Annotated in this window: 45 protein-coding genes and 3 tRNA genes (1 of these 48 only partly in view); 26 read left to right on the top strand and 22 right to left on the bottom strand. The window is 71.7% G+C overall.

Annotated elements, in window-relative coordinates:
* The 8 genes from serS to ACFZB3_RS30250 form a co-directional block, all read right to left on the bottom strand.
* On the bottom strand, positions 1 to 926 hold the 5' portion of the coding sequence (serS, locus tag ACFZB3_RS30285) for a serine--tRNA ligase (RefSeq protein WP_391380811.1). Its footprint begins 352 nt before the window's first position; only the first 926 of its 1278 coding nucleotides appear in the window; its start codon is at positions 924 to 926; its stop codon lies beyond the left edge, outside the window.
* A gap of 530 nt (positions 927 to 1456) precedes the next feature.
* Positions 1457 to 2392, bottom strand: a complete 936-nt coding sequence (pheA, locus tag ACFZB3_RS30280) for a prephenate dehydratase (protein ID WP_391380809.1) — start codon at positions 2390 to 2392, stop codon at positions 1457 to 1459.
* Between the two features lie 133 nt (positions 2393 to 2525).
* The gene (efeB, locus tag ACFZB3_RS30275; RefSeq protein ID WP_391380807.1) at positions 2526 to 3806 is read right to left on the bottom strand and encodes an iron uptake transporter deferrochelatase/peroxidase subunit; all 1281 of its coding nucleotides are present in this window, start codon (positions 3804 to 3806) and stop codon (positions 2526 to 2528) included.
* A gap of 8 nt (positions 3807 to 3814) precedes the next feature.
* Positions 3815 to 5866 carry a copper resistance protein CopC gene (locus ACFZB3_RS30270; protein ID WP_391380805.1) on the bottom strand — a complete coding sequence of 684 codons (2052 nt, stop codon included), beginning with the start codon at positions 5864 to 5866 and terminating at the stop codon, positions 3815 to 3817.
* 13 nt (positions 5867 to 5879) lie between these two features.
* Positions 5880 to 6359 (bottom strand): copper chaperone PCu(A)C, encoded by a 480-nt coding sequence (locus ACFZB3_RS30265; protein WP_391380803.1) that lies wholly within the window; start codon positions 6357 to 6359, stop codon positions 5880 to 5882.
* 14 nt (positions 6360 to 6373) lie between these two features.
* A complete protein-coding gene (locus ACFZB3_RS30260) occupies positions 6374 to 7030 on the bottom strand; it encodes an SCO family protein (protein ID WP_391380801.1) in 657 nt (218 codons plus the stop codon).
* A gap of 188 nt (positions 7031 to 7218) precedes the next feature.
* Complete coding sequence (locus ACFZB3_RS30255) at positions 7219 to 7968, bottom strand: DUF1775 domain-containing protein (RefSeq protein WP_391381442.1); 750 nt, start codon at positions 7966 to 7968, stop codon at positions 7219 to 7221.
* Between the two features lie 335 nt (positions 7969 to 8303).
* Positions 8304 to 9200, bottom strand: a complete 897-nt coding sequence (locus ACFZB3_RS30250) for a hypothetical protein (protein WP_391380799.1) — start codon at positions 9198 to 9200, stop codon at positions 8304 to 8306.
* Positions 9201 to 9499: 299 nt separating this feature from the next.
* Between ACFZB3_RS30250 and ACFZB3_RS30245 the strand changes: the two genes are divergently transcribed.
* The 4 genes from ACFZB3_RS30245 to ACFZB3_RS30230 all read left to right on the top strand — a co-directional run bounded on the left by ACFZB3_RS30245 (position 9500) and on the right by ACFZB3_RS30230 (position 12436).
* Positions 9500 to 9949, top strand: coding sequence for an ATP-binding protein (locus ACFZB3_RS30245; protein WP_362580760.1), 450 nt, complete (start codon positions 9500 to 9502; stop codon positions 9947 to 9949).
* Between the two features lie 38 nt (positions 9950 to 9987).
* Positions 9988 to 10563 (top strand): GNAT family N-acetyltransferase, encoded by a 576-nt coding sequence (locus ACFZB3_RS30240; RefSeq protein ID WP_391380796.1) that lies wholly within the window; start codon positions 9988 to 9990, stop codon positions 10561 to 10563.
* Between the two features lie 99 nt (positions 10564 to 10662).
* Positions 10663 to 11607 (top strand): intradiol ring-cleavage dioxygenase, encoded by a 945-nt coding sequence (locus ACFZB3_RS30235; RefSeq protein ID WP_391380794.1) that lies wholly within the window; start codon positions 10663 to 10665, stop codon positions 11605 to 11607.
* A gap of 10 nt (positions 11608 to 11617) precedes the next feature.
* A complete protein-coding gene (locus ACFZB3_RS30230; RefSeq protein ID WP_391380792.1) occupies positions 11618 to 12436 on the top strand; it encodes a triphosphoribosyl-dephospho-CoA synthase in 819 nt (272 codons plus the stop codon).
* Positions 12437 to 12551: 115 nt separating this feature from the next.
* Here the strand turns inward: ACFZB3_RS30230 and ACFZB3_RS30225 are convergent, their stop codons facing one another.
* Together ACFZB3_RS30225 and ACFZB3_RS30220 are read right to left on the bottom strand one after the other, a co-directional pair.
* Positions 12552 to 14021 carry an aminopeptidase P N-terminal domain-containing protein gene (locus ACFZB3_RS30225; RefSeq protein WP_391380790.1) on the bottom strand — a complete coding sequence of 490 codons (1470 nt, stop codon included), beginning with the start codon at positions 14019 to 14021 and terminating at the stop codon, positions 12552 to 12554.
* A gap of 285 nt (positions 14022 to 14306) precedes the next feature.
* The gene (locus ACFZB3_RS30220; protein ID WP_391380788.1) at positions 14307 to 15701 is read right to left on the bottom strand and encodes a SpoIIE family protein phosphatase; all 1395 of its coding nucleotides are present in this window, start codon (positions 15699 to 15701) and stop codon (positions 14307 to 14309) included.
* 693 nt (positions 15702 to 16394) lie between these two features.
* Here ACFZB3_RS30220 and ACFZB3_RS30215 point away from each other — a divergent pair.
* Both ACFZB3_RS30215 and ACFZB3_RS30210 read left to right on the top strand, forming a co-directional pair.
* On the top strand, positions 16395 to 17069 hold the full coding sequence (locus ACFZB3_RS30215; protein ID WP_391380785.1) for a bifunctional DNA primase/polymerase: 675 nt from the start codon (positions 16395 to 16397) through the stop codon (positions 17067 to 17069).
* A 54-nt stretch (positions 17070 to 17123) separates the two neighbouring features.
* Positions 17124 to 17672, top strand: a complete 549-nt coding sequence (locus tag ACFZB3_RS30210; RefSeq protein ID WP_391380783.1) for a hypothetical protein — start codon at positions 17124 to 17126, stop codon at positions 17670 to 17672.
* A gap of 274 nt (positions 17673 to 17946) precedes the next feature.
* Here ACFZB3_RS30210 and ACFZB3_RS30205 read toward each other — a convergent pair whose 3' ends face one another.
* The 3 genes from ACFZB3_RS30205 to ACFZB3_RS30195 all read right to left on the bottom strand — a co-directional run bounded on the left by ACFZB3_RS30205 (position 17947) and on the right by ACFZB3_RS30195 (position 20875).
* Entirely contained in the window at positions 17947 to 18936 is a 990-nt protein-coding gene (locus ACFZB3_RS30205; protein ID WP_391380781.1) for a DUF5926 family protein, read from the bottom strand.
* Positions 18937 to 19145: 209 nt separating this feature from the next.
* Positions 19146 to 19784 (bottom strand): ATP-binding protein, encoded by a 639-nt coding sequence (locus ACFZB3_RS30200; RefSeq protein ID WP_391381440.1) that lies wholly within the window; start codon positions 19782 to 19784, stop codon positions 19146 to 19148.
* Between the two features lie 263 nt (positions 19785 to 20047).
* Complete coding sequence (locus ACFZB3_RS30195) at positions 20048 to 20875, bottom strand: glycerophosphodiester phosphodiesterase family protein (protein ID WP_391380779.1); 828 nt, start codon at positions 20873 to 20875, stop codon at positions 20048 to 20050.
* A 257-nt stretch (positions 20876 to 21132) separates the two neighbouring features.
* Between ACFZB3_RS30195 and ACFZB3_RS30190 the strand changes: the two genes are divergently transcribed.
* Together ACFZB3_RS30190 and ACFZB3_RS30185 are read left to right on the top strand one after the other, a co-directional pair.
* Positions 21133 to 22611 carry a trypsin-like peptidase domain-containing protein gene (locus ACFZB3_RS30190; protein WP_391380777.1) on the top strand — a complete coding sequence of 493 codons (1479 nt, stop codon included), beginning with the start codon at positions 21133 to 21135 and terminating at the stop codon, positions 22609 to 22611.
* 63 nt (positions 22612 to 22674) lie between these two features.
* Positions 22675 to 22759 (top strand) — tRNA-Ser (locus ACFZB3_RS30185).
* A 95-nt stretch (positions 22760 to 22854) separates the two neighbouring features.
* Here ACFZB3_RS30185 and ACFZB3_RS30180 read toward each other — a convergent pair.
* Positions 22855 to 23481: a TetR family transcriptional regulator gene (locus ACFZB3_RS30180; protein ID WP_391380775.1), complete on the bottom strand. Its 627-nt coding sequence runs from the start codon at positions 23479 to 23481 to the stop codon at positions 22855 to 22857.
* Between the two features lie 112 nt (positions 23482 to 23593).
* Here ACFZB3_RS30180 and ACFZB3_RS30175 point away from each other — a divergent pair, with 112 nt between their 5' ends.
* The 4 genes from ACFZB3_RS30175 (at position 23594) to ACFZB3_RS30160 (ending at position 27790) form a co-directional block, all read left to right on the top strand.
* Positions 23594 to 25201, top strand: coding sequence for a DHA2 family efflux MFS transporter permease subunit (locus ACFZB3_RS30175; protein WP_391380773.1), 1608 nt, complete (start codon positions 23594 to 23596; stop codon positions 25199 to 25201).
* Between the two features lie 266 nt (positions 25202 to 25467).
* The gene (locus ACFZB3_RS30170; protein ID WP_391380771.1) at positions 25468 to 26370 is read left to right on the top strand and encodes an NAD(P)H-binding protein; all 903 of its coding nucleotides are present in this window, start codon (positions 25468 to 25470) and stop codon (positions 26368 to 26370) included.
* 66 nt (positions 26371 to 26436) lie between these two features.
* Entirely contained in the window at positions 26437 to 26835 is a 399-nt protein-coding gene (locus tag ACFZB3_RS30165) for a hypothetical protein (RefSeq protein WP_391380769.1), read from the top strand.
* Between the two features lie 73 nt (positions 26836 to 26908).
* Positions 26909 to 27790 carry a GNAT family N-acetyltransferase gene (locus ACFZB3_RS30160; protein WP_391380767.1) on the top strand — a complete coding sequence of 294 codons (882 nt, stop codon included), beginning with the start codon at positions 26909 to 26911 and terminating at the stop codon, positions 27788 to 27790.
* Between the two features lie 13 nt (positions 27791 to 27803).
* Here the strand turns inward: ACFZB3_RS30160 and ACFZB3_RS30155 are convergent, their stop codons facing one another.
* The 4 genes from ACFZB3_RS30155 to ACFZB3_RS30140 form a co-directional block, all read right to left on the bottom strand.
* Positions 27804 to 28214 (bottom strand): hypothetical protein, encoded by a 411-nt coding sequence (locus ACFZB3_RS30155; protein WP_391380765.1) that lies wholly within the window; start codon positions 28212 to 28214, stop codon positions 27804 to 27806.
* Between the two features lie 72 nt (positions 28215 to 28286).
* Positions 28287 to 30713 (bottom strand): glycoside hydrolase family 3 C-terminal domain-containing protein, encoded by a 2427-nt coding sequence (locus tag ACFZB3_RS30150; protein ID WP_391380762.1) that lies wholly within the window; start codon positions 30711 to 30713, stop codon positions 28287 to 28289.
* A 182-nt stretch (positions 30714 to 30895) separates the two neighbouring features.
* Positions 30896 to 31339, bottom strand: a complete 444-nt coding sequence (locus ACFZB3_RS30145) for a hypothetical protein (RefSeq protein WP_391380760.1) — start codon at positions 31337 to 31339, stop codon at positions 30896 to 30898.
* Positions 31340 to 31382: 43 nt separating this feature from the next.
* Complete coding sequence (locus ACFZB3_RS30140) at positions 31383 to 32264, bottom strand: bifunctional DNA primase/polymerase (protein ID WP_391380756.1); 882 nt, start codon at positions 32262 to 32264, stop codon at positions 31383 to 31385.
* Between the two features lie 361 nt (positions 32265 to 32625).
* Here ACFZB3_RS30140 and ACFZB3_RS30135 point away from each other — a divergent pair, with 361 nt between their 5' ends.
* The 8 genes from ACFZB3_RS30135 to ACFZB3_RS30100 all read left to right on the top strand — a co-directional run bounded on the left by ACFZB3_RS30135 (position 32626) and on the right by ACFZB3_RS30100 (position 40452).
* Complete coding sequence (locus ACFZB3_RS30135; RefSeq protein ID WP_391380754.1) at positions 32626 to 32943, top strand: hypothetical protein; 318 nt, start codon at positions 32626 to 32628, stop codon at positions 32941 to 32943.
* A 153-nt stretch (positions 32944 to 33096) separates the two neighbouring features.
* Positions 33097 to 34272 (top strand): acyl-CoA dehydrogenase family protein, encoded by a 1176-nt coding sequence (locus ACFZB3_RS30130; RefSeq protein ID WP_391380752.1) that lies wholly within the window; start codon positions 33097 to 33099, stop codon positions 34270 to 34272.
* Positions 34247 to 35221 (top strand): OB-fold domain-containing protein, encoded by a 975-nt coding sequence (locus tag ACFZB3_RS30125; protein ID WP_391380750.1) that lies wholly within the window; start codon positions 34247 to 34249, stop codon positions 35219 to 35221. The genes ACFZB3_RS30130 and ACFZB3_RS30125 overlap by 26 nt, the downstream gene beginning before the upstream one ends.
* Before the next feature lies 1 nt (position 35222).
* Complete coding sequence (locus ACFZB3_RS30120; protein ID WP_391380747.1) at positions 35223 to 36254, top strand: acyl-CoA dehydrogenase family protein; 1032 nt, start codon at positions 35223 to 35225, stop codon at positions 36252 to 36254.
* On the top strand, positions 36244 to 36693 hold the full coding sequence (locus tag ACFZB3_RS30115; RefSeq protein ID WP_391380745.1) for a MaoC family dehydratase: 450 nt from the start codon (positions 36244 to 36246) through the stop codon (positions 36691 to 36693). Before ACFZB3_RS30120 ends, ACFZB3_RS30115 begins: the two co-directional genes overlap by 11 nt.
* Positions 36690 to 37856 (top strand): lipid-transfer protein, encoded by a 1167-nt coding sequence (locus tag ACFZB3_RS30110; RefSeq protein WP_391380743.1) that lies wholly within the window; start codon positions 36690 to 36692, stop codon positions 37854 to 37856. Before ACFZB3_RS30115 ends, ACFZB3_RS30110 begins: the two co-directional genes overlap by 4 nt.
* Before the next feature lie 204 nt (positions 37857 to 38060).
* Entirely contained in the window at positions 38061 to 38636 is a 576-nt protein-coding gene (locus tag ACFZB3_RS30105; protein WP_391380741.1) for a SigE family RNA polymerase sigma factor, read from the top strand.
* A 172-nt stretch (positions 38637 to 38808) separates the two neighbouring features.
* Entirely contained in the window at positions 38809 to 40452 is a 1644-nt protein-coding gene (locus ACFZB3_RS30100) for a long-chain-fatty-acid--CoA ligase (RefSeq protein ID WP_391381438.1), read from the top strand.
* A 127-nt stretch (positions 40453 to 40579) separates the two neighbouring features.
* On the opposite strand, the gene ACFZB3_RS30095 is transcribed toward ACFZB3_RS30100, so the two are convergent.
* Positions 40580 to 44725 carry a PAS domain-containing protein gene (locus ACFZB3_RS30095; protein WP_391380739.1) on the bottom strand — a complete coding sequence of 1382 codons (4146 nt, stop codon included), beginning with the start codon at positions 44723 to 44725 and terminating at the stop codon, positions 40580 to 40582.
* Positions 44726 to 45027: 302 nt separating this feature from the next.
* Entirely contained in the window at positions 45028 to 45459 is a 432-nt protein-coding gene (locus tag ACFZB3_RS30090) for an SSI family serine proteinase inhibitor (protein ID WP_391380737.1), read from the bottom strand.
* 169 nt (positions 45460 to 45628) lie between these two features.
* Between ACFZB3_RS30090 and ACFZB3_RS30085 the strand changes: the two genes are divergently transcribed.
* From ACFZB3_RS30085 to fxsT, 6 genes are all read left to right on the top strand, one after another.
* A tRNA-Ser gene (locus ACFZB3_RS30085) sits at positions 45629 to 45719 on the top strand.
* A 233-nt stretch (positions 45720 to 45952) separates the two neighbouring features.
* Positions 45953 to 46028: transfer RNA gene (locus ACFZB3_RS30080), tRNA-Arg, on the top strand.
* Between the two features lie 938 nt (positions 46029 to 46966).
* Positions 46967 to 48103 (top strand): FxsB family cyclophane-forming radical SAM/SPASM peptide maturase, encoded by a 1137-nt coding sequence (locus ACFZB3_RS30075; RefSeq protein ID WP_391380735.1) that lies wholly within the window; start codon positions 46967 to 46969, stop codon positions 48101 to 48103.
* Positions 48100 to 49512: an aKG-HExxH-type peptide beta-hydroxylase gene (locus ACFZB3_RS30070; protein WP_391380732.1), complete on the top strand. Its 1413-nt coding sequence runs from the start codon at positions 48100 to 48102 to the stop codon at positions 49510 to 49512. The genes ACFZB3_RS30075 and ACFZB3_RS30070 overlap by 4 nt, the downstream gene beginning before the upstream one ends.
* A 279-nt stretch (positions 49513 to 49791) precedes the next feature.
* Positions 49792 to 50967, top strand: coding sequence for an FxsC protein (gene fsxC, locus ACFZB3_RS30065; protein WP_391380730.1), 1176 nt, complete (start codon positions 49792 to 49794; stop codon positions 50965 to 50967).
* Complete coding sequence (gene fxsT / locus ACFZB3_RS30060; RefSeq protein ID WP_391380727.1) at positions 50964 to 54959, top strand: FxSxx-COOH system tetratricopeptide repeat protein; 3996 nt, start codon at positions 50964 to 50966, stop codon at positions 54957 to 54959. Before fsxC ends, fxsT begins: the two co-directional genes overlap by 4 nt.
* Before the next feature lie 57 nt (positions 54960 to 55016).
* Here fxsT and ACFZB3_RS30055 read toward each other — a convergent pair whose 3' ends face one another.
* Both ACFZB3_RS30055 and ACFZB3_RS30050 read right to left on the bottom strand, forming a co-directional pair.
* Positions 55017 to 56234, bottom strand: coding sequence for a TIR domain-containing protein (locus ACFZB3_RS30055; RefSeq protein ID WP_391380725.1), 1218 nt, complete (start codon positions 56232 to 56234; stop codon positions 55017 to 55019).
* A 28-nt stretch (positions 56235 to 56262) separates the two neighbouring features.
* On the bottom strand, positions 56263 to 57513 hold the full coding sequence (locus ACFZB3_RS30050) for a hypothetical protein (protein ID WP_391380722.1): 1251 nt from the start codon (positions 57511 to 57513) through the stop codon (positions 56263 to 56265).
* Between the last annotated feature and the right edge of the window lie 158 nt (positions 57514 to 57671).

Here is a 57671-nt window from a genome sequence, read left to right as displayed (position 1 = left end):
AGCCACTGCTTCTCCCAGGCCAGCAGACGCTGGTGCTCCGCATCCGAGTCCTCGGGCGCGACGTAGGAGAACATCTCCACCTTGTCGAACTGGTGGACGCGGAAGATGCCCTTGGTGTCCTTGCCGTGCGAGCCGGCCTCGCGGCGGAAGCAGGGCGAGAAACCGGCGTAGCGCAGCGGGAGCCGCTCGACGTCGATGATCTCGTCCATGTGGTACGCGGCCAGCGGCACCTCGGACGTGCCGACCAGGTAGAGGTCGTCCTTGTCGAGGTGGTAGACGTCCTGGGCCGCCTGGCCGAGGAAGCCGGTGCCCGCCATGGACTGCGGGCGGACCAGCGCCGGGGTCAGCATCGGCGTGAAGCCGGCCTCGGTGGCCTGGGCGATCGCCGCGTTGACGAGCGCCAGCTCAAGGAGGGCGCCGACGCCGGTCAGGAAGTAGAAGCGGGAGCCGGAGACCTTGGCGCCGCGCTCGACGTCGATCGCGCCGAGCAGCTGGCCGAGCTCCAGGTGGTCCTTGGGCTCGAAGCCCTCGGCACCGAAGTCACGGATCGTGCCGTGCGTCTCCAGGGTGACGAAGTCCTCCTCGCCGCCGACGGGCACGTCGGGGTGGACGAGGTTGCCGAGCCTGAGCAGCAGCTCGTGGGTCTCGGCGTCGGCCGCGTCGCGCTCGGCGTCGGCGGTCTTGACGTCGGCGGCGAGCTGGCCGGCCTTCTTCAGCAGCTCGGCCTTCTCGTCACCGGAGGCCTTGGGGATGAGCTTGCCCAGCGACTTCTGTTCGTTGCGCAGCTCGTCGAAGCGGACGCCGGAGGACCTGCGCCGCTCGTCGGCAGAGAGGAGGGCGTCGACGAGCGCGACGTCCTCTCCACGGGCGCGCTGGGACGCGCGCACACGGTCGGGGTCCTCACGGAGCAGGCGAAGGTCAATCACGCAGCCAAGGCTACCGGTGCGGGGTTGCCCCTCACGAATCACTATTGGTACGTGTTCCGAATCGCGGCTTACGTTCCGTTATGGGGGAATTGCCGAGCGTGTCAATAAAAAGTGCCTCACTCCCTGGGACGGGTCATGCGCGAGGCCTGCGGTTGACTGGATTCCCTTGTGGAGAGCGGGACTTGGGGGCGCGGTTGTCCACAGGGATCCGCGCCCTCGCGAGAGTTATCCACAGGGTGTGTGGACGAGGTGTGGACTTCGGGATTGATCACTCCGCGAGCAACCTGTGAAGAGAGGAATTCCCGGTTCAAACCGTGACAACACCCTCTTTCGAGTGGAAAGGCATCGCTCCAAAAGATGAACCATGGGAAACGAGTGGACGAAGGGTGATGTGGGCGAGCGGGGTCGTGCCGATGGCCCGTAGGGCGATTTGTCGACAGACTCATGCGTCGCTGTCGACTTGTCCCCAGGTCGAGATGGGCACCTGTGGATAACCCCTGTGGATAACGAAGATATGAGAGTACGACCGGTTAGAAGCGGCCGTCCTGGCAGCGCGCCACCCAGTCCGAGGCCGCGACGAACTCCTCGTCCGACGTCCCCGGCAGCGTGGGCCCCACGGTCTCGCCCGGACTGACATCCGCCCGCGGGTAGGAGCCCAGGAACCGCACCTGGCGGCAGATCCGCTTCAGCCCCATCAGTGCCTCCGCCACCCGCCGGTCGGAGATGTGGCCCTCGGCGTCGATGCAGAAGCAGTAGTTGCCGATGCCGGCGCCGGTCGGCCGGGACTGCAGCAGCATGAGGTTGATGCCCCGGGTGGCGAACTCGCCGAGCAGGTCGCGCAGCCCGCCGGGGTGGTCGTCGTTCTGCCAGAGCACCACCGAGGTCTTGTCCGCGCCGGTCGGGGCCGCGGGCCGGGCCGGGCGGCCGACCAGGACGAACCGGGTCTGCGCGTTCTCCGCGTCGTGGATCCCGGTCTCCAGGGCCTCCAGGCCGTACCGCTCGGCCGCGAACTCGCCGGCGAAGGCGGCGTCGTAACGGCCCTCCTGGACCAGGCGCGCGCCGTCCGCGTTCGAGGCGGCGGACTCCCAGACGGCGTCCGGGAGGTGGGCCCGCAGCCAGTTGCGGACCTGCGGCTGGGCGACCGGGTGGGCGGTCACCGTCTTGATCTCGGAGATCTTGGTGCCGGGGCGTACCAGCAGCGCGAAGGTGATCGACAGCAGCACCTCGCGGTAGATCATCAGCGGCTTGCCCGCGACCAGCTCGTCGAGGGTCGTGGTGACCCCGCCCTCGACGGAGTTCTCGATCGGCACGAACGCGGCCTCGGCCTCGCCGTTGCGTACGGCGTCCAGCGCGGACTGCACGGAGACGTACGGGATGAGCTCCCGGGTGGCGGCCTCCGGAAGCGTGCGCAGGGCGACTTCGGTGAAGGTGCCTTCGGGACCGAGATACGCATAGCTCGCTGGCATGTCCCTCACCCTAATGGGCGCAGGGAGACCCGGCTCACTTGTCTCATCGGATCCACTCGACCGGGTGGTTTGAAACCCGGGAACGCACCAATAGTGATCAGAAACCACTGCGGTAACGCGCGACGGGCCGATGTCACCCCTCCAGCAGCCGCTGCCCCACGTACTCCCCGGCGGCCGCACCACCCGGCACCGCGAACAGGCCGCTGGCCTCGTGCCGGATGTACTGCGAGAGAGCGTCCCCGCGGTCCAGCTTCCGCTGCAGCGGCACGAACCCGCGCAGCGGATCCGCCTGCCAGCAGACGAAGAGCAGCCCCGCGTCCGGCGTCCCGTCCGCGCCGATGCCGTCGTGGTACGAGAACGGGCGCCGCAGGATGGCCGCGCCCCCGTTCTGGTCGGGCCGGGTGATCCGGGCATGGGCGTTGACCGGGACGACGTACTCCCCGTCGGACCTCGCCTTCTCCAGGTCCATCGGCGTCGTCTCGGTGCCGCCGGTCAGCGCCGCCCCGTTCGACTTCTTCCGCCCGATCACGTTCTCCTGGGCCGTGAGCGACAGCTTCTCCCAGTCGTCGAGGAGCATGCGGATCCGGCGTACGACAGCGTATGAGCCGTTCGCCATCCACGCCGGGTCGCTCGAACCGCTCGCCGGTACGAAGATCCGCTTGTCGAAGTCGGCCTCCGTCGGCTTCGGGTTGCGAGTGCCGTCCAGCTGGCCCATGAGGTTGCGGGCCGTCATGGGGTGGGCGGTGGCGCCCGGGGTGCGGTTGAAGCCGTTCATCTGCCAGCGGACCTTCGCCGCGCTGCCCGCGTCCTTCTGGACCGCACGCAGGGCGTGGAAGGCGACCAGGGCGTCGTCGGCGCCGATCTGCACCCACAGGTCGCCGTTGCTGCGGGTCTTGTCGAGGTGGTCGGAGGAGAAGTCGGGCAGCGGGTCCAGCGAGGACGGCCGCTGCTTCTCCAGGCCGGTACGCGTGAAGAAGCTGTTGCCGAAGCCGAAGGTGATCGTCAGCGCCGAGGGACCCGCGTCCCGGGCCACGTCCGTGTCGTCCTGCGTCATGGGTTCGCCCGCCATCAACTGCTGGGCCGTCGTCGACCAGCGGCGCAGCAGCGCGGCGGCCTCGGTACGGCCCGCGCCCGCCGCCAGGTCGAAGGCGACGAGATGGCCGCGCGCCTGGAGGCCCTCGGTGATGCCCGGCTGATGTTTCCCGTGAAACATCGCCCGGTCGGAGCCCACCGAGCTGAGCGGGGTGGCCTGGGCGGGTGCGGCCGCGTAGCCGACGCCCGCACCCGCCGCGCCGAGCACGAGCCCGGTGGCCCCGGCGGTGCCGAGCAGCGCGCGCCGGCTGACGCCCCCGGCTGGGGGAACCTCGGCGGCAGGGGTACGGGCCTCGTGGACGGACTGGGACTGTTCGGGCATGGTGCGGTTCAGCCGATCTGCGCGTTCTTGGAGACGGTCACCTGGTCGATGTCGGAGGTCCGCACGGTGACGGAGACCTTCCAGTCGCCGGCGATGGGGATCTGCACCCCGTTGGCCGCCCAGTGCCCGGTGGTGATGTGGTCGGGGTTCACGGGAAGCGGTCCGAGTTTCTTCGCGTCGAGGGTGAAGGCGACCTTCACCTCGGGGATGTCGAAGGCCCGGCCGTTGGGGCGCTGCACGTAGACGTGCATCTCGTTGCTGCCCACGGTCGCGGGGTCCAGGTCGACGCGGACGACGCCCTTGCCGTCCGTGCCGCCGGTGTCGAAGGACATGTCGAGGGTCAGCGCGCCGCCCGAGGACGAGCTCGATGCCGAGGAGGACGAGGCGGCCGCGGTGGCTGCCTTGGCGTCCTGCTCGGTACGGCCCGGCTCGGTCTGCGTCAGCACGGTCGTGACCGCGAGCAGGGCGACGGCGACCCCGGCCTCGGCGAGCACCGAGCGGCGCAGGCCGAAGCGGTGCGGGTCGGCGTCCCGGAGACGCTTCTGCCGGGCGGTGTCCATGGCGGACTGCTGCCGGGCGAGCTGGGCGGCCCGCTCGGGGCTGCCATCGGCGGACGTGGCCTTGCCGGAGACGCCGGTGCCGGACGCAGCGGAGATGCCGGCGGCAGCAGAGATGCCGGTGCCGGACTCGGCGGCCTTGCCGGAGGCCTCCTTCGTGGCGACGGACGCCTTGACCGTCTCCTTCGTCCCCTCCGCCCCCCTCTCCTCAGCCGCCTCGTCCTCTTCTTCCTCTTCGGCGGCCTTCGTCTCCGTCTCCGCTTCCGTCACTCCCGCAGCCGCGAGCCGCCCCGTCCACCGTCGCGAGATGGACGCGATGCCGACGAGCAGTGCCACGAGCCCGATCTTGACCAGCAGCAGCTCGCCGTACGCCGTGTCGGTGAACGCCGACCAGGAGCCGAGCTGGCGCCAGGACTGGTAGATGCCGGTGGCGACCAGCGCGAGCACCGACCCGAAGGCGACGCGGGAGAAGCGGTGGACGGCGGCGGACTCGACGGGGGCGTCGGCGGGTGCCCGGTAGAGGGCGACCAGCAGTGCGGTGAGGCCGCCCAGCCAGGCGGCGACGGCGAGCAGGTGGATCACGTCGACCGGCATGGCGATGCCCGGCTGGAGCCCGGTGGAGGCGTGCTCGGCCATGGCCCAGCTCGCCGCGAGTCCGGCGGCCACGACGGTCCCGCCGATGGCGAGCCCGAAGGTCAGGTCGCGCTTCTCCTCTTCCTCGCGCTTGTCGTAGGCACCGAAGAGGACGGCGATGAAGAGGGCGGCCGCCGCGAGCAGCAGCAGCCGGGAGACCAGGGCCGCGCCCGTCTTGGTCTGCAGGACCTGGCCGAGGAGGTTCAGGTCGAAGATGTCGCCGACGCTGCCGGAGGTCGTGTAGGAGCCGCGCAGGAGCAGCAGCCAGAGGGTGGCGGCGGTGAGCGTCAGCCAGCCGCCGACGACCAGGCGCTGCATGGCCCGCACGCCGGAGCCGCGCTGCCAGCAGGCGAGGACGAAGGCGGCGCCGCCGACGAGCACGATGTACCCGGCGTACGACATGTACCGCCCGAAGCCGTAGAGCCAGCCGACGACCCCGCCGCCCGCCTCCTGGTCCCCGACCGAGGCGACGGTCGTGGAGGGCGCCCCGACGGAGAACGTGAAGGCGCCGGCGACGGGGTGGCTGTCCGCCGAGACGACCTGCCAGGCGACGGTGTACGTGCCCTTGCCCAGCCCGCTCTTGAGCTGCACGCCGTACGTCGTCCCGCTCAGGTTGCCCGGCTTGGCCAGGTCGACCCGTTTGCCCTTGGGGTCCAGGACCCGGATCGAGTTGTCGTTCATGGACACGTTCTCGGAGAACGTGAGCGAGACCTGGTCGGGCGCCTTGGTGACCACCACCCCCTGGGAGGGGTCGCTGCCGGTCAGCGCGGCGTGCGCCGAGGCCGGCCCGGCGCCGGCCAGCAGCGCGCCGGTGACGGCGAGGAACAGCAGCACCAGGGTGCGCAGGCGGGGGGTGATGGTCCGCATCAAGGTCGGTCCTCCCTCAGTGTCCGGTCGACGGGTTGTACGTGGCGGACTTCACCGGCATCTCGACGGTGAGCGGACCGGATTCGGCAAACTTGAGTTTCAAGGTGATCGTGTCGCCCTGCTCGGGGCGGTGCTTCAGCTTCTCGAACATCAGATGGTTGCCACCACTTTTGAACACGAGTTGACCGTGTGCGGGCACCTGGAAGGAGGTGACCTCCTCCATCGCCCCGCCGTTGGTCTCGTGCATGGTGATCTCACCGGCGGAGGGGCTCGTGACGGAGGTCAGCTCGTCCTTCGTGCCGCCCTTGTTGGTGATCGTCAGGAAACCGGCGGCCATGTCGGCGGAGACCGGCTGAGGCATGTAGGAGGCGCCGACGGACAACTCGGCCCCTGAGGAGCCGGAGGAGCCCGAGGCGCTTGACGAGCCCGAGCCGCCGCAGCCCGCGAGGACAAGAGTCCCCGCGACGGCTATCCCGGTCAGGGCGAGGGGTTTCACGGGTTTCCTGGGTTTCACGGGTTCTCCCCCAGGATCAGCTTGGGGAGGTCCTTGGTGTAGTCGTCGACGGTGGCGTTCTCGCCGTAGAGGACGTATCCGCCGTCGGTCTTCGGCGAGAACGCGATGACCTGGGTGCCGTGCACCGAGACGACCTTGCCGGTCTTCTTGTCCTTGTGGGTCGGCTCGATGGAGATGCCGAGGGTGCGCGCACCGGCCTGGATGGTGGCGAAGTCGCCGGTCAGCCCGACGAAGCTCGGGTCGATGCCCTTGAGCCACTTGCCGAGCTCGGACGGGGTGTCGCGGGCCGGGTCGGTGGTGACGAACACGATCCGCAGCTTCGCCTGCTCGGCCTTGGACAGCGCCTTCTTGGCGACCGCGATGTTGTTCATGGTCAGCGGGCAGACGTCGGGGCAGTGCGTGTAGCCGAAGTAGACCAGCGTGGGCCTGCCCTTGGTCTCCGCGCGCAGGTCGTACTTCTTGCCGTGGGTGTCCGTGAGCACCAGGTCCGGCTTCTCGAACGGCGTGTCCAGGATGGTCGCGGCCTTGTTCGAGGTGTCTCCGGAGACCACGGTGACGGGTGACTTCGCGTCGTCGTCGCCGCTGCCGCAGGCGGAGAGGGTCAGGGTGGCGGCGGCGAGCAGCGCGGCCGCGGCGAACGTCTTCTTGCGCATACGAAAATGTCCCAGATGTGAGAGATCCGGCGCGCACCGGGGGGCCGTACGACAGCTGTCCGACAGCTGCGGCAGCGACGGACTCCGGCTGGCGGAATCCGGCTGACGAACCGCAGCTGACGAACCGCGGCTGTCGGGGTCGTACGACAGCGTCGCACGACCCCCTGTGCGCGTTACGGACGCGGAACTCAGGCCTCGGTGCCGGTGGTGGACCGGCGGCGGCCGGCGAGGACGCCGTAGGCGACCCCGGCCGCGCCGACGACGATGCCGACGACGCCGAGTACGCGGGCGGTGGTGTCGCTGCCGCCGGCGGAACCTGCGTCGTCGGAGGCGGTGGTCTCGGTCTTGGCGGAGGTCTCCTCGGCCGTGTCCTCGGCCGTGGCGGACCCGTGGTGGTCGTCGGTGGCGGCGGACAGCGCGAGGACCGGGGCCGGGTTCTCCGGCTCGTCCTGGCCCTCCTGCTGGACCTCGATCCAGCGGACGACCTCGTTGTTGGAGTACGTCTGGACCGCCTTGAAGACCAGTTCGTCGGTGTTCTCGGGCAGGGCGCCCACGGAGAGCGGGAACTTCTGGAAGTAGCCCGGCTCGATGCCCTTGTCCTCGGCGGTCCAGGTGACCTTGGTGACCGCCTGGTCGATCTTCTCGCCGTGCATCTCCAGCGGCTTGGCCAGCTTGGACTTGGTGACGTCGATCTTCCAGCCGGCCATCGGCTGCGGCATCACGGACGCGATCGGGTGGTCGGCGGGGAAGTTGACCTCGACCTTGGTGGTCGAGGCGTCGTCGCGCTCGTTGGGGACCTTGAAGTCGATGACCGCGTAGCCGCCCTTGGCGGCGGTGCCCTCGGGCTGCACGCTGACGTGCGCGAACGCGGGCGAGGAGACGGCCAGCACGGCCGTGCCCGTGACGGCGGCGACGGCGGCGATACGAGAGGCCTTCATGGCGGAAGCCTTCATGGCAGGGAGCACTCCACTCCGAGTGAGTTCTGTCGTTGAGGGGGCGCGTGACAGACCGAAGGCCGAAAGCCGAAGCCGAAGCCGAAGCCGAAGCCGAAAACCGAAGCCGAGAGCCGAGAGCCGAAGTCGAAGTCGAACGCCGAAAACCGAAGGTCGGAAGTCGCAAGTCGAAGATCGAAAGTCGGAGGTCGGAGGTCGGAGACCGGAAGTCGGAGGTCGGAAGCGGCCGTCGGAAAGCGCACGCGCGTGTGCCGCACGACGGCGGCCGGCCCCTCCGGATCCGGGCGGACCCCGGGGAGTGGTGCTCTGGTCGCGTCGTGTCAGGCGGCGAGAACGAGTACGGCGGCGGCCGCGGGCGGCCCGCGCCGGATCACCGAGTGCTGGAGTGCGACGGTGCGCGGGGCGGGCGGTATGTCCCAGGCGCTGCGACGGCCACGCGCGGGTGCCTCGGGTACGGCCACGAGCCCGGCGCACAGGGCACGCGCCAGCGCGAGCGCCCCACGCAGGGAACGGATCAGCGCCCCCTCGGCGACCCCGTGCGCCGAATCGGCCGACAACTGGATCAGCCGCAGCAGCGCCAGGTCGCCCCGGCGCAGCAGCCAGCCGGCCACGACGGCCGCGAGGACGTGTCCGAGCAGCATGGGCAGGGAAGGCAGCAGCGAGCCGGAGGCCGCGGTGGCGTCCGCGGCACGGGCCGCCCCGCTCGCGCCGGCGGCCGGGGCCGAGGCGCTGAGATGCGCGTCCGTGAGGATCTTGTACGCGTGGGCGGGGCTGATCTGCGCGGCCCCGGCCCCGCACACCAGCCGGGCGGCCCGTTCCACCAGCGAGGCGTCGCTCATGGACAGCGCCGACACGGCCGTCGTCGACGGCATGGCGGACATCGAGGACATCGACATCGAGCCGCCGGACGACATCGAGCCGCCGGACATCATGGACCCGCCGTGCTGACCGAGCCCGAACAGCGTGTGGAGCACGGTCTGGAGCACCGCGAGCAGCGCCACGATCCCGGGCAGCGAGCGGGCCCGGCCGGCCAGCGGGGCGACGAGGGCCAGGGTGCCCAGGAAGCCCGCGCCGAGCGTCCACAGCGGAACGGTCGCGCAGGATGCCAGGGTGTGCCCCGCCGCGGCCAGCACCACGCAGAGCGCGGCGAACACCGCGGCCCGCAGGAGCCGCAGTCCGCTTCCGGTGCGCGCCGTGCGCGGGTGGGGGGCAGTCATGGCGGGCTCATCATCGCACTGGACCCGCACCCGCTTTGCGTCAGGTCCGGAAGATTCCGTTACACGGAGATTCCGTTGCGGCCGGGTCGGCGGCCGGGGCCGCGCCCGGGTCGGTGGCCGGGTCGGTGTTCGGGAGAAAGAACCGAAAGATCATCCTTGTGGCGAACTACCCGCTCATACACCGAAACCTTCACCCGCGCATCCCCCGGATGGGCGTTCTCACATGAACGGAGTGCTTACACCCGCGCACGGGTGGCAATAGGTATCGGTATGTCGAGCCGCGGCCAGGAGGCTGGAGCATGAGCATCTGGTGGTCCCTCCATCTGCGGCGTGAGGCCGCGAGCGTGCCGCTCGCCCGCCGGCTGCTGATCGGCACGATGGAGACGGCGGGCGTCGATCCCGACGTCTCCTACGACCTCTCCGTCGCCCTCAGCGAGGCCTGTGCGAACGCCGTCGAGCACGGCGGGGCCGGCCGCCCCTCGGAGGCGTACCGGGTCACCGCCTACCTGGACGGCGAGAAGTGCCGTATCGAAGTGGCCGATTCGGGTCCGGGGCTCGCTCCCGGGTTCGCCCGTACCCAGGACCTCAGGCCCGCCCGTCCCGACGCGGAGAACGGGAGAGGTCTCTGTCTCATCAGAGAACTCGCGGATCACGTCCACATCGGCAACAAGCCGGGCCGCGGCGGCACCGTGGTCAGCTTCGACAAGATCCTCAAGTGGAAGAAAGATCCTTCCCTGCTTTCGGCATGACGCTCGCTCCCGCATAACACCCGCGCTAGGGTGCGCGCATGATTCTCAGAAAGATTAAAGAAAGCCTGCTCATCCCAGGCGTGATATTGCGTCCCATTGCCGTCGGCGATGCGAAAGCGCTGTGCGCCGCATACGTCGGCAGCCGAAGCCATCTCGAACCCTGGGAACCGGTCAGACCCGAGTCCTTCTTCACTGTCGAGGGCCAGACCGAGCGCATCGAAGGCCTGCTGGGACAGGCCGCGGACGGTCTCGTGGCCCCCTGGATCATGGAGTCGGACCGGGACGGCGGGATCGTCGGGGCGATCAGCCTTTCCGGGATTTCCCTCGGCCCTTTCTGCAGTTCCTACGTGGGCTATTGGGTGGCCGGTGATCAGCAGGGCCGAGGTCTGGCCACCGCCGCCCTGGAGCGGGTCTGCGAGATCGCCCGGGATGTGGTGGGACTTCACCGGATCGAGGCCTCCACCCTGATCGAGAACACGACGTCCCAACGCGTGCTGAAGAAATGCGGTTTCGAGACGATCGGGGATGCCCCGCAGTATCTGCACATCAATGGAGAATGGCGGGACAGCCGGCTGTTCCAGCGGATCCTGCACGGCCGCGCCCCGGCGCTGTGACCAGTGGCTTCCCGACTGGTTCAGCTTCCTGGGCGTTCACAGGCGGTTGCCAGCTCCTGCCCATGCCCCTGACAAACGGCGTTCCTAACTTCGTCGGCCATGACGGGAAACCACAAAAACACGTCGATCACCCGCCGCCGTGCCCTCGCGGTCTCCGGCGGCACGGTGGCGGCCGGCGGCCTCGCGGTCGCCGGCTTCCAGTCGGCCTTCGCCGACACGACCGACACCAGCGCCGACGCGGACGCCACCGCCTCCGCGAGTTCCACCAGCAGTGAGTGCATGACGCTGATGAGCAGCGTCACGGAAGGGCCGTACTACCTCGATGGTGCCTTGGTGCGCAAGGACATCACCGAGGGCAAGGCCGGCGTTCCGCTGACCCTCCGCCTGACCGTCGTCGACGCCACCGACGGCTGCACCCCGGTCAAGGGTGCCGCGGTCGAGATCTGGCACTGCGACGCCTGGGGCTACTACTCCGGCTACACCACCGCCAACCCCGGCGGCTCCGCCCCCGCGGAGAGCGAGGAGGGCGACTCCGCCAACGACAACACCTACCTGCGCGGTTACCAGATCGCCAACGCCAACGGGGTCGTCAAGTTCGAGACGATCTTCCCGGGCTGGTACACCCCGCGCACCTGCCACATCCACGTGAAGGTGCATACGGGCGGCGAGAAGGAGGACGGCACCTACGAGGGCGGCAAGGTCAACTACACCGGCCAGCTGTTCTTCGCCGACGACATCGCCGAGGAGATCTTCACGCTCGACCCCTATGCGAAGCACACCGGCAGCTACACCGTGCTCGCCGACGACATGGTGTACGACGGCGGTGGCGCCGCCAGCGGTCTGCTGACCCTGAAGGCCGTGCACAAGAAGGACCCCTCGAAGGGCTACAAGGGCTCCCTGACGCTGGGCGTCGACCCGGACGCCGAGAACACGGGCGCCGGCAGCGGCGGCGGAGGCACCCCGCCGAGCGACGCCCCGACGGGCACTCCGCCGAGCGACGCCCCCAGCGACAGCGCCTCCCCTTCGGCCTCCGCCTCCTCATAAGGTAAGGGACATGACAAGCCGCGAGGACGACGCGCTGGCGCAGGCCGCCGTGGCCGCGCTCACGGGTCAGCTGGCCCTGGCTCCCAAGCCGGGCCTGCCCGACCCCCGTGACCTGGACGCCCGCAGCACGCGCCGGGAGCACGACAGTCTGCGCTGGTCGGCCAGGGCGCTGGCGCCCGGCCTCGCGGCGATGGCCGCCTCCGCCCGCCGTACCGGCGAGGCCACGCCGGTGCTGCGGGCGGAGCTGGGCGCGATCGGCCGGTGCACCGAGCACTCGGTGGGCCTGGCCGGCGGCGGCCACAAGGGCGCCCTGTGGGCCCTCGGGTTCCTGGTCGCCGCGGTCGCCCTGGACCCCCGTGCCAAGGCCCGCGAGATCGCCGCGAACGCCCGGAAGATCGCCGCGTTCAACGACAAGGGCGCCCCCAAGCGCCCCTCCCGGGGTTCCTCGATCTCCGTCAAGTACGGCGCGGCCGGTGCCCGGGGCGAGGCCCGGGCCGGATTCCCGCACGTACGCAGGGCGCTGGACGCCCTGGCAACGGCCCGCAAGGCGGGCGCCACCGAGAACCAGGCCCGCCTGGACGCGTTGATGACCGTGATGTGCACCCTCCAGGACACCGAACTCCTCTACACGGCGGGTCCGTTGGGCCTGCGCCAGGTCCAGGCGGGAGCACGGGCCGTACTGGAGGCCGGCGGCTCGGCGACGGAGGCGGGCGCGACAGCACTCCGCACCCTGGACGCAGACCTGCACGAGAAGGGCTGGAGCCCGCGCGGCAGCGCGGGCCTGCTGGCCGGCGCTCTCTTCCTGGATGCGCTGCCGATTCCTACCTAGGGGCGCTGGGGGTACCCCCGGCCGAAGGCTGGGGGAGGAACTGACCGGCCACCGACTACCCGCAGAACGCAACGATGGCCGGGCACCCACTCGGTACCCGGCCATTCCGCTTCTGTCAGCCCTTGAGCGAAGCCATCCAGCTCTCGACCTCGTCCGACCGCCGCGGCAGCCCCGCGCTGAGGTTCCGGTTCCCGTCGGCCGTCACCAGGATGTCATCCTCGATCCGGACGCCGATCCCCCGGTACTCCTCCGGCACGGTCAGGTCGTCGGCCTGGAAGTACAGCCCCGGCTCGACGGTCAGCACCATCCCCGCCTCCAGGACCCCCTCCACATACGTCTCGGTCCGCGCGGCAGCACAGTCGTGGACGTCGAGCCCGAGCATGTGCCCGGTGCCGTGCAGCGTCCACCGGCGCTGCAGACCCAGCTCCAGCACCCGCTCCACCGGCCCCTCCACGAGCCCCCACTCGACGAGCCGCTCGGCCAGCACCCGCTGCGCGGCATCGTGGAAGTCGCGGTACTTCGCACCCGGCTGCACCGCCGCGATGCCGGCCTCCTGGGCGTCGTACACGGCGTCGTAGATCTTCTTCTGGATCTCGCTGTACGTGCCGTTGATCGGCAGCGTGCGCGTGACGTCGGCGGTGTACAGGCTGTGCGTCTCGACGCCCGCGTCCAGGAGGAGCAGGTCGCCGGAGCGCACCGCGCCGTCGTTGCGGACCCAGTGCAGCGTGCAGGCGTGCGGGCCGGCCGCGCAGATCGAGCCGTAGCCGATGTCGTTGCCCTCCACGCGCGCGCGGAGGAAGAACGTGCCCTCGATGTAGCGCTCGCTGGTGGCCTCGGCCTTGTCGAGGACCTTCACGACGTCCTCGAAGCCGCGGACCGTGGAGTCGACGGCCTTCTGCAGCTCGCCGACCTCCCACTCGTCCTTGACCAGCCGCGCCTCGGAGAGGAAGACCCGCAGCTCCTCGTCGCGCTCGGCGGTGACCTTGTCGGTCAGTGCGGCCTGGATGCCGGCGTCGTATCCGCGGACGACCCGCACCGGGCCGGTGGCCTCGCGCAGCTTGTCGGCCAGCTCGCGCACGTCGGCGGCGGGGATGCCGTAGAGCGCCTCGGACTCGGTGAGGGAGTGCCGGCGGCCGACCCACAGCTCGCCCTGGCCGGAGAGCCAGAACTCGCCGTTCTCGCGGTCGGAGCGGGGCAGCAGGTAGACGGTGGCCACGTGGCCGTCGTCCTTCGGCTCCAGGACGAGTACGCCGTCCTCGGTCTGGTTGCCGGTCAGGTACACGTACTCGACGGACGCCCGGAACGGGTAGTCCGTGTCGTTCGAGCGGGTCTTCAGGTTGCCGGCCGGGATCACCAGGCGCTCGCCCGGGAAGCGGGCGGACAGCTCGGCGCGGCGGCGGGCGGTGTGCCCGGCCTGCTCGATGGGCTTGAGATCGCGCAGCTCCGTGTCGGCCCAGCCGGACTTCATGCTCTCGGCGAGCTCGTCGGACACGCCCGGGTACAGGCCGTTCTTGCGCTGCTTGATCGGCTCTTCCGACTCGGTCTCCGGGGTCTCCGGATTTTCCGGGGTGAGCTCGTCGGACACGGTCATCCTCCTCGACACTGCAGTGGAACCCGTCCATCGTACGGTCGTACCGGACGGCGTCCCAGGGACCCGGGGCCCACAGCCGTGTGAGGTGTCTCCGCCTCCCCCTCCGGCCCTCCTTCTGACTGACCGGTCAGTCGAAACGGCACATCAGCCGAAATCGCACATCAGCCGAAATCGCACATCAGCCGAAACGGCACGTCTGCCGAAACGGCACGTCTGCCGAAACGGCACGTCTGCCGAAACGGCACGTCTGCCGAAACTGCACATCGCCGAAACGGTACGTCAGTCGAAGCGCGCCGCCAGCAGGACCACGTCCTCCTCGCTGTCGGCCTCGTCCAGGCCGTCCGGCAGCACCGTGCGCAGCACGTGGTCGGCGATCGCCCCGGGGTCGTGGCGCAGCGCGCGCGGGATGCTCGCGGCGGCCGTGTGCAGCCGGGCGAAGGCGCGGTCCATGGGGTCGCCGGTGCGGTGCAGCAGCCCGTCGGTGTAGAGGAGGACGGTCTCGCCGGCCTCCGCCTCGATCTCCACGCTGGGCGCCTCCCAGCAGGCGAGCATGCCCAGCGGCGCGGACACCGAGGTCTCCGCGAACTCGGTGCGGTGCTCCCCGATCAGCAGCGGCGGGCTGTGGCCGGCCCCGGCGAGGGTGACCTTGCGCAGCGCGGGCTCGCAGTAGGCGAACAGGGCGGTGGCGGAGCGGGCCGGTTCGGTCAGCCGCAGCAGCAGTTCCAGGTCGGAGAGGACCGCGACCGGGTCCTCGCCCTCCATCACGGCATACGCCCGCAGCGAGGCGCGCAGCCGGCCCATCGCGGCGACCGCGCTCGGCCCGGAGCCGGTGACCGAGCCGACGGCGAGGCCGAGGGCGGCGTCTGGGAGCGGCAGCGCGTCGTACCAGTCGCCGCCGCCGCGCGGGCCGGTGCGGTGCCGGGCGGCGAGCTGGACGCCTGCCACCCGGGGCAGCCGGGAGGGGAGCAGCTCCTCGGCGATGGTCGCCATGCACGCGCGCGTGCGCTCGACCTCCAGCAGCCGGGCCAGGTGCTCGGCCGCGTACCTGACGTACAGGCCGGCCAGGTGGCGCCGGCGCTCGTGCGGCTCGGCCGGTTCGTCGTACAGCCAGGCGACCGCGCCGAGCCGGCCGGCCGCGTCGCTGACGAGGGGGAGTGCGTAGCTGGCGGCGTAGCCGAGCCGGGCGGCGACCTCGCGGTGGCGCGGGTCGAGGCCGTCCTCGGCGAACAGGTCGGCGTGCACGGTCTCGGCGGCGGTACCGGTGTCGTACGGCAGCGCGCCGCGCGGGACGGTCTCCAGGTGGCCGAGGTCCGCGCGGCCGAGCCCGAGGCCGAGCGTGGTGTGCGGGCCCAGTCCGTCGGCGGGCTCCAGCGCGACCAGACCGCGCCGGGCGCCCACCAGGGCGGCACCGGCGCGCAGCAGCTCTTGGAGGGCCGGCTCCAGTGCGTTGCTCCGGGCGAGCCGTTCGGTCAGTTCGTGGAGGGTGGTGAGGTCGGAGACCCAGCCTGCCAGCCGGTCCTGGAGCACGGTGCCGGGCGCCGGGGCGGCGGGGGGCTGCGGGACCGGAGGCGCGGCCGGGGTGGCCGGAACAGGGTGGACCGGTGCGACAGTGTGTGCGGGAGCGGGGACCGTTGAATCGATTCCAGCCACTTTCGGAGGGTGCGGGGCGTTCATCGCGTCCGGCTTTCAGACCTGTGCGTATTGCTCAAAAGCATCGCAAACCCCCATGTCTTTCTGCGCTGCTGGCAGTGTCTCCACATGTACACGCACTCGTGAGGAGATGTCCAGCATTGTCCTGCCGGGATTCCTGGTGTCCGTGGGCCTCTTGGGGTGTTCGCGAGAGGTTCTCCCGGACGGCTTGCACAAAAGCAAAGTTGGCTTAAAACTGACTCGGGCAGCGGTTCACTGCGGTCGACTGGCCTTGCTCCACGGAGCGTCACAGCGGTCGTGATGGGTACGTACTCGGAGAAGGCCAGGGGTGGTTGGGAACCACCCGGAACCTGGCGACGGACCCGGGCGTCTTAACCACCGACGACCGTGCCCCATCCTCCCGTGGCGGAGGCGGAGAGAAACACTGGGAACGGCAAAACGCCAGACTTCGCCACCCCCACGCCGTGGCCGTGCTTTTGATAGACGCAGTACGAGACGTAGTACGAGCAGTACAAGCAGTACGAGCAGTACGCGGTACGAGCAGTACGACGCAGTTCTTGTGAACGCGGGCGCGGCCCCCGCTCGACCCCCAGGGGGTTCCCCTTGCCCAGCGCAGGGGTGTGATGCGCCAACAGGTACGCACAGTGAAGTGATCGACACATGATGTGATGTGGTCCACGGTGTTGCCAGCGGTGCAACGGAAAGGAACGAGCGCTCATGCGCGAGATCCTCGGAAGGCGACGCAGGCTCCTGTCCAGGCGGAACGACAAGGGGCCTGAGTTTCTCGGCGCGGCCCTGACCTTCGCGACGGAATGGCAGTGGCCCGTACTCCCGGGCGTGGCTCCCGACCCTCAGGGGCGGGCCCGGTGCGCGTGTCCCGACCCCGAGTGCACGGTGCCCGGTGCACACCCCTTCGACCCCGGCCTGCTCGCCGCCACCACCGACGAGCGCATGGTCCGCTGGTGGTGGGGCAACCGGCCGACGGCCCCGATCGTCCTCGCCACCGGAGCCGCCGGCGGCACGGCGCCCTGCGCGGTCAGCCTGCCGGCCCTCGCCGCCTCCCGCGCCCTCGCCCTCCTCGACCGCCGCGGCATGCGGCTCGGTCCGGTGGTCGCCGCGCCCACCCGGTGGGCGCTGCTCGTCAAGCCGTACTCCATGGAGCAGCTGGGCGAGCTGCTCTACGCCAAGGACTTCGTCCCCGGCTCGCTCCGCTTCCACGGCGAGGGCGGCTACCTCGCCCTGCCGCCCTCCGAGACCGGCCAGGGCGCCATCCGCTGGGAGCGGGCCCCGCTGCCCGGCTCGGCGAAGCCCTGGGTGCCCGACGTGGAGGCCGTGGTGGACGCCGTGGTCGACGCCCTCACTCGTACGGGTGTGAGCGCACCCGAGTTGTAGGGGTGTCGGGCGCGCAAACCCGGCTTGCCGCGTCCGCCTGGTTACCCTCCGCACATGAACGTGCGTCTACTCGCCCTTGCGGGCGTCATGGTGTGCGCGGTCGCGCTGCCGCTGGCCGTGGCGTCCGCAGGACAGGTGGGCGATGCCGCCGTACGCCCCGCCCGGCACGACGACGAGAAGCTGCCGGTGCCCGTCAGGTCCCCGCTGGTGCTCGGCCTCGGCCTCGCCACGGCCGCCCGCTGCGGTCCCGAGCTCACCTCGCCCGACGGTGTCGAGGCGCAGACCTGCGTGATGGCCCAGGGCGCGGACACCTGGGCGCGCACCTACTACCGCAACGCCACCGGGGCTGCCCTGGAGGGCGTGCTGAGCCTCCTGGGCCCGAACGGCCGCACCGTCCAGACGCACTGCGCCGCCGATGCCGCCGCCGACGACGAGCCCGCCACCTGTGAGACGCCCCGGGAGCACACCCGGGGTGCGCTGGACGCCTACACGGCCGTCACGGAGTTCGCGGCACGCGACGGCGACGGCGCACTGCTGCTGCGCTCCGCGAGCAACTCGGCGGACGCCGGTGCCGGGAACCCCGCCGCGAACAGCAACTCCTAGCAGTCAAGCGGGAGTTGACGATTCGCCGCGGTTCGTACACCGGACGCGGGCATGAAAAGGCCCGATTGCTGGCGACGGGGGATGCACCAGCAACCGGGCTACTGAGACGGTAACAAGAGATCGGCGGTTCGCAAATTCGATCTCGGCTATTCGGACACGTATTTGCTTGCCGTGTAGGGAAGTTGTGACAGGAGTCACCTGAGCCTACGGGCCTGGAGCGGCTGACCGACCGGTCAGCCGCCACCCCGTGTCCGCGCTGCTCGCCGGCCGGTCGTCAGCTGAGCGTGACCTGCCGGTTGGTCAGCCCGCCGCGGGCCCGCCGCTCGTCCGCCGTGAGCGGTGCCTCCGAGGCCAGGGCGGTCGCGAGCCGCTCCGCGAACTCGGCGGCGGGCTTCTCCACGTCCTCCGCGCCGACCTCGCTCGGCAGGTCCCAGACCGGCACGGTGAGACCGTGGGCACGGAAGGAACCGACCAGCCGGGTGCCCTCGCCGAGGCTGGACCGGCCCGCGGCATGCAGCCGCGCGAGAGCGTCCAGAAGCTGCTCCTCGGGATACGGCATGACCCACCGCAGATGGTTCTTCTCGGGCGTCTCGCACCAGTAGGCGGAGTCGACGCCGGTCAGCTTCACCGTCGGGATGGCCGCCGCGTTGGCCCGCTCCAGGGAGGCGGTCACGTCCGGGGTGGCGTTCTCCGCGTCCTGCACCCAGAACTCGAAGCCGTCGTGCACAACTGGCTCGAACGGGCCCTTGGGGTCGAGCAGGTCCTGCAGCCGGGGGCTGTCGGCGGGGGCGCGGCGGCCCTGCACCGGGGTGCCCGGCTCGGCGGCGAGGGCGCGCTGGAGGGTGTCCGCGAGGTCGCGGCTGATGTCGCCGGAGGCCGTGTCGTTCTGCAGGCCGAGCAGGACCGTGCCGTCGTCGCGGCGCAGCGCCGGCCAGGCCATCGGCAGCACCGTGGCGAGCGTGACCGAGGGGACGCCCTCGGGCAGACCGTCCTTCAGGGTCAGCTCGACGGTGGCGGCGGGGACCAGCTCGCGCAGCGCCACCCAGTCGCCCTCGCCGGCCAGCCCCTCGAACGGGCGGTGCACCAGCTCGGTCGCCGCGTGCGCCGCCGCCCGGCCGTGACAGGCCTTGTAGCGGCGGCCGCTGCCGCAGGGGCAGGGTTCACGGGCACCGACAACCGGATAGTTCACGTCAGCGCCTTCGGCGCGGGCGGCATCGCCGGGCTGCGGCCGCGTGGCCGTCGTCTGGGGTCGCTTCTTGGCCATCTGGGTGTCTCCCGGTTACGGCTCGTCTCGTACGGCGGGAGCCTAGCCGTTCATGCCCTGGACCACGGGAACCTGTGGACAACGGCGCCGACACCGACCGTACGGCCCACGGGCCCTGCGGACGGAGGCGCCGTCACGCATCCGTCCCGGCTCGGGGCGCCGAGGGCTCGGTCCAGGTCGTCGACGTCCCGGCTCGGGCCGTCGAAGGCTCAGTCCAGGTCGTCGAACGCGTCCGCGAAGTCCAGGTCGGCCATCTCCGGGACCGAGGGCGCCATGACGCGCGCGGCGAAGGCGTCGCGGCGGTCCCGGGTGCCCGGACCGCGCACGTCCTTCTGGACCACGACCCAGACGGTGACCTCGCCCCGGGCGTCGTCCCGGACGCCCCAGTCGTCGGCCAGGGCCGTGATGATGTTCAGCCCGCGGCCGCCGTGCGCCGTGACCGAAGGGGTCATCGGGGCCGGGCGGGTCGGGCCGCCGCCGTCCGTCACCTCGACGATCAGCCGGCCGTGCGTGTCCACCTGCCAGGCGGCCCGGACGTCGCCGTCCCCGGCCAGCGCGTCCCCGAGGGGGCGACCGTGTTTGCAGGCATTGCTCAAAAGTTCGGAAAGGATCAGTACGGCATCGTCGATGACCGCTTCCGACAGACCGCCCGTGCGCAACTGATCGCGCATGCGGTGCCTCGCCTTCCCCACGCCCGCAGGGCCATGGGGTACGGCCATGCTCGACGACGTGGGCACCTCCTGTGCCACCACCAACGCCACCCCCGAGACCTCCTTTGCCCCACGCCACGGTGTGGATGCCCCATCGGCCTGAACCGGAAACCGGCCAATGAATGTCCGGTGACGCATTCGCAACGAACGAATACACGCCGAACGCGCCGGAGCACTCCCTGTCACGGGGCGTCGCCGTATCCCCCAGATATGGCGACGTGTGGCTGAATTTCGATGGTGTGGCCGAGAAGTGAGGATGCTGTGGACGGGCTGTCGGGTCAAGGGGTGCGAGATGTCCTTACTCGACTCTTTATCTGAACCCCGGTCAGGACGGGTCCCGAACCCTGGTCGGGACCCGTCCTGACCAGGCGCAGTCGCCGGGACCCTCGTCCCCGGGACCCTCAGCGCCCCAGCCGGCTCAGCACGGCCGCCGGCCGGTTGGTGATGATCGCGTCGATGCCGAGCTCCACGCACAGGTCCACGTCCTCCGGCTCGTTCACCGTCCAGACGTGCACCTGGTGGCCGTTGCGCTTCAGCCGCTCGATGTAGGCCGGGTGATTGCGCACGATCCGGATCGAGGGGCCCGCGATCCGCACCCCGGCCGGCAGCCGCCCGTCGCGCAGCCGGGGCGAGAGGAACTGCAGCAGGTAGACGGTCGGCAGCGTCGGCGAGGCCGCCCGCACCCGGGCCAGCGACCGGGCGGAGAAGCTCATGACGCGCACCGGCGACTCCGCGGGGGCGGCCGGAGCGTCCAGCCCGAACCGCTTGAGCAGGACCAGCAGCCGCTCCTCGACCTGCCCCGCCCACCGCGTGGGGTGCTTGGTCTCGATCGCCAGCTCCACCCGCCGCCCGGCGTCCGCGACCAGCTCAAGCAGCCGCTCCAGCGTCAGTACGGAGGTGTCCGCGCGGTCCTCGGGCCGGAACTCCCAGTCGGGCTCCTCGTCCCGGCCGCGCCAGGCCGGCCCCTTCTTCCACGAGCCGAAGTCCAGGGTGGCCAGGTCCGCGAGCTCCAGGGCCGAGACCGCGCCCCGCCCGTTGGACGTACGGTTGACCCGCCGGTCGTGGACGCACACCAGGTGGCCGTCGGCGGTCAGGCGTACGTCGCACTCAAGGGCGTCGGCGCCGTCCTCGATGGCCTTCCGGTACGCGGCCAGCGTGTGCTCGGGGGCGTACTCGGAGGCCCCGCGGTGCGCGACGACCTGGATGCGATGCTGTGGTGCGTGGGTCACCGCGACATGGTGCCACCGAGCGGGGGTACCTGGGGGCACCCGCGATGCCGGTAAAGAGAACTTTTGTCGGACAAGCACTATATAAAGGTTGTCCGTGTACCCACAGCCACCGCTTATGGTGCTCTGACGCCCTGTGGGAAAAGCTGACGGCATACAAAAGCACATGCACAGCTGAATCGCGCCGGACCGACAGCAAGCGTGAAAGAGCGTGACCGAGTGCGACCGAGAAGAAAAGCCGTGGACCGAGGAGAGAAGCTGTGAGCACCGAGAACGAGGGCAACCCGGTACCCCCGGCCCCGTCCGCACCTCCCGTGCCGCCGTCGTCTCCCGCTGCCCCGCCGCAGGCAGCCGCGTCCGACGGCGGGGAAGCGCCGACCGCCCCGATTCCGCCGACGCCCCAGAGCGCGCCCGGCGCACCCGCCGGCGACCCCTACGGGACCGCACCCCAGGCCCCCGACGCCTCCTGGCCGCCCCCGCCCCCCGCGACCCCCTCCTACGCGGACCCCGGCGCGGGCGCCGGCGCCGCCTGGGGTTCGTCGTACGACCAGCAGCACCAGCAGTACGGCCAGCAGCAGCCGTTCCAGCAGCCGCAGCCCGCGCCGAAGAAGGGCAGCGGGCGCGGCGGCCTGATCGCCGCCGTCTTGGTGGCCGCGCTGGTCGCGGGCGGCCTCGGCGGCGGCCTCGGCTACACGCTGGCGAAGAACAACGACGACAGCGGCTCCACGACCATCTCCTCGACGTCCAGCGGCGGCGCCACCCAGGTCAAGCGCGCCGCCGGCACCATCGCGGCAGTGGCCCAGAACTCGCTGCCCAGCACGGTCACCATCGAGTCCGAGTCGACCAACGGCGAGGGCGGCACCGGCACCGGCTTCGTCTTCGACAAGCAGGGCCACATCATCACCAACAACCACGTGGTCGCGGACTCCCTCGACGGCGGCAAGCTGACCGCGACGTTCCCGGACGGCAAGAAGTACGACGCCGAGGTCGTCGGCCACGCGCAGGGCTACGACGTCGCGGTGATCAAGCTCAAGAACCCGCCGTCGGACCTGAAGCCGCTCGCCCTGGGCGACTCCGACAAGGTGGCCGTCGGCGACGAGACGATCGCGATCGGCGCCCCCTTCGGCCTGTCCAACACGGTCACCACGGGCATCATCAGCGCCAAGAACCGCCCGGTCGCCTCCAGCGACGGCAGCTCCACCAGCAAGGCGTCGTACATGAGCGCCCTGCAGACCGACGCCTCCATCAACCCCGGCAACTCCGGCGGCCCGCTGCTCGACGCCTCCGGCGCGGTGATCGGCATCAACTCCGCGATCCAGTCCGCCTCCAGCGGCGGCCTGGGCAGCACCGGGCAGTCGGGCTCGATCGGCCTCGGCTTCGCCATCCCGATCAACCAGGCCAAGTACGTGGCCCAGCAGCTGATCAAGACCGGCAAGCCGGTCTACGCGAAGATCGGTGCGTCGGTGTCGCTGGAGGACGGTTCCTCCGGAGCACAGATCACCGACTCCGGCTCGGGCGGCTCCGCCGCGGTCGAGTCCGGCGGCCCCGCGGACAAGGCCGGCCTCAAGCCCGGCGACGTCATCACCAAGCTGGACGACACGGTGATCGACAGCGGCCCGACGCTGATCGGCGAGATCTGGACCCACAAGCCCGGCGACAAGGTCGAGATCACCTACAAGCGCGGCGGCTCGGAACACACGGTCACCGTCACCCTCGGCTCCCGCGTCGGCGACAACTGACCCGCACCCGCCCGCACGAACCGGTTACTCTGTTCCCCGCGTCGCCGATCTCCGCCGACGCGGGGTGGGTTGCCCGAGCGGCCTAAGGGAACGGTCTTGAAAACCGTCGTGGCGCGAGTCACCGTGGGTTCAAATCCCACACCCACCGCTTGATGTTCACGGCCCCTGACCAGGTACGACGGTCGGGGGCCGTTGGCGTGTGCGCTCACCGTCGGAGGCGGTGGTGCTCCCTCGCCTCCCGCTCTATCGCGCACGGACGGGGCCCGGCTCGGGGGGCTGTGGTTCGTGCGGGGTGTTGTCGGTGAGTGCTGTGCGCGCGGCCTGCAGCAGTTCTTCGGAGATCGGGTTGCCCCGGGTGGCGCGGGCGAGGGCGAGGGCGCCGACCATGGTGCAGAGCTGGGCCATGCCGTCGTCGTCGCCGGTTGCCAGCCGGGCGGCCCGGTTCCGTACTCCGTCGATGTAGACCTGCTGGGAGCGGGCGGCCTGCTCGGGTTCGCGGCCCAGGTCGGCGGCGAATCCGGAGACGGGGCAGCCCTCCGCGGGATGGTCGCGGTGCCAGACCGAGAGGTAGTCCTCGATCAGGTTCCGGCGGGCGGCCGCGTGCTCGTGCTCCTCGGTGTGCTCCCCGGTGTGCTCCTCGAACGCCATGGCCGAGTGTGCCGCCTGCTCGGCGAAGGCGTGCACGATCGCCTCGCCGACCAGGTCCTCCTTGGAAGCGAACTGCTTGTAGAACCCCCCGTGGGTGAGCCCGGCGGCCTTCATCAGATCGGCGACGCTGACCGAGGTGCCTCTCTCGCGGAACAACCGGGAGGCCGTTGCCACGACGCGTTGCCGGTTCTCCTGTGCCTGCGCCCGGGACACGCGACCCATGCGATCACCCTCCTCAGATAGATGCCACTTGCCATCTATTCTACGCCCGGTTTAGATTGCGAGTGAAATCTATTTTGGTTCCGCAGAACCACCGACATCACTGGAGACCCACGTGGCATCACCACCCAACCCCGCCGACTCCCCGACGGCTGCCGAGTCCGTGCCCGCCGTGCTACCCGCCCCCGGGCGGAGGGTTCCCGAGGCGGTCCACCGCCGGCGCTGGGCCATCCTGGCCGTGCTCTCGTCCAGCCTCCTGGTGGTGATGCTCGACAACTCGGTCCTCAACGTGGCGATGAAGACCATCGCCCAGCCCGCCCCCGTCGGACTCGGCGCCACCCAGAGCCGGCTGGAGTGGGCGGTCAACTCCTACACGCTGGTCTTCGCCGGACTGCTCTTCACCGCGGGCCTGCTCGGCGACCGGCTCGGCCGCAGGAAAGTACTGCTCTTCGGCATGCTGGTGTTCGGCACAGGATCCGCGCTGTCCGCGCTGTCGGACTCCTCCGGGCAGCTCATCGCCTTCCGCGCGGTGATGGGCTTCGGCGCCGCCTTCATCCTGCCCGCCACCCTCGCGATCATCATGAACGTCTTCGAGCGGGACGAGCAGCCCAGGGCCATCGGCATCTGGACGGGCGTGGTCGGTTTCGCCATCGCCGCCGGCCCCATAGCCGGCGGCATCCTGCTGGAGCACTTCTGGTGGGGCTCGGTCTTCCTGGTCAACGTGCCGATCGTGGTCGCCGCGATGGTCGCGATGGTGGCGATCGTCCCCGACTCCAGGGACCCGCGGCCCGGCCGCCTCGACCCGGTCGGGGTGCTGCTGTCGATCGTCGGTCTGGCGCTCCTGGTCTACGGCATCATCAAGGGCGGCCAGCTGGGCGACTTCACCCGGCCCGGAGCCTGGGTGGCGATCCTCGGCGGCCTGGCGGTCCTCGCCGGCTTCGTGGTGTACGAGGCCCGCAGCGACCACCCGGCCCTCGACGTCACCTACTTCCGCAACCGCCGGTTCTCCGCGTCCGTCGCCGCCATCGGCCTGGTCTTCTTCGCCCTCATGGGCGTCACGTTCTTCAGCGTCTTCTACAACCAGAGCGTCCGGGGCTACAGCGTCCTGCAGTCCGGTCTGCTCGTGCTGCCGCTGGCCGCCTCCCAGATGTTCTTCGCCCCGCGGGCCCGGCTGGTCGTGGACCGCTTCGGTGCCCGGGCCGTGTGCGCCACGGGGCTCGTCGTGACCGCGGTCGCCTTCGCGGGCTTCCTGCTGCTCGGCCGGGACACCCCCATCTGGGTGCTGGAAGTGCTGTTCTTCCTGATGGGCACGGGAATGGCCCACGTGATGCCGCCCGCGACCGTCATGATCATGTCGTCGCTGCCACAGGAGAAGGCCGGCTCCGGATCCGCGGTCAACAACACGTTCCGGCAGGTCGGCGGAGCCATGGGGGTCGCCGTGCTCGGGTCGCTGCTGTCCACCGTGTACCGCGACGGCATCGACGGCCACCTGGGCGCACTGCCCGCCTCCGACCGGCATGCCGCAGGTGAGTCCGTGCAGGCGACGCTGGCTGTCGCCGCGAAGCTGGGACCGGCCGGCCGGGCGCTGGTGCGGCCCGCGAACGACGCCTTCATCCATGCCATGCACGTCACCGCCATGGGGGCCGCGGCCGTCGCCCTGGCCGGCGCGGTCGTCGTGCTGGTCTTCCTGCCGGGCAGGAAACCCCGTCCCGATCAGCGGTGACGCCGCTCCGGCCGACAGCCTGCCGGCGTCCTTCCGACGGCACCGCCGACGCGCCCCGATCACACCCGGACATCACCCCCACCCCGCGCACGCCCACCCCGCGCACGCCCACCCCGTACATCCCGGCCCCGTACATCCCGGCCCCGTACATCCCGGCCCCGTACATCCCGGCCCCGTACATCCCGGCCCCGTACATCCCGGCCCCTCACACCCCACCCCTCACACCCCCGACCCAGACGTTCCGCTGATCCGAAGGAGATCGACTCATGAATGCTGACAACCTTGTTCTCATCCCCGGTGCCGGCGGTGTAGGCCGCACGGTCTTCGAGTACCTGCGTGCCCAGGACGTGCCGGTGCGATTCATGGTCCGCCGCGAGGACGAGCGGGCGGCCGAGCTGCGGGCGCTCGGCGCGGAGGTCGTCCTCGGCGACCTGACCCGGCCCGAGACCGTGGCCGCCGCGCTCCAGGGGGTGACGCGGATGTACTTCGCCATGCGCGTGTCACCGGACCACCTGCTCGCGGCGACCGTGGTGGCCTCCGTCGCGAAGGAGTGCGGGACTCTGGAGGCCCTGGTCGACCTGTCGCAGATGACGGTGTCGCAGATGACCGCGACCAGTACCGAGGAGTCGCACCAGCAGCGGCTCCACTGGCTGGCGGAGCAGGTCTTCGACTGGTCCGGCCTGCCCGTGGTGCACATCCGGCCGACGGTGTTCCTGGACTCCCCGCTGTTCACGACGCTGGCGGCCCGGTCGATCCGGGAGAACGGCACGATCGCGCTGCCGTTCGGCACCGGCCACACCTCACCCGTCGCCGTCGACGACGTCGCCCGGGTCGTCGCCACCGTGCTCCGCGACCCGGCCCCGCACATCGGGCACGTCTACGAGCTGACCGGGCCGCGCTCGGTCGAGATGACCGAGCTGGCCGCGGAGTTCTCCCGCGCGCTGGGCCGCCCGGTGTCCTACACGGACGTGCCCCTGGAGAGGTGGGAGGTGCAGCTCCCGAAGCTGGGGATGCCGCCGCATCTCGCACAGCACATCGCCACCATGGCCCGGCTGCACCGGGACAACCGCTACGACCGCACGGCCGACGGCGTCGAGCGCGTGACGGGTACCCCCGCCCAGTCGGTCGAGGCGTTCGTGGCCGCACGCAGGGACTTCTACCTGGGCTGAACCGCGCTCGGCAGCCGGGGAGAGCACGTATCGGCGGCCCCACCTGTGCCTATACGATCACCGGCCATGAAGCGTTCGATGATCGCGCTGGTCGGCGCGGGAGCAATCACGCTCGCCGTGGGCGGGTACGCCGTCGGGGCGACGCGGGACGACGGCGGATCCGGGCGGTCCGCCGCCTGCGTGCAGGCCAAGAAGGAGTTCGGCGAACGGGCCGGCCGGCTCCGGGAGCAGAAAAAGCGGGAATTCCATGACGAGGACTACCTCAATTCCGTCAATTCGGACATGGAATCGGTGCAGGTGAAGATCCTCGTTCTGATCGTCGACGAGAACCCGACCTGCTTCGACGCCGGGACGCGGGCGACGGCGGCGTATCTGCGGCCACACCGCACCGAGGCCGAGGAGGACGCCGCCGCGTGTGAACTGACCGGTGTCCCCACCAAGGAATGCTCCATCGCTGCTGGCTGAAAAGGGCCCTCGCGTGTCACTCCGGCCGGCAGGGTCCGGCTGCCGGTACGGCCGGAGTGGTAGAGCAACGGGCATGCACTCATCCGACTGGCACCTGACCAACGACGTCGACGAATTCCTCGCCCGGGCCGGGGAGTTCCTGCGCTCGCGTCCCGGCCCGCACGTCATGCAGTCGACCTGGGCCGAGAGGGTGCGCAAACGGGGGGCCGAGGCCTTCGGCACCGGTCTTCCCCTCTTCGGGATGCTGGAGCGGGGCGGCGAGGTCCACGCCACCTGCTACCGCCTGCCGCCCCGTGGGTTCAGCCTCTCCCCGCTCACGCCCGAGCAGGCCGACTCCCTCGCCGACCGTCTGGCCGGCCTCGAAGACTCCGTTCCCTCCGTCAGCGCGGACCACGGCACGGCGACCGCTTTCGCCGAAGCCTGGCAGCGCCGCACCGGCGCGACGCCGAGACTCCGTGACACGCGGCTGCGCCTGTACCGCCTCGGCACGCTCACCCCACCGGACCCGATGCCGGCCGGCCGGGGCCGCGTCCTGGGCGAGCAGGACCTCGACGAGACCATGTCCTGGTGCGCCGGGTTCGCCGAGGCCGTCGGGGAGGACGTCGTCATCGACGCCGGCACCTGGCCCGGCACGCGCTTCGCCGACAAGACCTACACGCTCTGGGAGACCCCGGACGGCACTCCCGTCTCCGTCGCGGGCCGCAACCCGCTGATCGGCGGCCAGATCCAGGTGGACGTCGTCCACACCCCCTCCCACCTGCGCGGGCGCGGCTACGCGGCGGCCGTGACGGCGGAGGTGAGCCGGGCCGCACTGGCCGCGGGCGCGCGGGACGTCGTCCTGTTCGCGGACCTGTCCAACCCCACCAGCAACGCCCTCTACCAGCGCCTCGGATACGTCCGGTTGAGCGACTGGTCCGGGTACGACTTCTCGGCGGCCGGGCCGGCAACCGCCTGAGCCCTGCACGGGATCAGCCGGTGAGCCATTCGCTGATCCGCTTCTCCCACTGCCTGTCGTCCGTCGTCTCCATGAACTCGCGGCGGTTGACGAGCAGGTAGATGTCCCCCGGGGACGCGGCCGCGGTGGTGAGGATGAGGGGCTTGCCGGCGTTGAGGAGGCCGCCCAGGAAGCGGCCGTAGAGATCGGTGAAGCGGGTTTCGACCGCGGTGATGTCCGTGCGGGTCAGGACGAGGGAGCCGGTGTCCGACCAGTCCGTGAGGACGAGCCGGTCGGGGTGGAGGACGATCCGTCCGCGGCGCTGGAAGAGGGCCTTCTGGCTGACCAGTGCCGCGGCCTTGTCGGCCCCCTGCCTGCGGCTGAGTTCCTCGGCGGTGGCCGCGATGTAGTCGGCCTCGGCGAGCGGGGTCTCGGTGGTGTTCACGGGGTCCTCCGGTGGTGGTGATAGGTGGGGGTGAGGGATGGGGTGGTGAGGGATGGGGTGGTGACCGGCGGGTCAGGACACGGTCAGGGAGATGCGCTGGTGCAGGCGGTCCGAGGCGCTGCCGACGCTGAGGGTGAACGTCCCCGGTTCCACCACGGTGCGCAGCCCCTCGTCGACGAGGGTGAGGTCCCGCGCGGCCGTCACGGGGAACGACACCGTGACCCGCGCACCCGCCGCCACCCGCCTCCTGACCACGCCCCGCAGCCGGATGCGCGGCAGGGAGACGCTCGCCCGGTCGTCGGTGACATACAGCTGTACGACCTCGGTGCCGTCCCGCTCGCCCGTGTTCGTGATGTCGACGTGGAGGCGGGTCCGGCCGTCCCGGGCGATGTGCGTGTCGTCCAGCCGGATCCCGCTGTGCCGGAAGGTCGTGTAACCGAGGCCCGAACCGAACGTGTGCAGAGGTGTGGACGGCATGTCCGTGTAGGCACCGGCGTCGGCCCGGGCGTGCTTCTGGTCGTAGGTCAGGGGCAGCTGGCCGACGTCGCGGGGGAAGGTGACGGGCAGGCGGCCGGTCGGCTCGGTCTCCCCGAACAGCACCTCCGCCACCGCCCGGCCGCCCGCCTCGCCGGGCAGCCAGGCGACCAGCAGCGCCGGCAGGCGAGCCGTGGCCCACGGCAGGGCCAGGGCACGGCCGGTGACCACCACGGCCACGGTCGGGGTGCCGGTGGCGTGCACCTCTTCGAGCAGCCGCTGCTGTACGCCGGTCAGGGCGAGGGACGCGGTGTCCTTGAGTTCGCCGTCGGTGCGGTCCGGCGAGAAGTAGCCACCCTTGGTCTGCTCGCCCACGACCACCACCGCGACGTCCGCGTCCTTCGCCGCCGCACGTGCGGCGGCGAAGCCGGAGGTGTCCGTTCCGGTGACGTCGCAGCCGCGCTCGTACCGGACGCGGACCCGGTCACCGAGCAGGCGGGTCAACGCCGCACGGATCGAAGGGGTCTCGTGCAGCGCGGGGTAGGCGTTGTACTCGCCGAGGAGATTGAGCCCGTCGTCGGCGTCCGGGCCGATCAGCGCCACCGTACGGACCCGGTCGGCGGCCAGCGGCAGCAGCCCGCCCTCGTTCTTCAGCAGCACCGTCGACTCGCGTGCGGCGCGCAGCGCCAGGTCCCGGTGCGGTGCGCAGTTGACCACCCGTTCCGCCCGGTCGGCGTCGACGTACGGGTTCTCGAACAGGCCCAGCCGTTCCTTCAGGGCCAGGACGCGTCGTACGGCACGGTCGAGCAGCGCCTCGTCGACCCGGCCCTCCCGTACGGCCGCGGCCAGCTGGTCGAGGTAGATCTCGTCCCAGGCCAGGCTGATGTCGACCCCGGCGCGCAGCCCGAGCCCCGCCGCCTCCTGCGCCGTGCCCGCCACGTGTTCGCGGATCAGGCCGCGCAGGTCGTTGCCGATCACCACGCCGTCGAAACGGAGTTCGTCCCGCAGGAGGTCGGTGAGGTACCTGCGTGAACCGTGGACCACCAGCCCGTCGATGGTCTGCTCGCTCGCCTCGGTCATCAGCGCCCCGGCCTCCGTGAAGCCCACCCGCCACGGCTCCAGATGGGTCTGGCGGAAGGCGCGTTCACCGATCTCGATCGAACTGGTCTCCAGGCCGCCGACGTTGGGGGACTCCATGGGGAAGGTGACCAGGGAGGTGACCACCGACTCGTCGGACGTGAGGTCGTTGCCGGCGCCCTGCATGGCCGGCACCACCGCACCGACCATGGCGGCGGTCAGGTACGGGTCCTCGCTGAACGCCCAGATCCCCCGCCCGTAGCGCGGGTCGCGGTTCAGCTCCGCGGTGATGGTGCTCAGCGCGTGGATCCCCACCGCACGGGCCTCCCGGGCCACCGCCGCGTACACCTGGCCGATCAGTTCCGGGTCGAAGGTCGCGCCGAGCGCCAGTCCCTCCGGGAAGATCGTCGAGCCGGGGCCCACCGAACCGTGCGTGCCCTCGCTGATCTGCAGCAGCGGAATGCCGAGACCGGTGTCCCGCGCGAGGCGCTGCAGCCGGTTGTGCTGCTCGGCCTGTTCGCGCGGCGTGAGCGGGTGCGGTACCTCGACGGAACCGGACAGGGTCTGGTTGACCAGGCCGAAGAAACCGCCGCCCGGGCCCAGCCGCAGCTGCCCGGCCCCCGTGCCGACCACGGTCCGGCCGCGCACGTACGCCTCCCGGTGCTCCGCCGTGCCGGTCGGGTCCGTGGAGTCGCCGAGCAGCTCCTGCGGGAGGCAGACGGGCATGTTCAGCTGGGCGATCTTGTCGGCCGTCGTCATGCGGGCGAGCAGGGCTTCGACGCGCCGGGAGGCCGATCCGCCCGTCCGCCGGTACGACGCCTGCCGCGCCCCCGGAGCCGGAGCCGGGGCAGGGGCAGGGGCCGCGCCGGTTGTCACGGCGACGGCGGCGGCAGCGGAGGCAGCGGCGGCGCCCACCAGCGCTCGCCGGGAAATCTTCGCCTGATCCATACCGCCAGCATGGCGAGCCGGCCCCGCCCCGATCAGTTCCCGAAAGTCTGCGTCCGCACATCTTTCGTAGCTGCCCCGGCATCCCCAAGTCGTAGAACCCAAGTCGTAGAACCCAGGCCGCAGAACCCAAGCCGTAGAGGTCGGACAGCAGACTTCAGACCGCAGACTTCAGACCGCGGAGGTCAGATCTCGTAGTCCTCCGCCAGCTCCTCCCAGGCCACCTCCCGCAGCCCCTGGTCCGCGTCGTGGCCGGACGGTGGCTGGGGTGTGGCCTGGAACCAGACGACCGCGAGGGACGAGCCGTGCAGGACCGGGTCGACGTCCTGGGCGACGGGTGCGGAATCGAACAGGCCGATGCAGGCGACCGGCGGGAGGAACTCCGCCGGGCCGAACGGGCCGGCGTGGCGGGCGCGGCCGTCGTCGGGGTGTTCGCGCGGCGGCGGGACCAGATGGGTCGGGGTGCGGGGGTACTCGGCGGCGGCCGCGGCCAACAGCCTGCTGACCCGGCGGTCGTTGAGCGCCTGGTGCGGATAGCCCTCCAGCAGCCCTTCGTACGTCGACGAGAGCCGGAGGCGGGAGAGGCCGACCAGGCGGCCGGAGGCGAGGACGACACGGGTCAGGGTCATGGTGGGCAGGTTAGGCGGGCGGGTGGTCGGGTGCGTTCGATTTTCAGGGCCGGCGGCCGGTCATGCGGGCCGCCGACGCGATCGTCGCGCGGGCCTCCTGTTCCGTCAGGCCCGTGTGGACCGCCGCGTCGATCAGCGGAGCCCGCAGGGCCCGGCCGATGCCGTTCTCGTAGGCGCGGCAGGCCGCCCAGAAGAGGCGGGTGTTGCGCTGGCCCTCGTGGGCGGAGAGGACGAACTGGACGAGGCCCTGGCCGCGGTTGCCGACCGAGGGGTGGGTCGCGGGGTGGGGCGGACGTGGCGGCGGGAGCAGGAGGCGGAGGAGGGACGGGGGACAGGGCGCGGGGACCAGGTGTTCGGTGCCGGGGGCGGTGGCGTAGACGCCGTGTTCGGTGCGGGAGCCGGGGCCCACCAGGTAGCCGCCGGCACCCCGGATGTCGATGCCGGGGGCGAGCCGGCCGGCCGAGTTGGGGACGACGGCGTCCGGCGGTCCGGTCAGCCAGAGGTGGCGGCCGCCGCTCGGGGTGAGGACGACGACCGTGGGCGGGATGGTGAACAGGTGCCGCAGGGCCAGTTCGCGCAGGGCGGCCGTGGCGTCCGTGCTGCTCTTCACGTCGAGGTCGACGCCGATGAGGTGGTGCGGGGGCAGCCCGCAGGCGATGCCGTAGCCGGTCGCCCAGGGTGCCGCGGCGAACAGTTCGCGGATGCGGGACGGGTCGGTGGTGGCGTCGTACACCCCGTGGCCGGGGCGGCCGCACTCGCCGTGGCAGGGCGGCAGCGCGGGGTCGGGGTCGGGGGCGTGGCGGTGCGGGGAGCGCAGGGCCGGGAGCTTCGTGCGGGACAGGGGGATGACGGCCAGGCCGCGCTCGGCGGCTGACAGGGCGTGTGCGAGGGCCAGCGTCGTGGCCTGCCGATCGGTGGTGGCCATGGATCCATGTTCGTACGTGCGTTCGAAAAAGGGAAGGGGGCGCCGGTGTGACACGCCGAGGGCGGCGGCTCGGCCGCGGGCCGGGGCCGGAACGGTTTTTCCCTTGGGGTGCCTGATGGGTGCTGATGTCCGGAGTAGTCGTGACTGGGGTGGGAGTCGACCAAAGATGGTGAAAGGGGTTTATCGACTTGTCATCACGCTTGAGGGCGAATAACCGCTTCCGGGGTGGTTCGCCGGGGATTCGGTGGGCAACTCTGGTCTCGCGACGTCGAAGACACCCACCGAGGCGGTCGGCCAACTGCCCCGGAAAAAGCCTTACTTGACGTACTTCCGGCACAGCCGGGCTCTGAGAGGAAACAACATGGCAAGCATCCGTACCGCCCGCGTTCTCGCCGCCGTCTCCGCCCTTCCGCTCGCCGCCGCCCTCTTCACCGGTGTCGCGGCCGCGGACAACGGTGCGATCGCGGACAACGGATCGAGCGCCAACGTCGGCACGGCCGGCATCATCGGCAGCGGGGTCGGTCACGACAACAACGGCAACTCCTCCACCACCCAGCAGAACGCGGTGGGCAACGGCGCCTCGAACCAGAGCAACACCGCTCAGGTCAACGGCTCCGCGTGGACCGCGATCCAGCAGGGCAACGACAACGTCGCCGTCCACTTCACCCAGCTGTGGTAAGCCCCGCCTGAGCCCTGGTGGGGCGTGGTCTGTGGGGATGGGCAGTGCGTCCGCGCGGCGGTGCTTCGGCACCGCCGCGCAGGCGTTTTCCGGCCCCGGTGCCACCCCGTTCGACCTTGACAGTGAGCCGTATCTGACGGACAGTCAGAAACCATGCATCTGGCTCCCACCGAACGCCAGCAGCGGCTCCGTGCCGAACTCCGCGCCTACTTCCGGGCCTTGATCCCGTCCGCCGCCCCCGGGGACCCCGCCGAACGCCGTGCCCTGCTGCGCCGCATCGGCGCGGACGGCCTGCTCGGCCTCGGCTGGCCCGTCGAGTACGGCGGCCAAGGGCGGGGCGCCGACGAACAGTTCGTGTTCTTCGACGAGGCGTACCGGGCCGGCGCCCCCGTCTCGATGGTCACCCTGAACACGGTCGGGCCGACGCTGATGAAGTACGGCAGCGCGGAGCAGAAGACCCGCTTCCTGCCCGGCATCCTCCGCGGCGACCTCGTCTTCGCCATCGGCTACAGCGAGCCTTCCGCCGGCACCGACCTGGCCGCGCTGCGCACCCGGGCGGTACCGGACGGCGACGGCTGGCGGATCGACGGGCAGAAGGTCTTCACCTCGGGCGCCCAGCACGCCGACTGGATCTGGCTCGCCTGCCGCACCGACCCCGAGGCGCCCAGGCACCGCGGCATCTCGATCCTGCTGGTCCCCACGGACGCGCCCGGGTTCTCCTGGACGCCGATCGAGACGGTGGGCGGGCAGGTCACGACGGCGACGTACTACGACGGCGTCCACGTGCCCGCCGGGAACCTGGTCGGCGCCGAGCACGACGGCTGGTCGCTCATCACCAACCAGCTCAACCACGAGCGGGTCGCCCTCGCCGCGACCGGCATGCAGGCCGAGGACTTCTACGCGGCCGCGCTCACCGCCGCCCGCACCCCCGATCCGGTGACCGGGCGGCGCCGCGTTGACGAGCCGTGGATTCGTTTCCGGCTGGCCGAAGCGCATGCCCGGCTGGCGGCGAACCGCCTGCTCAGCTGGCGTCTGGTGGGGGACGCGGGGGCGGGCCGGGTGGCCCCCGCAGAGGCCAGCGGCGTGAAGTTCGCGGGAACGGAATCGGCAGTCGCGACGTATCGCATGTGTCAGGAGATCGTCGGCGAGGCGGCATTGGTCCGGTCCGGCTCGCCGGGGGCGTTCGGGGACGGCGAGCTGGAGCGGCTCAACAGGGCGGCGCAGATCAACACGTTCGGGGGCGGGGTGAGCGAGGTGCAGCGGGAGATCGTCGCGACCATGCGGCTCGGGATGCGGAGGGGTGGTGGCCGTGACCGGGGCGGGCGATGAGCTGGGAGCCCGGCTCAAGGCGTACGAGGGGCAGCCGGCCGCCGTCTCCGGGGTGGGCAAGGACCCGGTCAACCAGCCCATGATCCGGCACTGGTGCGAAGCGATGGGCGACACCTCCCCGGCGTACGAGGGGCCGGACGCCGTCGCCCCGCCCACCATGCTCCAGGCCTGGACGATGGGCGGCCTGTCGGGCCACACGGGCCGCACCGGCGCGTACGACGAGCTGCTCACCCTCCTGGAGGAGGCGGGCTGCACGGCGATCGTCGCCACCGACTGCGAGCAGGAGTACCTGAGGCCGCTGTGGCCGGGCGACGAGGTGGTGTTCGACACGGTGATCGAGTCGGTGTCGGAGCGGAAGACGACGAAACTGGGCACGGGCCACTTCGTCACGACCCGCACGGACGTCCGCGTCGGCCGCGAACTCGTCGGCACCCACCGCTTCCGCGTCCTCAAGTACGCGCCCGGCGGCCGGAAACGCAAGCCGCCGCGCCCCCGCCCGGTGATCAACCGGGACAACGCCGGCTTCTGGGAGGGCGTGGCCGAGGAGCGGCTCCTCGTCCAGCGGTGCGCGGACTGCGGCACCCCGCGCCACCCCTGGCTGCCGGGCTGCAACGCCTGCGGCTCGCTCGACTGGGACACGGTCGAGTCGTCCGGCGAGGGCACCGTCTGCTCGTACGTCGTGATGCACCACCCGCCCTTCCCGGCCTTCGACCCCCCGTACGCGGTCGGTCTCGTCGAGCTCGCCGAGGGCGTGCGGATGGTGAGCAACGTGGTGGGGGTGCCGTACGACAAGGTGCGGATCGGGCTGCCGGTACGGGTGGAGTTCCGCCGGTACGACGACGACGGCGGGGCACTGACCCTGCCCGTCTTCCGGGTCGTCGACGGGCTCGACGGGCTCGACGGGCTCGGCGTTCCCGGTGCTCCCGGCGCTTCCGGCGGGGAGGCCTGACATGGACTTCACGCCCACCGAGGCGCAGGCCGAGGCACGTGACCTGGCCGCCGGGATCTTCGCCGACCTCGCCACCCACGAGCGGCTGCGGGCGGCCGGCACCGGCAGCGACCCGGAGCTGTGGAAGGCGCTGTGCGGGGCGGGACTGGTGGCCGCGGTCGAGGAGCTGGGCCTGCTGGGCCTCGTCCTCCTCCTGGAGGAACAGGGGCGCACCACGGCCCAGGTGCCCTATGCGGCGAGCTGTGTGTACGGGCGGCTGGCGATCGCCGCGCACGGCACGGACGAGCAGCGGGAGCGGCTGCTGCCGGGGATCGGGGACGGGTCGGTGGTGGTGGCCGGGGCGTTCCCCGCCCAGCAGGGGGTACGGTCCGGTGCGCGGGGCGGGCTGAGCGGCACCGTCCCCGTCGTCCCGTGGCTGCGGGACGCCACCCATGTCCTGGTCGCGGACGCCGGCCGGCGGCTGTGGCTGGTGCCGCTCGGCGAGGGCACCGGCACCGGCACCGAGGAGGTCGAGCTGACCGCGCCCTGGTCGGCGGGGCGGCTCACGCTCGACGAGGCCCCCGCCGAGACCCTGGGCGGCGCGGACGCCTGCTCCGACGTCCTGGCCACCGCCCGTACCGCCTTCGCCGGTCTCCAGGCGGGCGTCTGCGCGGGCTCCCTCGCCCGGGCCGTGGCCCACACCAACACCCGCGAGCAGTTCGGGCGCCCGCTCGCCACCCGGCAGGGCGTCCAGCTCCGCGCCGCCGACGCCCACATGGACACCGAGGCGATACGGGTGACGGCGTACGAGGCGGCCTGGCGGCGGGACGCCGGACTGCCGTACGCCACGCACGCGCTGACCGCGGCCTGGTGGGCGTCCGAGGCCGGGCAGCGGGTCGTGCACACGGGCCAGCACCTGCACGGCGGTGCGGGCGCCGACGTCGGCCATCCCGTGCACCGGCACTTCCTGTGGGGCCGGCAGCTGGACGCGTATCTGGGCAGCGGGGGCGAAGTGCTCCAGGAACTGGGGGAGTTGATCGCGCATGGCGACTGAGACGAGATGGCCGGCCGTGGGCGCCGCCCTGCCGCCGCTGGAGATCCCGATCACGCGGACGCTGATCGTGGCGGGGGCGATCGCGTCCCGGGACTACCAGGACGTGCACCACGACGCCGAACTGGCCCGGCGGAAGGGCTCCCCGGACATCTTCATGAACATCCTGACGACGAATGGCCTGGTCGGCCGGTACATCACCGACTGCTTCGGCCCGACGGCCGTGCTCCGCAAGGTCGCCATCCGCCTCGGCGCGCCCAACTACCCGGGGGACACGATGGTGCTGACCGGCCGGATCGAGGAGCTGGACGACGTGACGGGGACGGCGACGGTCCGGGTGGTCGGCGCCAACGGCATCGGCAACCACGTGACCGGCACGGTGACCGTCACCTTCACCGAGGCCACGGTGACCGTCACCCTCACCGACGAGGGGGCCTCGTGAGCGTGCGGGGGCGGGACTCGCTCGGCGGGCGGGCGGCGGTCGTCGGCATCGGGGCCACCGAGTTCTCCAAGGACTCGGGGCGCAGCGAGCTGCGGCTGGCGGTGGAGGCGGTGCGGGCCGCGCTGGACGACGCGGGGCTGTCCCCGGCGGACGTGGACGGAATGGTGACGTTCACGATGGACACCAGCCCGGAGATCACCGTGGCGCAGGCCTGCGGGATCGGCGAGCTGTCCTTCTTCTCCCGCGTCCACTACGGCGGCGGCGCGGCCTGCGCGACCGTCCAGCAGGCGGCGCTGGCGATCGCCGCCGGGGTCGCCGAGGTAGTGGTCTGCTACCGCGCCTTCAACGAGAGATCGGGCCGCCGCTTCGGCTCGGGCGTGCAGCACCGGGAGCCGTCGGCGGAGGGGGCGGCGCTCGGCTGGGTGCTGCCGTTCGGGCTGCTCACCCCGGCGTCCTGGGTGGCGATGGCGGCGCAGCGCTACCTGCACGACCACGGGCTGACCCCGGAGGCGTTCGGGCACGTGGCGGTGACGGACCGGAGATACGCGGCGACCAACCCGGCCGCCTACTTCCACGGCCGCCCCATCACCCTCGCGGACCACGCGGCCTCCCGCTGGATCGTCGAGCCGCTCCGTCTCCTGGACTGCTGCCAGGAGACCGACGGCGGACAGGCCCTCGTCGTCACGTCGGTGGAGCGGGCGCGCGACCTGCCGCATCCCCCGGCCGTGATCGCGGCGGCCGCGCAGGGGGCCGGCCGGGCCCAGGAGCAGATGACCAGCTTCTACCGGGACGACCTCGCTGGGCTGCCGGAGATGGGCGTGGTGGCCCGCCAGCTGTGGCGCACCAGCGGACTCGCCCCGGCCGACATCGACGTGGGCATCCTGTACGACCACTTCACCCCGTTCGTGCTGATGCAGCTGGAGGAGTTCGGGTTCTGCGGGCGGGGGGAGGCGGCGGACTTCGTGGCCGAGGCGCGGCTGCCGCTGAACACGCACGGGGGCCAGCTCGGGGAGGCGTACCTGCACGGGATGAACGGGGTGGCGGAGGGGGTGCGCCAGCTGCGCGGCACGGCCGCGAACCCGATACCGGGGGCGGGCCGGGTCCTGGTGACGGCCGGCACCGGCGTACCGACGTCCGGGCTGGTCCTGACCTCGGACGGCTGAGGCCGCCGCCGGTCCGGCCGCCTCGTGCCGGTGCGGCCGCGGTCCCTGCCGTACTCCTCCCTCAGGGGTAAACCCGCAGGAGTTCCGCACCCGTACTCCACCTTCAGGAGGTGGAGGCAGCACCACCCCTACAACCTGAGGGGGACTCTGCTTCGGGACCTGCGGCCGATCCGCGGTGACGTCGCTCGCTCATAGCGTGGAGCCATGACCACACCCGTCTGCACCAGCGCTTCGGACGCCGCCGCTGTCTCGGCGCGGCAGACCCGCCCGTACGCCCGCCCCTCCTACCCGTCGTTCGCGTCGTACGTCAGGGCCCGCCAGCCCGTGCTGCTGCGCACCGCCCGGTCGCTGACCGCGAACCCGAGCGACGCCGAGGACCTGCTCCAGACCGCGCTCGCGAAGACGTACGTGGCCTGGGAGCGGATCGAGGACCACCGGGCCCTCGACGGCTATGTGCGCCGGGCGCTGCTCAACACGCGGACCTCGCAGTGGCGCAAGCGCCGGGTCGACGAGTTCGTCTGCGACGAGATGCCCGAGCCCGAGCCGGTGCCCGGCGAGGACGACCCGGCCGAACGGCAGGCGCTGCACGACGCGATGTGGCGGGCGATCATGAAACTCCCGGCGCGGCAGCGGGCGATGGTGGTGCTGCGGTACTACGAGGACCTGAGCGAGGTGCAGACGGCCGAGGTGCTCGGGGTCTCGGTGGGCACGGTGAAGTCGGCCGTGTCGCGTGCGCTCGGCAAGCTGCGCGAGGACCCCGAGCTGGACGTCGCCCGATAGCGGCCTGACCGGTGGGGCGTCCGGCGGGACGTCCGGGGTGTTCGAAGCGTCCGAACAGGCTTTGTTGGCTTTCTCCTAGTGACATACCGCCCGGTATGTGAGCAGAATCAGCGCAGCCCCTTCACCACCGAGTTGGCAATGTCGCCCCCGGGAGGACGCCGTGCTGAGCACCATGCAGGACGTACCGCTGCTGATCTCGAGGATCCTGACCCACGGGTCGAGGGTTCACGGCGGATCACAGGTGATCACCTGGACCGGCGAGGGCGAGCCGCACCGCCGCAGCTTCGCCGAGATCGGTGACCGCGCCGCCCAGTTGGCGCACGCCCTGCGGGACGACCTCGGGGTCCGGGGCGACGACCGTGTGGCCACCCTGATGTGGAACAACGCGGAGCACACCGAGGCGTACTTCGCGATCCCCTCCATGGGCGCGGTCCTGCACACCCTCAACCTCCGGCTGCCCGCCGAGCAGTTGGTCTGGATCGTCAACCACGCTGCGGACAAGGTCGTCCTCGTCAACGGCTCGCTGATCCCGATGATCGCGCCCCTGCTGTCCAGGCTGCCGACCGTCGAGCACATCGTGGTCTCCGGTCCGGGCGACCGCTCCCTCCTCGCAGGCGCCACCGCGGCCGTCCACGAGTACGAGGAGCTCATCGCCGGCAAGCCGACGACATACGACTGGCCGGAGCTGGACGAGCGCCGGGCCGCCGCCATGTGCTACACCTCCGGCACCACCGGCGACCCCAAGGGCGTGGTGTACAGCCACCGTTCGATCTACCTGCACTCCATGCAGGTCAACATGGCCCAGTCGATGGGCCTGACCGACCAGGACATCTCCCTGGTCGTCGTGCCGCAGTTCCACGTCAACGCCTGGGGCCTGCCGCACGCCACCTTCATGACCGGCGTCAACCTGCTGATGCCGGACCGCTTCCTCCAGCCCGGCCCGCTCGCCGAGATGATCGAGCGCGAGCGCCCCACGCACGCCGCCGCGGTCCCCACCATCTGGCAGGGCCTGCTCGGCGAGCTCACTGCCCGCCCCCGGGACGTCTCCTCCCTCACCCAGGTCACCATCGGCGGCGCCGCCTGCCCGCCCTCCCTCATGACCGCCTTCGACAGGCTGGGCATGCGGGTCTGCCACGCCTGGGGCATGACCGAGACCTCCCCGCTCGGCACCATCGCCCGCCCGCCGGCCCACGCGGTCGGCACGGCGGAGGAGTTCGCGTACCGCCTCACGCAGGGCCGCTTCCCCGCGTCCGTCGAGGCCCGGCTCAGCGGCCCCGGCGGCGAACGCCTCCCCTGGGACGGCGAGTCGGCGGGCGAACTGGAGGTGCGCGGCCCCTGGATCGCGGGCGCCTACTACAACGGCCCCGACGCCGAACCCCTGCGTCCCGAGGACAAGTTCAGCGAGGACGGCTGGCTGAAGACCGGTGACGTCGGCACCATCTCCGCCGACGGCTTCCTCACCCTCACCGACCGGGCGAAGGACGTCATCAAGTCCGGCGGCGAGTGGATCTCCTCGGTGGAACTGGAGAACGCGCTGATGTCCCACCCGGACGTCGCCGAGGCCGCGGTGGTGGCCGTGCCCGACGAGAAGTGGGGCGAGCGCCCGCTGGCCACGGTCGTCCTGCGGGAGGGCTCCACGGCCACCTTCGAGGCCCTGCGCGTCTTCCTCGCCGAGGAGGGCAAGATCGCCAAGTGGCAGCTCCCCGAGCGCTGGACGGTGATCGAGTCGGTGCCGAAGACGAGCGTGGGCAAGTTCGACAAGAAGGTGCTCAGGAGGCGCTACGCCGAGGGCGACCTGGACGTCACCAGCCTGTGAACGCCGTGGTGTGAGCGCCCCTGAAAGGGGCGCGGGGCGGCAGTCGATTTGCGGCTGCCGCCCCGCGGGCGCGACCAGCCACGGACAACCCGCGGCCGAAGGTCGGCAGTTCCCCGACGGCGCTCGGTCAGTTCGTCCCGATCCGCGCCAGCAAGTCCACGATCCGGCTCTGCACCTCGGCACTCGTCGACCGCTCCGCCAGGAACAGCACCGTCTCCCCGGACGCCAGCCGGGGCAGGTCCGCCTGGTCCACCGCCGCCGTGTAGACGACCAGCGGCGTCCGGTTCAGCTGCCCGTTCGCCCGCAGCCAGTCGATGATCCCGGCCTGCCGGCGATGCACCTGCATGAGGTCCATCACCACCAGGTTCGGCCGCAGCTGCCCGGCCAGCGTCACCGCGTCCGCGTCGCTCGCCGCCCGTGCCACCTGCATCCCGCGCCGCTCCAGCGTCGAGGTCAGGGCGAGGGCGATCTCCGCGTGCTCCTCGATCAGCAGCACCCGCGGCGGATGCTGCTCGCTGTCCCGGGGCGCGAGCGCCTTGAGCAGCACGGCGGGATCGGCGCCGTACGCCGCCTCGCGCGTCGCCTGTCCGAGACCGGCCGTGACCATCACCGGCACCTCGGCCGCCACCGCCGCCTGCCGCAGCGACTGCAGCGCGGTCCGGGTGATCGGCCCGGTCAGCGGGTCCACGAACAGCGCCGCCGGGAACGCGGCGATCTGCGCGTCGACCTCCTCACGGGAGTTCACGATCACCGGCCGGTAGCCGCGGTCGCTCAGCTCCTGCTGGGTGGTGACGTCCGGCGCCGGCCACACCAGCAGCCGGCGCGGGTTGTCCAGCGGCTCCGGGGGCAGCTCGTCGTCCATCGGCTGCGGGCGCGGCGGGTCCGCGACCTCGACCGCCCCGCCCGGACCGTCCAGCGGCTCCGGGCCCTCGGCGGCGTTCACGTCCGGTGCGCCTATCGCGTACGACCGTCCACCGCCCTCGGTGGCCCCCACCAGCCGGGACTGACCGGCCAGCGACGGCTGCGGCAGCGGCTGGGCGGGCACCTGCTGGGCGGGGACCGGCTGCTCGGCCGGCGGATGCGGACGGCCGGCCTGCGATGCCTGCGCGGCCGGCGCGGACTGTTCGGCCCCCGGCTGCTCGGCGGCGGCACCCGGGTCGGGGCGGGTGCCCAGCTTGCGGCGCCGGCCGTTGCCGCCCGGCTGGTGCGGGGGCGGGGTCGGCGTCGGCTGCTGCACCTGCGCGGCCTGCCGCGAGAACGGCACCCCCTGGCCCAGCGTGCGCACACTGAACGCCCGGCCCTGCGTCGAGTCCGGGTCGACCGGTGCCGGCGTCGCCGCAGCCGCCTCGGCGGGCAACGGCTGGGCGGCACGCGCCGGTTGGGCGGCGGCGGGAGCCTCGTCGGCGCCCGGCCACTGCTGCGGTACGGGCACCGCCGGCGCGGCCTCCGCCGGAAGCGGAAGAGGGAGCGGCAGCGGCTGGGCGGGAACCGGGACGGCGTCCGCGGCCGGGCCGGGCTGCCCGGGGGCCACCGGAGCAGCACCCGGCGCCTGCGGTTGCGGCTGGCTCTGCGGCGACGCCTGCGCCGGTACGGCCGCGCCCGGCAGCGCCTGCGGGACCGCAGGACCGGGCAGGCCCTGACCCGCCGGGGCGACAGGGACACCGGCCGGCGCGGCGACCTGGGCCGCCGTCGGCCCGGCCTGCGCCGGGATGCTCTGCGGCTGCCCGGCCTGGGCGGAGACACCCTGAGGCTGCACCGGCGGTTGTCCGGGAGCGGCCGCCTGCGCGGGCACCGCCGCTACCGCCGCACTTGCCGGGGTGGTCTCGGCCGGCGGCTGGCCGACCGCCCGCCGCCGGCGGCCGGTCGGCGCGTTGGTGGGGTGCGGCTGCGGCGGGGTGTGGTCCTCGGCCTGGTCGTGCGCCACGGCGTCGTGCCGGCCCTCGTCGCCCGCCGCGCCCATGGCGTGGACCGGCTCGGGGGCGCGGTCGGCCTCGGCGGGCGGCAGCGCGAAGACCGGGCGGGGCCCGGCCTGCTGCTGCTCCGCCCGCTCGGCCGCGGCGGCCAGCGCACGCCGCCGCCGGCTTCCGGACTGGCTCTCGTCGGACGCCTGCTCGGCTGCCGGTCCGGACGGCGCCGAGGGCAGCGCGGGCGGCAGCGCCTGCCGCTCGTCGGGCTCGCGCCGCGCGCGCCGCCCCGACGCCGGAACCGGCACCGGCACGCCCTGCGGCGGAACGGTGCCGCCCAGTCCCGTACCCGAGGCGGCCGCCCCGGCACCCTGCTCGGCCGCCGTCACCACGGCGCCCTCGGCGACCCCGGGGTCGCCACCGTCGGCCGGGCGCCCGCGCCGCCGTCCGGTACCGCCGGACGCCGGCTCCGCGCTCTCGATCGCGGCGGGCCCGCTCTCCGGGCCGGCCGCCTCGGCGGCGCGTCGGCGCCGCCGCCCGGTCGGCGCGGCCGGTGCCTCGCCCTCGCCGCCCGCCTCGCCGGGAACGTCGCTCTCCAGGAAGGCGTCCACGGAGGACCGCCGGGCCCGCCGCCGCCCACCGGCACCGGTCTCGTCGGCGGCCGGGACGAGGGCGATCTCGGTACCGGGCGGCGGGGGCACCGCGCCGGCGCCGCCCCCGATCGGCACCTCCAGCACGAACGCGCTGCCGCTCATGCCCGGCACCTCGTGGGTCTGCAGCACCCCGCCGTGGGCCCGCACGATCCCGCGCACGATCGGCTCGTGCACCGGGTCTCCCCCGGCGTACGGCCCGCGCACCTCGATGCGGACGACCTCGCCGCGCTGCGCCGCCGCGACCACGACGGTGTTGTCCATGTAGCCGCCCGCGGAGACGGGCGCGTTCCCGGTCGCGTCGACTCCTGCCACGTCCGCGATGAGATGCGCGAGCGCGACGGCGAGCCGCTGCGGGTCCACCTCGGCCTCGATGGGCGGCGCGTGCACGGCGAACTGCACCCGTCCGGGCCCGATCAGCTCCACCGCCCCGTCGACACCGGCGGCGACGACGGCGTCGAGCATGACCTTCGTGCGGTTGATGTCCTCCGACCCCGCGTCCAGCCGCTGGTAGCCGAGCACGTTGTCGATGAGCTGGGTGATCCGCGAGTAACCGGCCGAGAGATGGTGCAGCACCTGGTTGGCCTCGGGCCACAGCTGCCCGGCGTCATCGGCGGCGAGTGTCGCGAGCTCCCGGCGCAGCTCGTCGAGGGGGCCGCGCAGCGACTGCGCGAGCAGCGTCAGCAACTGCTCGTGGCGGCCGTGGAGAGCCTCGTACCGGTCCTTCTCGCGCTCGCCGAGGGCCGCGTACCGGTCCTCGCCGGCCGCCAGCTCCTCGGCGTGCCGTTCAAGCAGCTCCTCGACCTCGGTGACGTGCTTCTGGCGCAGTGCGGTCAGGTCGGAGGCGTGCTCCTCGGAGAGCCGCTCCAGCTCGTCGGCGTGCGCCTTCTCCTGGGCCGTCTTCTCGTCGACGACGGTGTCGTACGGCCGCCGGTCGGTGAACGTCATCACGGCGCCGACCAGCTGGTCGCCGTCGCGCACCGGCGCGGTCGTCAGGTCGACCGGCACCTTCTTGTCGCCCTTGGCCCACAGCACCTGCCCGCGCACCCGGTGCTTGCGCCCGGAGCGCAGGGTGTCGGCGAGCGGCGACTCGGCGTACGGGAAGGGGGAGCCGTCGGTGCGCGAGTGCAGTACGAGGTTGTGCAGTTCCTTGCCGCCGAGCTCTCCGGCCCGGTACCCCAGTATCTGGGCGGCGGCCGGGTTCACGAGGACGATCCGCCCGTCGGTGTCCGTCCCCACGACACCCTCGCTCGCCGCCCGCAGGATCATCTCGGTCTGGCGCTGCGAGCGGGCCAGCTCGGCCTCGGTGTCGACGGTGCCGGTCAGGTCGCGGACGACGAGCATCAGCAGCTCGTCGCCGCTGTAGCCGTAACCGTCGTACGCCTGCTGACCGTTCTCCAGGTTGGCGCTGGTGACCTCGACCGGGAACTCGGTCCCGTCGGTGCGCCGCGCGATCATCCGGGTCGGCTTGGTCCGCCCCCGCGGGTCCATGTGATCGGGCCGCCGCATGGATCCCGGGATCAGCCGCGAGTCGAACTGCGGAAGCAGGTCGAGCAGCCCGCGCCCCACCAGCGCGGTGCCCGGGGCCTCGAAGGCCTCCAGGGCGATGGTGTTCGCGTTGACGACGGTGCCGTTGGCGTTGACCAGTACCAACGCATCCGGCAGCGCGTCCAGTATGGCTGCGAGGCGAGCAGCGCCTCGGGATGGCCTGCTGCTCACGAGACGCTTCCTCCCTGTTACCGCACCTTGCCGACCGCTCGGGCCATCTTGCCAACCGGCCCGCGGCGTGTCACGCGAGGGAGTCTAAGGGCACCGGTTGCGCTCGCGACGCCGGATGAGAGGGAGGTCGCACGACGAAGTGACGGCGAACATGTGACCGACACGCCTCACCTCCGCCATACCTTCGCGAGACTTTTACGGAAGCGGGGCCGCGCCCGTGAATCGCCTGTGCCCGCCCTGGGGGATCAGGGAATCAGGGGATCAGGGGGGGGCAGGAGCCGCAGTGCCGATGTGTCCGTCCGTCACCCGAGCTCGTCCGAGGTGCCGAGACCGGGCAGCAGCGGCACCATCCGGTCCCAGCGCCCGATCTCGCAGCCGTTGCTGCGGTCGTAGGCCGCGTCGACCGGGCGGCCGGCCCAGGTCCCGGTGACACGGGCGGTGGCCGGGCCGCCGTAGAGCATGGTGCAGGCGGTGCCCGGGGCGACCGGGGCGAAGGTGTCCCGGCCCCACCGGGTGTTCCGGTCCAGCACCCGGCAGGCGCCGCCCACGTCCGGGTGACTGCCGGCCCCGGGATGACAGGACAGCTCGTACGTCCCGTCCCGCCCGTCCCCGGCGTGCCGCACGGTGATGCTGAGGTGGTCGGCCGCGACTGCGGCGGAGGCGGGCACGGCGGGGACGGCCCCGAGGACGGCGGCGGCGGCCCCGAGGGCGCCCCGCACGGCGAAGTGCGACATACCCTGCCCAACGCGCGGCCCGCCCGGACGTTGCGCGGCGCCCCCACCGGGGGGAAGGGCTTTGCCCTGCGGCCCGGCTGCCTAGTACCGTGGGAGCCGATTGGTGACAGCACGCAGGACTGTGTCATCATCTGCACGCACCACTCGCGCTCACGCGGGCGGCTGTGCTGGAGGCGTCGCCTAGTCCGGTCTATGGCGCCGCACTGCTAATGCGGTTTGGGCCTTAAAGCCCATCGAGGGTTCAAATCCCTCCGCCTCCGCACCTGACTCAGGGAGTCCAACCGTTTCGGTCTGGGCTCCCTGTTTCGCGTTCACGGCCCCGACGCCACGCCCCACGCCCGTCGGCCGGAACCCGCCCGATTCGGCGTTTCCGCAGCTCACAAGGGGTGCGGCTAATGGATTTCACATGGCGGCGGCAGTCATGTAATGTTCTTCCTGTCGCCGCGAGCGGGCCGAAAGGGCCGGGAGCGAAGACAAAAAACCAAAAAAGCAAGCACTCGTAGCTTAACGGATAGAGCATCTGACTACGGATCAGAAGGTTGCAGGTTCGAATCCTGCCGAGTGCACCAGCTGAGAGGCCCCGGAGAGATCCGGGGCCTCTTGCGTTTCGGATTGTCGGCCGTCGGCCCCCCGTCAGTGGCCCCCGTGAGCGGTCGTCGCTTCGGGCGGCTTGCCGGGTGCCGGGGGCGAACCTGCAGGTGGGGTGGCCGGCCCGATGGCAGGGGGGCTGCCGGAGCTTTTCCGTCAGTCTCGCCTCGGGCCGCGTCGGCGGATCGGTGTGCTGTGGCCGTAGTTGTCCGGTGCCTGTCACGGCCGGGGGCCACCGTGGGACGCGGTCGCGGAGGTGCGGACGCGGTTGCCGGAGTGGTCGGCAGGGGTGGTGCGGAAGACGGCCATCGTGACGGGTCGAACGTGCGGCCGAGGTGTGGTCGCCGTCATATGGGTCACCGCGCCGTGAAGAGGGAAAGACTCATGGGGACTTGGAGTCGTAGGGGTGCCGTCACCGTGTTGTGAGGAGGCCGGGTGGGCATCATGGCGAGATCCTGCCGCTGGCCGTGCAGCGCGGTTACGGGTGCCTGGCCGCAGGGCGATCAGTGTGCTTCCCTGAGGGAAGAACCAACTGAATCCGTCCGCGACTCACCATGCGCCGAGGCGAGTTGCGCACTAACGCACGCCCACAACGACCGCATCCACACCGTCGTGTCCGAGGAAACTGCCGGGTGCGGCGGTACAAGTGAGCACGGGGGGGTCGTGGAGAAGCCAGCGATCGACGTGGATCTGGGGATGCCGGACCTGGCCGGGCGGTCGGAGCAGGATCTCGGCGCCCTGCCCGCCGGCCCACTCGGCCAGATCGTGCGCCGGGTCGTGTACGGCCACGGGGACCCGAACGGCGGTGCGTCCTCGTTCGATTCAGCGCTGCCGCCGGACACCGAGTCGCGCCCGACACGGAGGGGTGCCGGGTCTCGGGAGGTGGCGCATGCGGAAGGTACGGCCTTTTCGTGAATGGGTGGTCAAGGTCGCCCAGCGGTGCAACCTGGCCTGTGATCACTGCTACGTGTACGAACTGCAGGACACCACCTGGCGGGACAAACCCGTTGTCATCGCGGAGGAGTCGGCCGACCGGCTCGCCGAGCGGATAGCGGAGCACGCCCGGGACCATGCCCTGCCGGCGGTTCGCGTCGTGCTGCACGGTGGCGAGCCCCTGCTCGCCGGGAGACGGCGGATCGAACACCTTGTCTCGGTCTTGAGGTCCGCCCTGCAGGGCCTGTCCGATTGTGATATCTCACTACAGTGCAACGGGACACTCCTGGATCCTGAGTGGCTGGATCTGTTCCGCCAGTACGGAGTGTCTGTGGGGGTCAGCCTCGACGGCGACCGCACGGCGAACGATCGTCATCGGCTTTCCAGGAACGGCCGGAGTAGCTACACCGCCGTTCTGAAAGGGCTGGAACTGTTGAGGCGACCGGAGAACAGAGCGCTGTACAGCGGTCTGCTCTGCACGGTGGACACGGCCAACGATCCCGTGGCGGTGTACGAGGAGCTGCTCTCCCACGAGCCTCCGATGATCGACTTCCTCCTGCCGCACAGCACCTGGGAGCATCCGCCGCCCGGCCACGACACCGCGGCGACGCCTTACGCCGACTGGCTCCTGGCCGTTTTCGAGCGCTGGTACACCGCACCGGTCCGGGAGACGCGGATCCGCCGCTTCGAGGACATCATGGAACTGTCCCTCCGCGGCGCGCTGCCCTCGGCTCCCGTGGTGCCCGCTCCCGTGGTGCCCCCGGTCTCCGATTTCATCGTGGTGGAGAGCGATCTGTCGGTCGAGCTCCCCGACAATCTCAAAGCCGCCTACGACGGCGCCGCGGCGACCGGACTGAATCTCATCGAACACGACTTCGACACGGTGGCCCGTCATCCGAGCGTGGTGGCGGCCCGTGGCGAGGGACCGGCCCCGCTCGCCGCGGACTGCGTCGAGTGCCCGGTGGTCCGGCTGTGCGGCGGCGGCCTGCGGGCCCACCGCTTCCGCGCCCCTGACGACTTCGACAATCCGAGCGTCTACTGCGCGGATCTCCGCCGGCTCACCACACACATCCACGACCGCGTGGTGGCCGACGTCCGAGAGCTGTTCGGGAGGGCCTCGTGACCGAGCCCATGGCGTTACGCATGACGGCCGAGGACTTCGGCGCCCTGGCCCGTTGCCGACCGGTCCCCTCGGCGCTGGCCGTACTCCACAGGGCACAGACCAGCCAACGCCTGCTCCTGCTGACGGGCCTGGCCGACTCCGCCCGGCGGCGGGTGCCGGACCTCTGGGCGCACAGCGCCGCCGCGGGCTGGGAACTGTGCCTCCAGGCGTACGAGGCGAATCCGCGGGCCTTCGAGAAGGTGCTGCTGCACCCGCATGCCGGGGTCTGGCTCGGGCGGTGTCTGCGCGCCGTCCACGGCACGGGCCCGGACCACGACCTCGCCGCCGACCTGGCCCGGCTGGGGACGTTCGGGCACGCCGCCGCGTTACGCGGCGGCCTGCGGCCGAGACTGGCTCTTCCGGTCCCCGACGGGCTGCTCTGGTTGCCCACGCTGGGCGCGGTCCGGCTGCCGGAGGGCACCGCAACCGTCCGGCTGGACGGCTGGACCCTGGACCTCCCGGACCGGGAGGTGGACCTCCGCGAGAACGGACCGGACCGCGGGTATCGTGCCGGCGCGGTGCGCCGGTTCGCGCCCCACCGTGTGGTGATTCCGTCCGCGGCTCCGGCGCCCCGCCTGTCGGTGGTGGTGGAGGACATCGATCCCTATCGGGACGTGCACGGATTTCCGGTCCAGCCCCGGCAGACCCCAACACAGCTCGCGGCCTGGCGCACGGCGCTGGAGCAGGCGTGGCGACTGCTGAACGACCTGATGCCCGAGCGGGCCGCCGACTGCGCCGCCCTGTGGTCGGCGCTGGTCCCGCTGCAGCCCGGGCCCCTGGGGCGGGGGCGCAGCTCGTCGACCCGTGAGGCGTACGGGGCGGTGGCGGTCGCGCCCGAGCGGGATCCGGTGCGGCTGGCCGAGACCGTGCTCCACGAAACGAGCCACATAGCCCTGGCGGCCCTGACCGACCTGGTCGATCTGACCGATCCCCAGGACCGGACCCGCCACCGGGTGGGCTGGCGCCCCGATCCCCGGCCCCTGGCCGCCGCGCTCACCGGGACGCACGCCCACCTCGGCCTGCTGGAGTTCTGGTCGCGTGTCTACCACGAGTCCGACGGCGTACCGGCCCGTGCGGCCGAGGCCCGGCTGCGCCGGTACGGCCGGCAGGTGGTCATGGCGCTGCGGGTGCTACGGCGCAACAGGGCCGCTCTGACGTCCTGGGGCGCCTATTTCGTGGAGTGCATGACGGACGAGGCGGAGCTGCACGGATTCCGGGTGCGGCCGCCGGGCGTGATTCACCCGTCTGTGGGGTCGGGCGTCGAAAGACCGCCATCTGTCCGGGTGGCCCATGAAGAAGTGGAAGACATCCCTCCTTCGGGGGCGGCGGAGGTCCGGCCACCGCCCTCGGGGCGACTGGCGGTGCGGTAAGCAGGCGGTTCCGTTGTCGCGGAGTGCGGGGACGGGGGGTCGACCAAGGGGAGGAGGGGGCGTGGGCGGAACGGGTTGCGCAGCGTCGGTCCTGCAACGAGACGTCGTATGCCGCCTATTGTGCGCAAATACCCTTTGTCTTTGTTTCTTCTGTATTCGAATATCGAGCCGATTTGGTGTGGCTGAAGTCGGGGAGGGTGGCGGCACGCTCCCGGCCTCTGTCCGGCGCAGCCCGAGGCTGCCCGCGCCCTGGGGCCGTGCCAAGCAACTGGAGTCACCGTGAGCCACTTCTACCTGAGTCACGTTCGCACCGTCGACGAGGAGTGGGTCGCGTCGTTTTTTCACGACCTCTGCCGGGTCGTCGCCGAGCGCACGGGGCGTTCCCCGGAGGTCGTGGGGGTGCGCGGGAAACCGCACTCGCCCGAGGTGTCGGTGGATCTGCTGGGCCGGTCCACCGTCCTTGTCGTGCTGCACTCGCCACGCTACTTCAGCCAGTCCTACTGCCGGGCCGAGTTGTCCTACTTCCAGCGGCGGCTGAACATGCTGTGGTCCAGGACCGGCCGCAGTGTCGAGGCGATCGTCCCCGTCATGTGGGAGCCCGACCCGGCGCACACGCTGGACGCCGTCGTCCCCGCCGCGCCGCTGAACGTGCGGTCGGCCGCCTACCGGCGCGACGGACTGCTGCACCTGCTGCGGCTGAAGGCGCGCTACCGGTCCGACTACGAGGAGGTGCTGAGGGCCACCGCCGACCGCATCGTCGCGGCCGCGGAACAACTGCCCGAGGTACACGGATTCGACGCGAGCGGCAGCCATTCCCCGCTCGGCGCCCCCACTCCCAGCGGCGGCCAGACGGTCAGTTTCGTGGTGGCGTCCACGGCCGAGGACGACCTGCCCGAGGAGCGGCAGTCCAGCCAGTACTACGGAAAGACGGCCCTGCACTGGTCCCCTTACGCTCCGGGGGAACACGAGGCCCTGGTCTCGCTGGTGAAGAACACGGCCACCGCCCTGGACTTCACCGCGACCGTGCTGCCGCTGGACGAGGAGACCGTCGCCCGGATCACGCGCGAGCAGGACCCCGAGCAACTCGTCGTGCTCCTGGTGGACGCGTGGGTGGCCCTGCGGCGGGAGAAACGCCGGCTGCTGACAGCCGTGGACGAACGAAGTCCCGACGCGACCACCGCGCTCGAACCCAGGTCCCGTGACGACACCGAGTCGGTGGAGCAGACGGTCACCCTCGATGAACTCCTGGACCACACGCTTCCCCTGATGCGCGGGCAGCACAGCGAGTACGACCGCTGGGGGCTGCCGGACGCGGAGAGTTTCACCTCCTCGCTGCGCAAGGTCCTGATCCGCCTCCAGAACGAGGCGCTCAAGTCGGTGGAGGTCGTTCGCTCCCCGGCGACGCCGGCCGAAGGTCTGCACACGTTTCCCCTGCTCGGAAGGTATTCCTCATGACGTTCGACTCGGGTGACGCCGGCACCCGCGAGTCCGGCACGATCGTCACGTTCTACTCGTTCAAGGGTGGAACCGGCCGCACCATGGCCCTGGCGAACGTGGCCTGGATCTTGGCCAGCCAGGGGAAACGCGTGCTGGCCATGGACTGGGACCTGGAGGCGCCGGGTCTGCACCGCTACTTCGCTCCCTTCCTCGGCGACCCGGAGCTCGACTCCACCCCCGGCCTCATCGATCTGATCCGCGGATTCGACCTGGCCAGGCCGAGGCCGGCGGACGGCGACTACAGTCAGTACGCCCGGGTGGAGCGCTTCGCCTCCACTTTGGCGTGGAGCTTCGACAGCGGCGGCTATGTCGACTTCGTCTCCCCGGGACGGAAGACCCCCGAATACTCCGAGACGATCAACACGTACGACTGGAAGGGGTTCTACGACCGCCGGGGCGGCGCGGCCTTCCTGCACGCCCTGCGCGAGGACATGCGGCGCAACTACGACTACGCCCTGATCGACAGCCGGACGGGCTGGAGCGACACCTCCGGCATCACCACGATGGTCATGCCGGACGTGCTGGTCGACTGCTTCACGCTGAACACCCAGTCCGTGGACGGCAGCGCCAGCGTGGCCGGGGACGTACGGCGCTCGGTGCCGCACGTCAGGATCCTCCCCGTGCCCATGCGGGTGGAGGACGCCGAGCAGGAGAAGCTCGTGATCAGCCGGGGCCATGCCCGCCAGCGCTTCCAGGAGTTCCTGAAGGACACGCCGCGGGCCGCCGACCCGGACGGCTACTGGGGCGCGGTGGAGATCCCCTACAAGCCGTTCTTCGCCTACGAGGAGGTGCTGGCCACCGTCGCGGACACGCCTCGCCAGCCCGCCTCCCTGCTGGGCGCCTACGAACGCCTCACCTCGGTGATCACGGACGGGCAGGTGACGGCCCTGCGGCCGGTCGAGGAGCCGGTGCGCAGGCAGCTGCTCGCCCGCTTCCAGCGGGTACCGGTGCCCGGCGGCCGCCTCGTGCCCCGGGTGCGCGTGGACTACGCGCTGCGCGACGGCGCCTGGGCTGATTGGATCGCGGCCCAGCTGCAGGCCGCGGGGATCTCCGTGGCGCTGCGCGGCAGCAGCCCGTCCGTGCCGTTGTCCAGCGCTCCGCCGGAGGGAGCCGACGTGGTCGTCGCGCTGCTCTCGCCGGACTTCGCCACCACACCGGTCGCCGACGAGGTGCGTGCCCTGGCGGCGGCACCCGAAGGGCCCAGGATCATCGGGCTGCGCACGCGGGAGCACCAGCCGGAGCCGGTGCTGCGCGGGCTGCCGGGATTCACGCTGGTGGACCAGTCCGCCGCGCAGGTGCTCAACAGGTTCTTCGGCCTGCTCGAACTTGAGGCGCGGATCCCCGCCGTCAGCGGGGACCTCACCTATCCGGGTCTGGCCCCCCGGATTTTCAACGTCCCGCGCCGCAACAACGCCTTCACCGGCCGCGACGTACAACTGGACCGGTTGCGGTCCGAACTGAATTCGGAATCGCTGCGTTCGGACACCCCGGTGGGCAGGGTTTTCCTTTACGGCCTGGGAGGAATCGGAAAGACCCAGATCGCGCAGGAGTACGTCCACAGGTACGGTTCCCAGTACGACCTCGTGCATTGGGTTGAGGCCGAACAGCCCAACCGGATCCCCCAGCTCCTCGCGGATCTCGGGCTTGAGCTGGGAATTCCCGGCGACACGGTCGACGAACGCGCGCAGGCAACCGTGACGGCGCTTAAGAATGGCGATTACGGTCGTTGGTTGCTGGTTTTCGACAACATCACCGAAAATCAGGACGCGAACGGAGAGACCCAGGACAGGGACGAGGGAGACACGACAGTGGAACGGTACCTTCCCGCCGAGGGGCCGGGACACGTCATTCTCACCGCCCGGCGATCGCCCCACGAGGAGAACCAGGTCTCCGTGGAGGTCGACGCCTTCAACAGGTCCGAGAGCATCGCCCTGCTGCGCCGCAGGGTGGACGGACTCTCCGCGCGCGACGCCGACCGGATCGCCGAGACGCTCGGCGACTTCCCCATGGCCATGGAGCTCGCGGCGGCCTGGCTGCAGCAGACGGCCATGCCCCTGGACACCTACCTCGAACAGGTCAACAGCCGGGTCAGCACGGTGCTGAGCGGCACCGCGGGCACCGGCGACAGCCAGCGGGAGTCCCTTCTGCCGGTCTGGCGGCTGACCGTCGACCGGCTCGGCAACGAGCGGCCCGCGGCGGTCCGGCTCCTCGAACTCTGCGCGTTCTTCTCTCCGGAGCCGATCGCGCAGTCCCTCCTCTACAGCGACGCCATGCGCAACCGGCTCGCCGAGGAGACCGGCGACGAATCCGTGCTCGACCCCATGGTGATGGGGTACCTGATCCGCGACCTCGGGCGGTACGCGCTGGCCACGGTGGACCAGCAGAACAGCTCCATCCAGGTCCACCGGCTGGTGCAGGCCGCGGTGCGCGAATGGCTGGGCGAGGACCCCGAGCGCGCGAAGCAGACGCGGCGCCAGGCACAGCTCGTGCTGGCGGGAGCGCTGCCCTCGGCCTCCCTCCAGGAGGACAGCGTCCCGGTCCGGCAGCGGTTCGCGGAGCTGCTGCCCCACCTGGAGCCCTCCGAAGCGATCTCCAACACCGATGCGCGGGTGTGCGAGTGGGTCATCCGCCAGGTCCGCAACCAGTCGCGGATCGGCGACTACCGGGCCGCCGCCGCGCTGGGGCAGAAGGCACTCAACACCTGGACGGAGTCCCTCGGCGCGGACCACCACCTCCGGCTGCGGCTGGCCGCCCAGGTGGCCAACCCGCTGCGTTCCCTGGGCCGCTACCAGGAGGCCCACGACGTGGACGCCGACACCCTGCGGCGGCAGCGCGAGCAGCTCGGCCCCGACGACGGCTACAGCCTGATCACCGCCCGCAACTACGCCGCCGACCTGCGCGGTCTGGGCCGTTACCAGGAAGCGCACGACGAGGACCAGCGGACCTTCGAGCTCTACCGGAACAGCCCGCACTTCGGCCCGGACAACGAGGAGACCCTCCGGGCGGCGAACAGCCTCGGTGTCTCCCTCAACCTCGCGGGCCGTCCGGGTGAGGCCCTGGAGCGGGCCGCGGAGACATACCAGAGGTGCCGCCAGTCCCTGGGGCTGCAGAACCGGGTCACCTGGATCGTGGCCAACGGAGCGGCCCTGGACCGCCGGGAGACGGGCGACTACCAGGGTTCCCTCGATCTGCTCATGGAGATCCGCAAGCGGTTCGTCGGCCTCCAGAAGGACGAGAAGTCCAACGACGTGCTCCGCACGGACGCGTCCCTCGCCGTGACCCAGCGCCGTCTCGGGCACTACGACGAGGCCGAGGCACTGACCCGCTCGACTCTGAACGTGTACCGGCAGCGCTATGGCGAGGCGCACCCCGACACCATGTCGTGCACGGCCAATCTCGCCTGTGACCTGCTCGCCCTGTCGCTGCTGGATCCGGTCCGCGGATCGGAGGCGGTGGACCTCGGGAAGCAGAACTTCGAGCGCTACCGCGAGCGCCTCGGCGCCGACCACCCGTTCACCCTGTCGGCGGCGACCAACCTGGTGGCCATCCTCAGGAACCGCGGCGAGACCGAGCGCGCGATGGAACTCGCCGACGAGACGCTCCCGCTGCTCGTGGAGCGGCTGGGCACCGGCCATCCGGCCACCGTCGCCTGCCGCTCCAACCGGGCCGGTGTGCTCTCCGCGCTGGGACAGTACGACGAGGCGCTGGCCCAGGACGAGGAAGCCCGCGAGGCCTATCGCGAGCTCTACCGCGACCACCACCCGCGGGTGCTCTGCGCGGAGTACAACGTCGCCCTGGTCCGCAGTCTGATGGGTGACGACGACACCCTCCCGGGCGTCCGCGGGGCCGCGCTGGCCGCCGAGCGCGAGTTCGGGCCGGGCCATCCCGTGGTCCGCGTGATGAGCGAGCGGAAGCGGATCGACTTCGACCTGGAGATGCCGCCGATCTGAGCCGGCCGAGCGCGTGACCGTCCCGGGACTGTGCCGGGGCGGTCACGGCACACCGGGTCAGTTGCGCAGAGTCGTCCCGTACCGGCGCACGAACCGTCGCACCGTGCGGTTCATCTCCTCCTCCCGCCAGGCGGGCAGGCCCTCCAGCCGGGTGTGCGCCCCGGTGGCGCCGAGCAGTTCCCCGTCCACCACGAACAGGAACAGCAGCCCCACCGGGTAGGCCGTGTCGAGTGCCCTGACCAGGTCGGCGTCCGGGGGATGCGGGACGATCACGACCACCGGCCCGAAGTCGTGCTCGTGCTCGCGCAGCGTCTCCTCGTCGTGGATGTCGAACTCCTCCAGCAGTTCCTCTCCGATGCGCTGCACCAGATCGCCCAGGACGCCTGCGCCCGCCGTGAGCGCGACGACGAAGTGGTCCCAGGGCAGCGGCTGCTCGCTCGCCCGGTGGATGTAGCGGCGTGCCGTGTCCGTGGAGAGCGCGGGCAGCACCGCGACCCTCGGGGAACCGGTGTCGAGCACCCCGCGCATCCGGTCCGCCTCGGCCGCGGGCACCCGGGCATGGGTCACGCTCAGCTGGATGAGTTCCCGCGAGGCGTCCGGGCCGGACAGGGGCAGCAGTTCGGTGAGGGCCACCCGCAGCGGGTCGGTCTCGGGCTCGCTCGGCCGTTCGGCCAGGAGACCCGAGGCGAGCCGGTGGCGCATCAGGGGGGACAGCGTCTCGACCGGCACCCCCAGCGTCGCGCCGGCCCGGCTCAGGCTCTGCGCGTCCACCTCCCGCAAATGGTGGACCACCCGGTGGTGCACCTTCGCCCCGATCAGGTCGGCGCGCATCAGATCGAGTTGCGGCCGGATGTCGCGTCGTACGGAGTCGATGTCGTCCTTCCCCTGCCACTGCACCGTCTGCCGTCTGTTCGGGCTGAGCGACCCCAGCCCGCTCTTCTCCAGCGCCTCCAGGGTCACCTCCGGCAGCATCAGCAGGATCACCGGGAAACCGTCGTGCCGGTTGCGCAGTTCCGCCATGGCCAGCTCGTTCTGCACGTGCTCGGATTTCAGGGCATGGCTCGACACGATCAGGAGCATGCCGTGGGCACGGCCCATGCCGTCGGAGATGGCCTCCATCCAATCCTGTCCCGGCACCAGGGACTCCCGGTCCACGATGATCGGCTCGCAGCCCTCCTGGTACAGCAGTTCCTCCATGGCGCGGCGGGCCGGCCAGCAGTTGCAGGGACAGCCCGGGGGTTCGCTGCGGCTGAGGAAGACATGGGGACCGGGCATGGGACTCCTCGTGCGGGACCGCGACGGGTCAGCGAGCGGGTGGGGTGTAGGGGTCCGTGGCCCCGTCCGTTGGTGGGTGTGCGGGCGTGCGGATCCGGAACCAGCGGGTGCGGCCCGCGTCGAGCTCGACGGCGACCAGGCCGTCGGGAGCCGGCCGCAGGACCCGCGGCGGCGCGGCGGGCGGGAGGTCCGGGAGGCCCGGGAGATCCGGGAGGTCCGGGAGGTCGTGGGCGATCTCGATCAGCTCGGTCCCTGCGGTCGCCTCCGGCAGGGGGACCTGGGCGGTGACCGGCGCTTCGGCCGTGCTGGTCAGGCAGAGGACGGCCTGCCCCGCGTGGCTCCGGTGCACGGCGGTCACCCGCGCGGAGCCGGTGGGCAGCCACTCCACTCCGCCGTGGCGCAGGGCCAGCTGCGCGGCGCGCGCCGCGAGCAGGGGGCGGAGCGCCGCGGCCGTCCGGCCTGCCGGTGCCAGGACCGCGGCGGGGACTTCGTGGCAGCCCGGCAGGGCCAGCAGCAGGCAGGCCCGCGGACGGGGGAGCCCGTCCGGGAGCGACCAGCTGCCGTGCGGCGCGCTCGGGGCGGTCGCGGGCTCCGGCGGTGTGGTCAGGGCGAGGTGGCCGGTGCCGAGAGCGGTGTGGGGGGTGCCCGTCGTGACGACCGCCGCCTGCGGGTAGGCGTCCAGCAGATGGCGCAGCCGGGTGACCAGGGACGCCGGCCACCGGCTCGTGTCGCCGAGCCGGAGTCCGTCGACCGTCTCCTCCAGCAGGCCGTGGGCCCGGCCGAGCAGTTCGCCCTGCGCGGGGTCCGCGCCGGGCGGCGCCAGTTCCACCAGCACGCGCAGCCCCTGGTCGCGGGCCTGTGCCAGCAACGTGGTGAACTCCTCCGAGTCCGGTGCCAGGGAGGCGGGCAGACAGACGTGCCCGATGCCCCAGCGTCGGATGCCGGCCGGCAGCATGGCGTCGCGTTCCGGCAGCACCACCCCGACGCTGTCCCGGAGCCAGCCGGGTCCCGCCCCGTCGGGCGGGGAGGGGACGGGGCCCGGGGTGAGCAGGTGGGTCCGGCCGTCCTCGGCACGGATCTCCACCTCGCCGCCGTGCCCCGACACCAGCAGCAGCCCGCCCGTCGCCGGATGTACCTCCGCCACCCGGAACGGCATCGGCACCGCCGTGACCGGACCGCCCGCCGGCCAGTCCAGGCGCAGCAACCGGTCCCCACCGTCGGCGGCCACGACCAGTCCCGCGTCGGCGAGCAGCGCGAGTGAGGCCGCCGGGGCCGGCAACGTACCCAGCAGGACGGCCCCATCGGCCGTTCCGCCGGAGCTGTCGGCCGTTCGGCGAGCACCATCGGCCGTTCCGCCGGAGCTGTCGGCCGTTCGGCGAGCACCATCGGCCGTTCCGCCGGAGCTGTCGGCCGTTCGGCGAGCACCATCGGCCGTTC

Origin of the sequence: Streptomyces sp. NPDC008092 (genome assembly GCF_042957285.1) — a bacterium.
Lineage (GTDB): Bacteria > Actinomycetota > Actinomycetes > Streptomycetales > Streptomycetaceae > Streptomyces.
The sequence above is the reverse complement of the archived record's forward strand: the minus strand, read 5'-3'. Positions and strand labels throughout refer to the sequence as shown.

Bases quoted from the DNA above. Each gene is read 5' to 3' on its own strand.
- pheA (WP_391380809.1), bottom strand. From the start codon at position 2,392: ATGCCAGCGAGCTATGCGTATCTCGGTCCCGAAGGCACCTTCACCGAA.
- ACFZB3_RS30245 (WP_362580760.1), top strand. From the start codon at position 9,500: ATGAGCATCTGGTGGTCCCTCCATCTGCGGCGTGAGGCCGCGAGCGTG.
- ACFZB3_RS30105 (WP_391380741.1), top strand. From the start codon at position 38,061: ATGACCACACCCGTCTGCACCAGCGCTTCGGACGCCGCCGCTGTCTCG.
- ACFZB3_RS30135 (WP_391380754.1), top strand. From the start codon at position 32,626: ATGGCAAGCATCCGTACCGCCCGCGTTCTCGCCGCCGTCTCCGCCCTT.
- ACFZB3_RS30140 (WP_391380756.1), bottom strand. From the start codon at position 32,264: ATGGCCACCACCGATCGGCAGGCCACGACGCTGGCCCTCGCACACGCC.
- ACFZB3_RS30260 (WP_391380801.1), bottom strand. From the start codon at position 7,030: ATGCGCAAGAAGACGTTCGCCGCGGCCGCGCTGCTCGCCGCCGCCACC.
- ACFZB3_RS30120 (WP_391380747.1), top strand. From the start codon at position 35,223: ATGGACTTCACGCCCACCGAGGCGCAGGCCGAGGCACGTGACCTGGCC.
- ACFZB3_RS30145 (WP_391380760.1), bottom strand. From the start codon at position 31,339: ATGACCCTGACCCGTGTCGTCCTCGCCTCCGGCCGCCTGGTCGGCCTC.
- ACFZB3_RS30165 (WP_391380769.1), top strand. From the start codon at position 26,437: ATGAAGCGTTCGATGATCGCGCTGGTCGGCGCGGGAGCAATCACGCTC.
- ACFZB3_RS30180 (WP_391380775.1), bottom strand. From the start codon at position 23,481: ATGGGTCGCGTGTCCCGGGCGCAGGCACAGGAGAACCGGCAACGCGTC.
- ACFZB3_RS30170 (WP_391380771.1), top strand. From the start codon at position 25,468: ATGAATGCTGACAACCTTGTTCTCATCCCCGGTGCCGGCGGTGTAGGC.
- fxsT (WP_391380727.1), top strand. From the start codon at position 50,964: ATGACGTTCGACTCGGGTGACGCCGGCACCCGCGAGTCCGGCACGATC.
- ACFZB3_RS30200 (WP_391381440.1), bottom strand. From the start codon at position 19,784: ATGCGTCACCGGACATTCATTGGCCGGTTTCCGGTTCAGGCCGATGGG.
- ACFZB3_RS30150 (WP_391380762.1), bottom strand. From the start codon at position 30,713: ATGGATCAGGCGAAGATTTCCCGGCGAGCGCTGGTGGGCGCCGCCGCT.
- ACFZB3_RS30215 (WP_391380785.1), top strand. From the start codon at position 16,395: ATGCGCGAGATCCTCGGAAGGCGACGCAGGCTCCTGTCCAGGCGGAAC.
- ACFZB3_RS30160 (WP_391380767.1), top strand. From the start codon at position 26,909: ATGCACTCATCCGACTGGCACCTGACCAACGACGTCGACGAATTCCTC.
- ACFZB3_RS30240 (WP_391380796.1), top strand. From the start codon at position 9,988: ATGATTCTCAGAAAGATTAAAGAAAGCCTGCTCATCCCAGGCGTGATA.
- ACFZB3_RS30235 (WP_391380794.1), top strand. From the start codon at position 10,663: ATGACGGGAAACCACAAAAACACGTCGATCACCCGCCGCCGTGCCCTC.
- ACFZB3_RS30205 (WP_391380781.1), bottom strand. From the start codon at position 18,936: ATGGCCAAGAAGCGACCCCAGACGACGGCCACGCGGCCGCAGCCCGGC.
- efeB (WP_391380807.1), bottom strand. From the start codon at position 3,806: ATGCCCGAACAGTCCCAGTCCGTCCACGAGGCCCGTACCCCTGCCGCC.
- ACFZB3_RS30210 (WP_391380783.1), top strand. From the start codon at position 17,124: ATGAACGTGCGTCTACTCGCCCTTGCGGGCGTCATGGTGTGCGCGGTC.
- ACFZB3_RS30090 (WP_391380737.1), bottom strand. From the start codon at position 45,459: ATGTCGCACTTCGCCGTGCGGGGCGCCCTCGGGGCCGCCGCCGCCGTC.
- ACFZB3_RS30055 (WP_391380725.1), bottom strand. From the start codon at position 56,234: ATGCCCGGTCCCCATGTCTTCCTCAGCCGCAGCGAACCCCCGGGCTGT.
- ACFZB3_RS30100 (WP_391381438.1), top strand. From the start codon at position 38,809: ATGCAGGACGTACCGCTGCTGATCTCGAGGATCCTGACCCACGGGTCG.
- ACFZB3_RS30250 (WP_391380799.1), bottom strand. From the start codon at position 9,200: ATGACTGCCCCCCACCCGCGCACGGCGCGCACCGGAAGCGGACTGCGG.
- ACFZB3_RS30130 (WP_391380752.1), top strand. From the start codon at position 33,097: ATGCATCTGGCTCCCACCGAACGCCAGCAGCGGCTCCGTGCCGAACTC.
- ACFZB3_RS30230 (WP_391380792.1), top strand. From the start codon at position 11,618: ATGACAAGCCGCGAGGACGACGCGCTGGCGCAGGCCGCCGTGGCCGCG.
- ACFZB3_RS30115 (WP_391380745.1), top strand. From the start codon at position 36,244: ATGGCGACTGAGACGAGATGGCCGGCCGTGGGCGCCGCCCTGCCGCCG.
- ACFZB3_RS30220 (WP_391380788.1), bottom strand. From the start codon at position 15,701: ATGAACGCCCCGCACCCTCCGAAAGTGGCTGGAATCGATTCAACGGTC.
- ACFZB3_RS30255 (WP_391381442.1), bottom strand. From the start codon at position 7,968: ATGAAGGCCTCTCGTATCGCCGCCGTCGCCGCCGTCACGGGCACGGCC.